Annotated in this window: 47 protein-coding genes (2 of these 47 only partly in view); 31 read left to right on the forward strand and 16 right to left on the reverse strand. The window is 71.7% G+C overall.

The window, feature by feature from the left end:
• Both KBZ08_RS07020 and KBZ08_RS07025 read right to left on the reverse strand, forming a co-directional pair.
• A protein-coding gene (locus KBZ08_RS07020; RefSeq protein ID WP_254972192.1) for a diflavin flavoprotein crosses the window boundary here: on the reverse strand, positions 1-1,302 show its 5' portion. Its footprint begins 516 nt before the window's first position; only the first 1,302 of its 1,818 coding nucleotides appear in the window; it begins with the start codon at positions 1,300-1,302; its stop codon lies off the left edge, out of view.
• Positions 1,302-3,089 (reverse strand): diflavin flavoprotein, encoded by a 1,788-nt coding sequence (locus tag KBZ08_RS07025; RefSeq protein ID WP_254972193.1) that lies wholly within the window; start codon positions 3,087-3,089, stop codon positions 1,302-1,304. The genes KBZ08_RS07020 and KBZ08_RS07025 overlap by 1 nt, the downstream gene beginning before the upstream one ends.
• 131 nt (positions 3,090-3,220) lie before the next feature.
• Between KBZ08_RS07025 and KBZ08_RS07030 the strand changes: the two genes are divergently transcribed.
• Entirely contained in the window at positions 3,221-3,586 is a 366-nt protein-coding gene (locus tag KBZ08_RS07030; protein ID WP_254972194.1) for a PilZ domain-containing protein, read from the forward strand.
• A gap of 12 nt (positions 3,587-3,598) precedes the next feature.
• Here the strand turns inward: KBZ08_RS07030 and KBZ08_RS07035 are convergent, their stop codons facing one another.
• The 3 genes from KBZ08_RS07035 to KBZ08_RS07045 form a co-directional block, all read right to left on the reverse strand.
• Positions 3,599-4,048, reverse strand: a complete 450-nt coding sequence (locus KBZ08_RS07035) for an Hsp20/alpha crystallin family protein (RefSeq protein WP_106219470.1) — start codon at positions 4,046-4,048, stop codon at positions 3,599-3,601.
• 137 nt (positions 4,049-4,185) lie between these two features.
• Positions 4,186-4,707: an MEKHLA domain-containing protein gene (locus KBZ08_RS07040; protein ID WP_254972195.1), complete on the reverse strand. Its 522-nt coding sequence runs from the start codon at positions 4,705-4,707 to the stop codon at positions 4,186-4,188.
• The gene (locus KBZ08_RS07045; RefSeq protein WP_254972196.1) at positions 4,694-5,560 is read right to left on the reverse strand and encodes an SWIM zinc finger family protein; all 867 of its coding nucleotides are present in this window, start codon (positions 5,558-5,560) and stop codon (positions 4,694-4,696) included. The genes KBZ08_RS07040 and KBZ08_RS07045 overlap by 14 nt, the downstream gene beginning before the upstream one ends.
• Before the next feature lie 70 nt (positions 5,561-5,630).
• Here KBZ08_RS07045 and KBZ08_RS07050 point away from each other — a divergent pair, with 70 nt between their 5' ends.
• The gene (locus KBZ08_RS07050) at positions 5,631-6,791 is read left to right on the forward strand and encodes an acyl-CoA desaturase (protein WP_254972197.1); all 1,161 of its coding nucleotides are present in this window, start codon (positions 5,631-5,633) and stop codon (positions 6,789-6,791) included.
• Between the two features lie 22 nt (positions 6,792-6,813).
• Here the strand turns inward: KBZ08_RS07050 and KBZ08_RS07055 are convergent, their stop codons facing one another.
• Positions 6,814-9,912: a DEAD/DEAH box helicase gene (locus tag KBZ08_RS07055; protein ID WP_254972198.1), complete on the reverse strand. Its 3,099-nt coding sequence runs from the start codon at positions 9,910-9,912 to the stop codon at positions 6,814-6,816.
• The gene (locus KBZ08_RS07060; protein ID WP_106219463.1) at positions 9,909-10,358 is read right to left on the reverse strand and encodes a hypothetical protein; all 450 of its coding nucleotides are present in this window, start codon (positions 10,356-10,358) and stop codon (positions 9,909-9,911) included. Before KBZ08_RS07060 ends, KBZ08_RS07055 begins: the two co-directional genes overlap by 4 nt.
• 260 nt (positions 10,359-10,618) lie before the next feature.
• Here KBZ08_RS07060 and KBZ08_RS07065 point away from each other — a divergent pair, with 260 nt between their 5' ends.
• Positions 10,619-12,427, forward strand: a complete 1,809-nt coding sequence (locus tag KBZ08_RS07065) for an HD family phosphohydrolase (RefSeq protein ID WP_254972199.1) — start codon at positions 10,619-10,621, stop codon at positions 12,425-12,427.
• A 139-nt stretch (positions 12,428-12,566) separates the two neighbouring features.
• Complete coding sequence (gene alaS, locus KBZ08_RS07070) at positions 12,567-15,248, forward strand: alanine--tRNA ligase (protein ID WP_254972200.1); 2,682 nt, start codon at positions 12,567-12,569, stop codon at positions 15,246-15,248.
• Between the two features lie 17 nt (positions 15,249-15,265).
• Here alaS and KBZ08_RS07075 read toward each other — a convergent pair whose 3' ends face one another.
• Positions 15,266-16,978, reverse strand: coding sequence for a ShlB/FhaC/HecB family hemolysin secretion/activation protein (locus tag KBZ08_RS07075; protein ID WP_254972201.1), 1,713 nt, complete (start codon positions 16,976-16,978; stop codon positions 15,266-15,268).
• Positions 16,979-17,209: 231 nt separating this feature from the next.
• On the opposite strand from KBZ08_RS07075, the gene KBZ08_RS07080 reads away from it, so the two are divergent.
• From KBZ08_RS07080 to KBZ08_RS07090, 3 genes are read left to right on the forward strand one after another with little or no spacing between them, the layout of a single operon-like run.
• Positions 17,210-21,355 carry a CHAT domain-containing protein gene (locus KBZ08_RS07080; protein WP_254972202.1) on the forward strand — a complete coding sequence of 1,382 codons (4,146 nt, stop codon included), beginning with the start codon at positions 17,210-17,212 and terminating at the stop codon, positions 21,353-21,355.
• 45 nt (positions 21,356-21,400) lie between these two features.
• Positions 21,401-21,760 carry a DUF3307 domain-containing protein gene (locus KBZ08_RS07085; RefSeq protein ID WP_219903797.1) on the forward strand — a complete coding sequence of 120 codons (360 nt, stop codon included), beginning with the start codon at positions 21,401-21,403 and terminating at the stop codon, positions 21,758-21,760.
• Between the two features lie 42 nt (positions 21,761-21,802).
• A complete protein-coding gene (locus tag KBZ08_RS07090; protein WP_254972203.1) occupies positions 21,803-22,498 on the forward strand; it encodes a hypothetical protein in 696 nt (231 codons plus the stop codon).
• On the opposite strand, the gene KBZ08_RS07095 is transcribed toward KBZ08_RS07090, so the two are convergent.
• Positions 22,452-24,404: a CHASE2 domain-containing protein gene (locus tag KBZ08_RS07095; protein ID WP_254972204.1), complete on the reverse strand. Its 1,953-nt coding sequence runs from the start codon at positions 24,402-24,404 to the stop codon at positions 22,452-22,454. The two genes, KBZ08_RS07090 and KBZ08_RS07095, sit on opposite strands and share 47 nt — an antisense overlap.
• Positions 24,404-25,885, reverse strand: a complete 1,482-nt coding sequence (locus tag KBZ08_RS07100; RefSeq protein ID WP_254972205.1) for a mechanosensitive ion channel family protein — start codon at positions 25,883-25,885, stop codon at positions 24,404-24,406. Before KBZ08_RS07100 ends, KBZ08_RS07095 begins: the two co-directional genes overlap by 1 nt.
• Before the next feature lie 87 nt (positions 25,886-25,972).
• Between KBZ08_RS07100 and KBZ08_RS07105 the strand changes: the two genes are divergently transcribed.
• The 4 genes from KBZ08_RS07105 to KBZ08_RS07120 all read left to right on the forward strand — a co-directional run bounded on the left by KBZ08_RS07105 (position 25,973) and on the right by KBZ08_RS07120 (position 30,469).
• Positions 25,973-26,677, forward strand: a complete 705-nt coding sequence (locus KBZ08_RS07105; protein WP_254972206.1) for an SIMPL domain-containing protein — start codon at positions 25,973-25,975, stop codon at positions 26,675-26,677.
• A 75-nt stretch (positions 26,678-26,752) separates the two neighbouring features.
• Positions 26,753-27,472: a FecR domain-containing protein gene (locus KBZ08_RS07110; RefSeq protein ID WP_106219455.1), complete on the forward strand. Its 720-nt coding sequence runs from the start codon at positions 26,753-26,755 to the stop codon at positions 27,470-27,472.
• Between the two features lie 4 nt (positions 27,473-27,476).
• Entirely contained in the window at positions 27,477-28,571 is a 1,095-nt protein-coding gene (locus KBZ08_RS07115) for a hypothetical protein (protein ID WP_254972207.1), read from the forward strand.
• Positions 28,568-30,469, forward strand: coding sequence for an adenylate/guanylate cyclase domain-containing protein (locus KBZ08_RS07120; RefSeq protein ID WP_254972208.1), 1,902 nt, complete (start codon positions 28,568-28,570; stop codon positions 30,467-30,469). The genes KBZ08_RS07115 and KBZ08_RS07120 overlap by 4 nt, the downstream gene beginning before the upstream one ends.
• Here the strand turns inward: KBZ08_RS07120 and speA are convergent.
• The gene (gene speA / locus KBZ08_RS07125) at positions 30,454-32,466 is read right to left on the reverse strand and encodes a biosynthetic arginine decarboxylase (RefSeq protein WP_254972209.1); all 2,013 of its coding nucleotides are present in this window, start codon (positions 32,464-32,466) and stop codon (positions 30,454-30,456) included. The genes KBZ08_RS07120 and speA overlap by 16 nt on opposite strands.
• A gap of 282 nt (positions 32,467-32,748) precedes the next feature.
• Here speA and ndk point away from each other — a divergent pair, with 282 nt between their 5' ends.
• From ndk to KBZ08_RS07140, 3 genes are read left to right on the forward strand one after another with little or no spacing between them, the layout of a single operon-like run.
• Positions 32,749-33,207, forward strand: a complete 459-nt coding sequence (gene ndk / locus KBZ08_RS07130) for a nucleoside-diphosphate kinase (RefSeq protein WP_106219450.1) — start codon at positions 32,749-32,751, stop codon at positions 33,205-33,207.
• 34 nt (positions 33,208-33,241) lie between these two features.
• The gene (locus tag KBZ08_RS07135; RefSeq protein ID WP_254972210.1) at positions 33,242-33,946 is read left to right on the forward strand and encodes a FecR domain-containing protein; all 705 of its coding nucleotides are present in this window, start codon (positions 33,242-33,244) and stop codon (positions 33,944-33,946) included.
• Entirely contained in the window at positions 33,946-35,787 is a 1,842-nt protein-coding gene (locus KBZ08_RS07140; protein WP_254972211.1) for an adenylate/guanylate cyclase domain-containing protein, read from the forward strand. The genes KBZ08_RS07135 and KBZ08_RS07140 overlap by 1 nt, the downstream gene beginning before the upstream one ends.
• Here the strand turns inward: KBZ08_RS07140 and KBZ08_RS07145 are convergent.
• The gene (locus KBZ08_RS07145) at positions 35,784-36,869 is read right to left on the reverse strand and encodes an FAD-dependent oxidoreductase (RefSeq protein ID WP_254972212.1); all 1,086 of its coding nucleotides are present in this window, start codon (positions 36,867-36,869) and stop codon (positions 35,784-35,786) included. The genes KBZ08_RS07140 and KBZ08_RS07145 overlap by 4 nt on opposite strands.
• Before the next feature lie 173 nt (positions 36,870-37,042).
• Between KBZ08_RS07145 and gatB the strand changes: the two genes are divergently transcribed.
• Both gatB and KBZ08_RS07155 read left to right on the forward strand, forming a co-directional pair.
• Complete coding sequence (gene gatB / locus KBZ08_RS07150) at positions 37,043-38,539, forward strand: Asp-tRNA(Asn)/Glu-tRNA(Gln) amidotransferase subunit GatB (RefSeq protein ID WP_254972213.1); 1,497 nt, start codon at positions 37,043-37,045, stop codon at positions 38,537-38,539.
• A 31-nt stretch (positions 38,540-38,570) separates the two neighbouring features.
• Positions 38,571-39,122, forward strand: a complete 552-nt coding sequence (locus KBZ08_RS07155; RefSeq protein WP_254972214.1) for a Uma2 family endonuclease — start codon at positions 38,571-38,573, stop codon at positions 39,120-39,122.
• Here the strand turns inward: KBZ08_RS07155 and coaE are convergent.
• On the reverse strand, positions 39,076-39,738 hold the full coding sequence (gene coaE, locus KBZ08_RS07160; RefSeq protein ID WP_254972215.1) for a dephospho-CoA kinase: 663 nt from the start codon (positions 39,736-39,738) through the stop codon (positions 39,076-39,078). The two genes, KBZ08_RS07155 and coaE, sit on opposite strands and share 47 nt — an antisense overlap.
• Positions 39,739-39,776: 38 nt before the next feature.
• On the opposite strand from coaE, the gene argJ reads away from it, so the two are divergent.
• The 4 genes from argJ to KBZ08_RS07180 are packed head-to-tail and all read left to right on the forward strand — an operon-like array spanning position 39,777 to position 43,745.
• The gene (argJ, locus tag KBZ08_RS07165; protein ID WP_396122380.1) at positions 39,777-41,042 is read left to right on the forward strand and encodes a bifunctional glutamate N-acetyltransferase/amino-acid acetyltransferase ArgJ; all 1,266 of its coding nucleotides are present in this window, start codon (positions 39,777-39,779) and stop codon (positions 41,040-41,042) included.
• A 48-nt stretch (positions 41,043-41,090) separates the two neighbouring features.
• On the forward strand, positions 41,091-41,672 hold the full coding sequence (locus KBZ08_RS07170; RefSeq protein ID WP_146134493.1) for a hypothetical protein: 582 nt from the start codon (positions 41,091-41,093) through the stop codon (positions 41,670-41,672).
• Between the two features lie 34 nt (positions 41,673-41,706).
• On the forward strand, positions 41,707-42,045 hold the full coding sequence (locus KBZ08_RS07175; RefSeq protein WP_106219441.1) for a hypothetical protein: 339 nt from the start codon (positions 41,707-41,709) through the stop codon (positions 42,043-42,045).
• The gene (locus KBZ08_RS07180; RefSeq protein ID WP_106219440.1) at positions 42,045-43,745 is read left to right on the forward strand and encodes an AarF/ABC1/UbiB kinase family protein; all 1,701 of its coding nucleotides are present in this window, start codon (positions 42,045-42,047) and stop codon (positions 43,743-43,745) included. The genes KBZ08_RS07175 and KBZ08_RS07180 overlap by 1 nt, the downstream gene beginning before the upstream one ends.
• A 39-nt stretch (positions 43,746-43,784) precedes the next feature.
• On the opposite strand, the gene KBZ08_RS07185 is transcribed toward KBZ08_RS07180, so the two are convergent.
• Both KBZ08_RS07185 and eno read right to left on the reverse strand, forming a co-directional pair.
• The gene (locus tag KBZ08_RS07185) at positions 43,785-44,813 is read right to left on the reverse strand and encodes a hypothetical protein (RefSeq protein ID WP_254972217.1); all 1,029 of its coding nucleotides are present in this window, start codon (positions 44,811-44,813) and stop codon (positions 43,785-43,787) included.
• Positions 44,814-44,833: 20 nt separating this feature from the next.
• The gene (gene eno / locus KBZ08_RS07190) at positions 44,834-46,129 is read right to left on the reverse strand and encodes a phosphopyruvate hydratase (protein ID WP_254972218.1); all 1,296 of its coding nucleotides are present in this window, start codon (positions 46,127-46,129) and stop codon (positions 44,834-44,836) included.
• A gap of 100 nt (positions 46,130-46,229) precedes the next feature.
• Here eno and gloA point away from each other — a divergent pair, with 100 nt between their 5' ends.
• From gloA to rplL, 9 genes are all read left to right on the forward strand, one after another.
• Positions 46,230-46,631, forward strand: coding sequence for a lactoylglutathione lyase (gene gloA, locus KBZ08_RS07195; RefSeq protein WP_106219438.1), 402 nt, complete (start codon positions 46,230-46,232; stop codon positions 46,629-46,631).
• Positions 46,621-49,512, forward strand: coding sequence for an ATP-dependent Clp protease ATP-binding subunit (locus KBZ08_RS07200; protein ID WP_254972219.1), 2,892 nt, complete (start codon positions 46,621-46,623; stop codon positions 49,510-49,512). The genes gloA and KBZ08_RS07200 overlap by 11 nt, the downstream gene beginning before the upstream one ends.
• A 100-nt stretch (positions 49,513-49,612) precedes the next feature.
• Positions 49,613-49,855 (forward strand): preprotein translocase subunit SecE, encoded by a 243-nt coding sequence (gene secE, locus KBZ08_RS07205; protein WP_236550635.1) that lies wholly within the window; start codon positions 49,613-49,615, stop codon positions 49,853-49,855.
• Positions 49,855-50,574, forward strand: a complete 720-nt coding sequence (gene nusG, locus KBZ08_RS07210) for a transcription termination/antitermination protein NusG (protein WP_254972220.1) — start codon at positions 49,855-49,857, stop codon at positions 50,572-50,574. Before secE ends, nusG begins: the two co-directional genes overlap by 1 nt.
• Positions 50,575-50,759: 185 nt before the next feature.
• Positions 50,760-51,185 (forward strand): 50S ribosomal protein L11, encoded by a 426-nt coding sequence (rplK, locus tag KBZ08_RS07215; protein ID WP_106219434.1) that lies wholly within the window; start codon positions 50,760-50,762, stop codon positions 51,183-51,185.
• A gap of 92 nt (positions 51,186-51,277) precedes the next feature.
• Positions 51,278-51,985, forward strand: a complete 708-nt coding sequence (gene rplA / locus KBZ08_RS07220) for a 50S ribosomal protein L1 (protein ID WP_106219433.1) — start codon at positions 51,278-51,280, stop codon at positions 51,983-51,985.
• Positions 51,986-51,994: 9 nt separating this feature from the next.
• On the forward strand, positions 51,995-52,642 hold the full coding sequence (locus tag KBZ08_RS07225; RefSeq protein WP_254972221.1) for a GDSL-type esterase/lipase family protein: 648 nt from the start codon (positions 51,995-51,997) through the stop codon (positions 52,640-52,642).
• A gap of 259 nt (positions 52,643-52,901) precedes the next feature.
• Positions 52,902-53,429, forward strand: a complete 528-nt coding sequence (gene rplJ, locus KBZ08_RS07230; protein WP_106219431.1) for a 50S ribosomal protein L10 — start codon at positions 52,902-52,904, stop codon at positions 53,427-53,429.
• A 61-nt stretch (positions 53,430-53,490) separates the two neighbouring features.
• Positions 53,491-53,877: a 50S ribosomal protein L7/L12 gene (gene rplL / locus KBZ08_RS07235; RefSeq protein ID WP_106219430.1), complete on the forward strand. Its 387-nt coding sequence runs from the start codon at positions 53,491-53,493 to the stop codon at positions 53,875-53,877.
• 322 nt (positions 53,878-54,199) lie between these two features.
• Here the strand turns inward: rplL and KBZ08_RS07240 are convergent, their stop codons facing one another.
• Complete coding sequence (locus tag KBZ08_RS07240) at positions 54,200-54,958, reverse strand: DUF3747 domain-containing protein (protein WP_106219429.1); 759 nt, start codon at positions 54,956-54,958, stop codon at positions 54,200-54,202.
• 73 nt (positions 54,959-55,031) lie between these two features.
• Between KBZ08_RS07240 and KBZ08_RS07245 the strand changes: the two genes are divergently transcribed.
• Complete coding sequence (locus KBZ08_RS07245; RefSeq protein WP_254972222.1) at positions 55,032-55,841, forward strand: ribonuclease H; 810 nt, start codon at positions 55,032-55,034, stop codon at positions 55,839-55,841.
• A 10-nt stretch (positions 55,842-55,851) separates the two neighbouring features.
• Positions 55,852-56,788: the 5' portion of a quinone-dependent dihydroorotate dehydrogenase gene (locus KBZ08_RS07250; protein WP_254972223.1), read on the forward strand. Its footprint extends 251 nt past the window's final position; 937 of the gene's 1,188 nt are visible here — the first part of the coding sequence; it begins with the start codon at positions 55,852-55,854; the stop codon falls past the right edge of the window.

A 56,788-nucleotide genomic window follows, 5' to 3' on the forward strand; every position in this document is an offset into this window, starting at 1 on the left:
GCGCCGCTGGGCCTGGCGGTGCTGCTGGCGCAGGCGCCGGCCCAGGGCGGTGCCCGTTTCCTCAAGGGTCCGCAGGGTGGCCAGATCCGGGCTGAACTTCACCCGGATCGGCTCGAAGGCGAACTGGAAGCCGCCGTCACGGAGCTTGGCTTCGAGCAGGTCGATGGCCTCGCCGCTCCAGCCGAAGCTGCCGAACACCCCCACCGGCTTGGCCCGGTCGCCTTCGGCCAGCACGGTGCCGAGGGCCGAGACGATCGGCGTGGGGGCATGGCCGCCGAGGGTGGGGGAGCCGATCAGCAGGGCGTCGCAGGAGTGGATGGCCTCCAGCAGCTGCTCGGCGGGCGCGAATTCACAGTTGATGCTCTCCACCCGCACGCCGCTGCGCGCCACCCCCTGGGAGAGGGCGTCGGCGATGGCGGCGGTGTTGCCGTAGGCGCTCGCGTACAGCAGCGCCACCGACAGGCTGGCCTTCTCCTGGCTCTCCCCCCAGCGGCGGTAGTCGGCCAGCAGGCTGCGCCAGCTCTGGGCGATGGCCGGCCCGTGGCCCGGTGCGATCGTGCGGATCGGCAGTTCGTCCAGCCGGTCGACCACCGTCTCCACCTGGCGGGCCATCGGCGCCATCAGGCAGTCGAAGTAGTAGCGGCGGTCCTCCTCGGTGCTGCTGCGGTTCGCTTCGGCGAAGTCCTCGGTGCAGAGGTGGGCGGCGAAGAACTTGCCGCTCATCAGCAGCCCCGTGGTGGCCTCGAAGGCGATCAGGCCGCCGGGCCAGCGGGGGGTGGGGGTGGGCAGCAGGGTGAGGACATGGCCGTCGGCGAGGGTGCGGCTGGTCTCCTGCTTGACCACCTCGATCGTCGGCAGGGGCACGGCGTCGGCGGGCGCGGCGGCCTCACCCCCCGGGCCGGGCCGCTGCTGCTCCCAGAGTTCGGCGAGCACCTGGGCGCCCGGGTTGGAGGCCACCAGCACCGTGGCCGGCCAGCCCGTCGCCAGCTGCTTCAGCAGGGCGACCCGGTTGGGGTTGACGTGGCCCACCACCACCTTGAGGGGGGCGTCTGCCGGCACCAGCAGGGCCAGTTGCTCCAGGAAGGGGGCGGCGAAGGAGGCCCCCGGCGGGTGCACCAGCACCGGGGCCCCGCCGGAGGCGCCCTGCTGGAAGAGGAAGCTGTTGGCGGTGGTGCCCCGCTCGAGGCCGTACTCGACTTCGAAGCGCAGGCGCCTGGGGCTGAGGCCGCGCAGGCAGAGCAGGCCGGGTTCCACCGGCAGGGTGATGACGCGCCGATCGGACGCGGATGGGGAGGTGGTCATCAGTAGTGGTTGCCCACCTTGCGGTGATGCACCGCCGTGGCGGCGGTGGTGTCGGCCACGTTGCCTTCTTCCACCACCGCGTAGATGATCCAGTGATCCGGGCCCTCCATGCGCTGGGTCACCCGGCAGCCGAGGTAGGCCAGGGCATCCCCGAGGACGGGACCGCCGGCGGCCACGCCCTCGAGCACGTTCACGCCGGCGAAGCGGTCGGCCCCCGGCGGGAAGCGGCGCAGGAAGTGGCGCAGCAGCGGCTGGTGGTTGTCCTCCCGCAGGACGTTGAGCACGAAGCGGTCGTCCACCTGCATCAGGGCCTCGATGGCCCGGTCCTTGGCGACCGCCACGGTGAGCCCCGGCGGATCGAAGCTCGCCTGGCTGACCCAGCTGGCCACCATGGCGCCGCTGCGGCTGCCGGCTTCGTCGTCCTGGCGGGCCGTGACGATGTACAGGCCGCCGCTGAGGCGCCCCAGGGCCTTGTCCAGGTCGCCGTCGATGGCCTTCATGGCGGCGATGGTCTTCTCCTTGGTGAGCAGCTGGCCCAGGTCGGTGCCGGCCTCCTCGCAGCGCTGGTAGTCGGCGCCGCCGGGGACCTGGCGGATGCGCAGGGGCTCGAACGCCCATTTCTGCCCCAGGTTGCGCAGCTGGCCGGCCAGGGTGTCGATCGGTTCGTCGTTGCCGCCGAAGGCGTCGTAGCAGCCCACCCACTGCTTGGGCTGGAGGGCGGCCAGCAGGGTGCCGATGGCCGTCTGCAGCTCGGCATCGGGGGCGGCGGGCCAGGTGGGAACCACCACGGCGCTGGCCTCACCGATCAGGGCGGCGAGCTCCTGGGGATCGGTGGCGCGCAGGTCGACGAGCTGCACCTGGCCGGAGGCCTTGCCCACCCCCCGGGCGATGGCCTGGCTGAGACGGTCGCAGAAGCCGTACTGGCTCAGATAGCAGACGGCCGCGTAGGCCTCGCCGGCGCTGCGCTGGCCGCTCCAGTCGCGGTAGTCGCCCAGCCAGAGGGGCAGGTGCTCCCGCAGCAGGGGGCCGTGGCCGACGGCGATCGTGGTGATCTCCGGCAGCCCGTCCATGCGTTTGAGCGCCTGCAGCACGCTGCGGGCGTTGGGGGCCATCAGGCAGTCGTAGTAGAAGCGGAAGTCCGGGGCGATGGCGCCGGGGTCGACATCGAACAGGTCGTCGGAGCAGTAGTGGAGGCCGAAGGCATCGCAGGTGTAGAGGATGCCGGTGCCGTGGTCGAAGGAGAAGATCGTGTCGGGCCAGTGCAGGTTGGGGGCACTGAGGAAGCTGAAGCGATGCCCCACGCCGCTCTCGGGATGGACGCCCAGGTCGAGCTCGTCGCCGCTCTTCACGGCCCGGCTGCGGAACGGCCGGTGCACCTGGTCCTGCAGGAACTGGATCGCCACCTTGGAGCCGACGATCTCGATGTCCGGGTGGCGGTCGATCAGATCACCGATCAGGCCGGAATGGTCCGGTTCGGTGTGGGAGACGATCAGATGATCGATCGCCGTGGGGTCGATCAGACCCTCCAGCAGGGGTAACCAGGTGTCGCGAAACTTGGCGTGGCTGGTGTCCACCAGGGCGGTGCGCTCGCCCCGCACCAGGAAGGCGTTGTAGGTGGTGCCGTTGCGCAGGCCGAACTCGATGTCGAAGCGGCTGCGGTCCCAGTCGAGGGAGCGGATCGCCGTGGTGTCGGCCGCGATCGGCTCGCACTGCAGGCTGAGCCGGGAGGGCTCGGCCTCCGGCCCAGCCTGCAGGGTGGTCGGGGCGCTGGCGGTGCTGCTGCTCATGGGGTCAGACTCCTTCCGCAGACGTGTGACTGTAGGCAGGGCAGAAGGCTTTTCGGTCTGTTAGACCAACCGCGGGTATCCCGCAGAACCCTGGAACAATGGTCAGGAATAGTCCGCGGTCGAGAGGATAAATGGCCACCGGAGACCTGGAACGGTTTCGGGAGGCCTTTCGACGCCTGGAGAAGCGCCTGGAGGAAGCCTCCCGCTCCGACCGTTTCAAGCCTCCGACGGGTCTGGCCACGGCCCGCCTCCATTTCGCGTCGCGGCAACCATCCGAAGGGGTGTTCGCCGAGGTGCTCGACCTGAGCGCCGATGGCCTGAAGGTCGCCATCGAGGCCGGCCACCAGCCGACCGTGGGCCATCCCTGCAACGTGGTGGTGGGGGATGGTGAAGGAGAGACCTACGACCTGAGGGGCACGATCCGGTGGATCGAGGCCACCAGCTACATCTCGGTGATCGGCCTCTCCCTCGACTCCGCGGAGCGCCTCGAGGACTGAGGGCCTCGGGGCTCAGTCGGCCACTTTCACGCTGACGGTGGTCAGGGACTGGGCCTTGGGCGCCGTCACCGTCAGCAGGCCATCGCGGTAGTGGGCTTCGAGGGCGTCCCGCTGGATGCCGCCGGGGAAGCGGAAGCTGCGGCTCCAGGTGCCGTAGCGGAACTCACTGAGCAGCGGCGCCCGACGGCGGGCTTCCGCGGCCGGGGTTTCGCCGTTGCCGTCCTCGGGGCTGGCGGCGGCGGTGGCGGCCGACGGCTGGCAGCGGCGCTCGGCACTGATGATCAGGGAGCGGTCCGTGGCCTTGACGTCGATGGAGGCGCGGTCGACGCCGGGCAGCTCCAGGGCGATGGTGTAGGTGTCCTCGGTTTCGTGGATCTCGGCGGCGGGAACACGCTCGGCCGTCTGCAGCTGTTGCTCCAGCCGGTCGAAGAGATCGAAGGGGGAGGGATGAAGCGTGCGCATGGTTGGTGCTTCCGAAGGGAGCGACGGGGATGGTCGGGTGAGGAACCACCCGCCCGATCAATGTGCCCGCCTTGCCCGGGGACATCGAGGGGGAGAACCGACGGCCCAGGTTCGGTCCCCCGGACCGGGTTCGGCCCCTACGCCAGCGGGGGCGGAGAACCGGAACGGGGGGGCTCCAGCCACCACCAGCGGCCGAAGGCGGCCGCCTGGCCGCAGGGCCGGCCGCCGGACTCCCGCAGGGTCCACAGCCGGGCGTTCTCGATGCGGAAGCGGCGCCCGCCGCTGTCGATGCGGATGCCCCCGTAGCCCTCGAGCGCCTGGCAGCGGCGGGCCCGCTCCAGGGCCAGGGCCCGGCTCTGCCGTTCGGCCGGCTCCGCCGTGAGCCGCGAGGGCAGGCCCACCATCGCGTCCCAGGAGCGGCGCCACAGCACCAGGGCGGCCCGGTTGGCGTAGATCAGCCGGGGATCGGCGCCGCCGTCATGGGCCAGGACGACGGTGGCGGCCACGAACAGTTCCTGGGCCGCCTGCAGCGGCGAGCGCTCGACCGCGACGCCCGCGAGCAGGGGCCGGCCGAACGCCAGCCGGTGGCCTTCGAGGAGCCGGCCGGCGGTGGCGATGGCGTCCTGGCTCAGCCAGGGGGGTGGTTCAGGGCTCGGCATCGGCCCCGGTGGCCATGGCCCGCAGCATCGCCTGCTGGGCCATGGCCGTTCCGTGGTCCTTGAGCCGGTCGAGGAAGAGCCGGTTGGCCTCCGGGAAGCGCGGTTCCTCCGCCAGGGGCAGGGGGCCGGCGCCATCGAGGCCCGATTCCCCCTCCATGGCCGGGGTGATCACCACCAGATCGGGGTCGAGCGGGGCGCCGTAGCGCCACCAGCGGGCCGGGTCGGCGATGGCGGGGTGGATCGGGTGGGGGGCGTGCTCCAGGGGGGCCGCCACCCCCTCCCGGCGGCGCTTGGCCAGGTCGCCCAGCAGCTGGCTGCGGGTGCGGCCCCGCAGCTGGAAGAGCACGAAGGGGTCCTCGCTGAAGCGGTCCCCCATCAGGTAGTAGACGGCGCTGATGTGCTTACAGGGGTTGGCCTTGTCGGGGCAGCTGCACTCGCTGCGCACCTCCTGGAGCTTGAAGGGGAACAGGCGCTTGCCGCTGGCGGCGAAGGCCCGCTCGATGTCGGCGGGCATGATCCCCGCCAGCAGCTGGGCTGACCAGCGGGCCTTCTGGCTCAGGGCCTCCAGCACATAGCCCCAGTCCTCGTCGTTGAGCACGTCGAGCCAGAGCTTCACCTTGTAGGGATCCGGGTCAGTGCCCTGCACGCGGGCGTGGACCCGGCGCCCCTCGAAGCGGATCGAGACGACATTGCCCTCCCGGGCGTAGGTCCAGGCGCGCTCCAGGCGCTTCTTGAACCGGTAGGAGTGGATCAGCTCCATCCACTGCTCCACCCACCAGGGCTGCTGCCCCAGGCCCTGCTGGCCCAGCTGGGTGGTGATGGCGCCGGAGGCGCCGGGGAAGGAGCTGGTCATGCCGCCGGCCTCACGCCGCCCATCCTGACGCCTGCCGGAGCCACTGGCCTAGGTTGTCCCGACGCAGGGCGTGGAGTCCTTGAATCGCATCACGTTCGGCGCCGGCGACGGTTTTCACAGTCTTCTGAGGGCAAGGGTTCACGACCACTTCGAGACCACCGGGCAGGACCGGCGCGATTCGCTGGCCATGGTGCTCAAATCGGTGGTCATCCTGGCCTGGTTCGCCCTCACTTACGGGCTGCTGGTCTTCCGGGCCGACAGCGGCCCGGTGGCGATCCTGCTGTCGGCCGTTCTGGGCCTGGCGATCGCCGCCATCGGTTTCAACATCCAGCACGACGGGGGCCACGGGGCCTACTCCCGCCATCGCTGGATCAACAGGGCCGCCGCCATGACCCTGGATCTGCTCGGCGGCAGTTCCCTGATCTGGGCCCACAAGCACAACGGGCTGCATCACACCTTCACCAACATCGCCGGCCACGACGACGACATCAACCTCGGCCTGATCGGCCGGCTCTCCCCCCATCAGCCCCACCGCTGGTGGCATCGCTGGCAGCACCTCTATCTCTGGCCTCTCTACGGAATGCTGCCCATCAAGTGGCAGTTCTTCGATGACTTCGCCGATCTGGCCGCCCGCGGCCGCGGTGACCACTCCCTGCCCCGCCTGGGCCCCGCCGACTGGCTGGTGTTCCTGGCCGGCAAGGCCATCTTCTTCTCCCTGGCGTTCGCCATCCCCCTGCAGTTCCACCCCATCGGTGCGGTGATCGCCTGCTACGTGGTGACGGCGATGGTGCAGGGCCTCGTGCTCAGCGTGGTGTTTCAGCTGGCCCATTGCGTGGAGGAGGCCGATTTCCCCATGGCCGACCCCACCAGCCCGGCCATGGGTCCCTGGGCCGGCCATCAGCTGGCCACCACCGTGGATTTCAGCCGCTCCAACGGCCTGCTGACCTGGCTGCTGGGCGGCCTCAACTTCCAGGTGGAGCATCACCTGTTCCCCCAGATCTGCCACGTGCACTACCCGCAGATCTCCGCCATCGTCGAGCAGACCTGCCGCGACTGCCAGGTCCCCTTCCGCACCCACCCGTCCTTCCTGGCCGGTGTGGCCTCCCACTACCGCTGGCTGCGCCGCATGGGCCAGCCCCCCGCGCCGGCCGCCCTGCCCCTGCTGCTGCCCGTGATCGGGGAGACGGCGGAGCTCGCCCAACCTGGCGACGTGAGCCTCGCCCGCCGCTGAGGCCACGCTCGGCCCAGCCCGTTCAGCTCTCCTCCAGGGCCACCAGATCCCGCAGCTGGCCCACCTCCAGGCCACCGAGCCACTCCTCACCGCTGCCGACGATGTCGGCGGCCAGCCTGGATTTCTCCTCGATCATCCGATCGATCTTCTCCTCCACCGAGCCGCTGGTGATGAACTTGTGCACCAGCACGCGGCTGGTCTGGCCGATCCGGTAGGCCCGGTCGGTGGCCTGGTTCTCCACGGCGGGGTTCCACCAGCGGTCGATGTGGAACACGTGGCTGGCCCGGGTGAGGTTGAGGCCCACACCCCCGGCCTTGAGCGAGAGCAGGAACAGCTGGGGGCCGCGGGGATCCTCCTGGAAGCGGTCCACCATTGCCTGCCGGTCGGTCTTGCTGCTGCCGCCGTGCAGGAAGGGCACGTCCTGGCGCCAGCGCTGCTCCAGGTAGACCTTGAGCAGGTGGCCCCATTCGGCGAACTGGGTGAACAGCAGGGCCCGGTCGCCCGCCTCGATCACCTCCTCGAGGATCTCCTCCAGCCGCAGCAGCTTGGCGCTGCGGCCGGCGAAGCCGTTGTCGACCGCGCTCTCCTTGAGGGCCAGGGCCGGATGGTTGCAGATCTGCTTGAGCCTGGTGAGCAGGGCCAGCACCTGGCCGTGACGCTGGCCCAGGGGGGCGCGGGCGATGGCCTCGAGGCTCTCGTCGACGGTCTTGCGGTAGAGCTTCGTCTGCTCCGCCGACAGGCCCACCCATTCGCGCAGCTCCACCTTCTCCGGCAGGTCGGAGATGATCGAGCGGTCGGTCTTGAGGCGCCGCAGGATGAACGGCCCGACCCGGGCCTTGAGATCCCGCAGGGAACTCATGTCGCCGTAGCGCTCGATCGGCAGCCGGTAGCGCTGGCGGAAGAAGCCCTCCTCCCCCAGCACCCGCGGATTGAGGAAGTCCATCAGCGCCCACAGCTCGCTCACCCGGTTCTCGACGGGGGTGCCGGTGAGGGCGATGCGGAAGCGGCCCTGCTTGCCGGGACGCGCCAGGTCGCGGGCCGCCTGGCTCTGCTTGGCCGCCGGGTTCTTGATCGCCTGGGCCTCGTCGATCACCACGCCCTGCCAGTCGATGCTCTCCAGCAGCTCGCTGTCGCGCTGCAGCAGCCCGTAGCTGGTGAGCACCAGATCCACCCCGTCGAGGGCCTTGGCCAGCTTGTCGGGGGTGGAGGGCCGGCGGGGACCGTAGTGCTCCCGCACCTCCAGATCCGGCGTGAAGGCTGCCGCCTCCCGCTTCCAGTTGGTGAGCACCGAGGTGGGGGCCACCAGCAGGACGGGGCGCTTCAGCTCCTGCTCCACCTTGAGGTGCTGCAGGAAGGCCAGCAGCTGGACCGTCTTGCCCAGGCCCATGTCGTCCGCCAGGCAGGCCCCCTGGTCGAAGCGGTGCAGGAAGGCCAGCCAGCCCAGGCCCCGCTCCTGGTAGGGCCGCAGCTGGCCGGCGAAGCCCTCCGGCGCCGGCAGGGGATCGGGGGCCTTCTGCTGGTGGTACTGCTCCAGGACGGCGTGCAGCCGGGGCTTGGCGGTGAACTGATGCACCGGCAGCCGCATCAGGGTGTCGCCGTCGCTCGCTGTGAGCCGCAGGGCATCGTCGAGGCTGAGGTTGGGTCCGGCGGCGCAGAAGCGCTCGGCGTTCCTGAGATCGCTGGGCCGCAGCTCGATCCAGGCCCCCTTGTGCTGCACCAGAGGACTGCGCTTGGCGGAGAGGCGCTGCAGGTCCTTGAGGGTGAGCGTCACCCCGCCGATCATCAGCTCCCATTTCCACTCGAGGCTTTCCCCCAGGGAGAAGCCGCGGGAACGCTCGGGCAGCTCGGCCTCGATGGAGAGGCCCAGCCGGCTGGCCAGTCCGCCGCTGAGGCTGGCCGGCAGCACCACCCCCACCCCCACGTCGCGCAACTGGACGGCGGCGGTGCGCACCAGCACGAAGGCCTCCGCCGGGGTGAGCTGCATCGTTTCCGGCGCCGCCGCATCGAGGCCCCGCCCGATCGGTTCGAACACCTGCAGAGCCCGGCCCATCCCCTCCAGCAGCAGCTGGCCCGGCTCGGCCACCTCCACTTCCCCCAGCTGGAGCCGGCCGTCGCCCGCATTCCAGACCGTGCGGGCCGGCACCCGCAGGCTGGGATCGGCCTCCGCCTGCAGGGAGAAGCGCAGCTCCCAGAGCTCCTCGCCCTCTTCGGGGGTGAACAGTTCCAGGCAGGCGCGGGCGGGGGCGACGCGCCCCGCCACCGCCTCGCGCCAGTGGTGGGTGGCCACCGCCAGCCGCTCCCGCTCCTCCTCGTCCAGTTCCAGCCGGCCGGGGCCGGGGCCGAGGGCCTTCTGCCAGGCCACCAGCAGGGGATCGAGTCCGTCGGTGGGGGGTCGGAAGCCGGCGCGCAGCTGGCCGTCGAGCAGGGCCTCCAGCAGGCTGGCCACCCGCAGCCGGCCGCTGCCAGGTCGGCGGCAGGCCAGACCCCCCTCCCCCGGGGCTCCGGGGGCCATGGCGCAGGTGGCCACCTGGGGCAGCCGGATGGCCAGTTCCTCCAGCCGGCGCCGGTCCCCTTCCCGGTTCAGCAGGGGCAGCCAGCGGGCCCGCTCCTCCTCCACCTGGGGCAGCCAGCGGCCGCGGGCGATCAGGCTCAGGGCCCAGCGCTCCAGGTGGCTCCACCAGCGCAGATCGTCGGCCAGGCCGGGATCGTCGCCGGAGAGGGGCAGGCCGGCCAGCCATTCGCCCGCCCCCGCCGGATCGAGGGCCAGACCCTCCACCCGCCAGGGCCACCACTGCACCTCCTTCGGGATCGGTTCGCCCGCCTGCAGCGGCAGACCGCTCCAGGCCGCCAGACCCTCGCTGGCTGCTTTGCGGCGGCCCCGGGCCCCCTGGCTGCGGCTGGGCAGGGTGAGCTGGGCCTCCGCCGGCCGGAAGGCCTCCGACCAGAGGCCATGGTCATCCAGCCAGGCGCCCAGATCGTCGACGCTGAGCGAGAGGGGATGGTCGGGAACGGTGCGCAGCGGCGCCACCGGCGTCGCGACCCTCCAGGTGTCGGCCCAGAGCAGCAGCCGGCCCCCGGGCCCTTCCGGCGGAAACAGCCAGGTGGCATGGAGCAGGCTCATGGCCGCAGGGCCGGCAGGAGGCGCTGGGCGGCCTGCAGCAGCAAGGCGCTGCCGATCAGGGGCAGCCAGAGCGGCAGCCAGCCGCGCAGCAGCTCGAGGATCCCGCTGATCGCCCCACTGGCCAGGGGCTGGTGCAGCAGGGAATGGATCGCCGGGACCGGCAGGGCCAGGGGGGTGACCGCCACGGGCCCACCGAGGCTGCGGATGCCGCAGACCGCCCCCACCAGGCCGGCGGCCAGATGGTCGTCATCCGGATCGACACGCTGGAGGTGGAAGGCCAGCAGGCCGTAGAAGAAGCCGCAGCCCGCCGATCGCAGCCCGCTCTCCAGGCCGGCCGGCAGGCCGATCAGGGCGGCGGCGAGTCCGCCCAGCAGCGCCCACGACAGGGACTGCAGCCGCAGACGGGCACGGGAATCGTCGGACGCCTGGGTCAACGGCAAGGCCATGGCGATGGCCCGATCATGCCTGGCCACCGGCAGGCTTACATTATTCATTGGTGCTGCCCCACCCAGCAGGGCAACCAGCACAACCCCTTCTCCGCGCCCCCACCCAGCCCCTTTCGCCCGGCCCCTCCGGTACGAACCGACGCCTGCGGGCCCCAGGCCCGGCCCGCCATTGCCCTCACGGGGTTCCGGTGTTTCCCTGGCCCAGTCACGCGTTCCTGCTGCCGGGCAGGACACCGACCCCACCACGGTTGGCCACCCCCTTGAGCGCCGCCCATCCGCCACCGCACGCCTCCGACGCCCACCAGGCCCGGCGCGCGCTGCCCGAGATGCTCCAGATCGCCACCGCCATCAGCGGGGCGCTCAACCTGCCGGCCCTGCTGCGGCAGATCCTCTCCAGCTCCAGGGATCTCACCTTGAGCGATGCCGGCAGCATCTACCTGGTGGAGGAGGAGAAGGGGGAGAAGCGGCTCTGGTTCACCGCCTTCCAGAACAGCTCCCTGGCCGCCGGCGACACCGGCATCGACGCCAGCCTGCTGGACGTGCGCTTCCCGATCACCCCTGAGCGGCTGGTGGGCTGGACGGCCCTGCACGGCGAGGTGCTCAACCTGCCCGACGTCTACGCGATTCCCGCCGACCGCCCCTACCGCTTCGACGCCGAACTGGATCGCCGCATGGGCTACCGGGCGGTCTCGATGCTGGTGGTGCCGCTGCGGACCATGGCCGGGGAGGTGGTCGGGGTGATGCAGCTGATCAACCGCAAACGGGAGGCGGGCTCGGTGCTCACCCCTGAGACGGCCGCCGCGCTCGTCCGCCCCTACGACGCCGGCGACCAGCAGCTGATCGAGGCCCTGGCCGCCCTGGCGGCCGTCTGCGTCGAGCGCACCCAGGCGCTGGAGGGGCAGCAGCGGCAGATCGATTCGATGATTGCCCTGCTGGCGGGAGCGATCGATGCCCGCAGTTCCCACACCGGCCGCCACTGTTCCCGGGTGCCGGAGCTGGCCCTGTTGCTGGCGGAGGCGGCGGAGGCCACCGAGGAGGGGCCCCTGGCCGCTTTCCGCTTCCAGGGGGAAGCCGAACGCCGGGAGTTCCGCACGGCGGCGTGGCTGCACGACTGCGGCAAGATCGTGACCCCCGAGGCGGTGGTGGAGAAGGCCACCAAGCTGGACGCCCCCGTCAACCGGCTGCACGAGATCCGCACCCGCTTCGAGGTGCTGCTCCGGGACGGGCGCATCGCCCTGCTGGAGGGTCTGGTGGCGGGCGGTGATCCGGAGGCCCTGCAGCGGGACTACGCCCGGCTGGAGCAGGAGCTGCAGGCGGATTTCGCCTGCGTGGCCCGCTGCAACCTGGGCAGCGAAGGCACCGACCCGGAGGATCTCGCCCAGCTCCGGCGGCTGGCGGAACGCACCTGGTGGCGCCACTTCGACGACAGGATCGGCCTGGGCTGGGAGGAGCAGGCCCGCTATGGCGGGCCGTCGCCGCCCCTGCCCGCCCGGGAGACCCTGCTCAGCGACGCCCCCCAGCACCGCATCCCCCGGCCGGCCGAGGAGGTGCCGGAAGCCCGCTGGGGCTTCAACCTGGCGGTGCCGGAGCTGCTCTACAACCGCGGCGAGCTCCACAACCTCTCGGTGGCCAGGGGCACCCTGACCCCGGAGGAGATCTACAAGATCCGCGAGCACATGATCCACACGATCGTGATGCTGGAGAGCATGGCCTTTCCCCCCTCCCTGGCCCGCGTGGCGGAGATTGCGGGGGGGCACCACGAAACCCTCGACGGCCGCGGCTACCCCCGGGGGCTGGGGGCGGAACAGCTGTCGATCCCGGCCCGGATCCTGGCCATCGCCGACATCTTCGAGGCCCTGACCGCCGCCGATCGGCCCTACAAGCAGGGGATGCCCCTGTCCCAGTCCCTGGCGATCCTGGCCGGCCTGCGGGACCGCGGCCGCATCGATGCGGACCTGTTCGAACTGTTCCTGCGATCCGGGGTGTACCTCACCTACGCGGAGCGCTTCATGGCCACCGCCCAGATCGATGCGGTCGATCTGGACGCCCTGCTGGGGCCCCAGGCCTGATCATCCAAACGTCATCCTGGAGCTGCCGGGCGAGCCTCCAGCTGACGCTGATGGAGCACGACTGAGGCCGCCGGGGCGACTCCGGGCCCCCGCGCTGGGCGATCATGCCTGTCCCAGGACCTCTCCCTGCGTTGTCGTGATGGCTGCCGATTCCACCCGCCCCAGGCCCCGCAGCGGAGCCGAGATCCGGGAGGCCTTCCTCGCCTTCTACGAGCAGCGGGGGCACCGGCGGATGGCCAGCGCCTCCCTGGTGCCCGACGACCCGACGGTGCTGCTCACCATCGCCGGCATGCTGCCCTTCAAGCCGGTGTTCCTCGGCCAGGCCCCGCCGCCGGCGCCCCGGGCCACCAGCAGCCAGAAGTGCATCCGCACCAACGACATCGAGAACGTGGGCCGCACCGCCCGGCACCACACCTTCTTCGAGATGCTGGGGAACTTCTCCTTCGGCGACTACTTCAAGGAGGAGGCGATCGCCTGGGCCTGGGAACTCACCACCGAAGTGTTCGGCCTCGATCCGGCCCACCTGGTGGTCAGCGTCTTCCGGGAGGACGACGAGGCCGCCGCCATCTGGCGTGACGCCGTGGGGGTGGATCCGAAGCGAATCATCCGCATGGATGAGGCCGACAACTTCTGGGCCTCCGGTCCCACCGGCCCCTGTGGCCCCTGCTCGGAGATCTACTACGACTTCCACCCGGAACGGGGTGATGACGGCATCGACCTGGAGGACGACAGCCGCTTCATCGAGTTCTACAACCTGGTGTTCATGCAGTACAACCGCGACGCGGCCGGCACCCTCACGCCCCTGGCCCGGCGCAGCATCGACACCGGCATGGGTCTGGAGCGCATGGCCCAGATCCTGCAGCAGGTGCCGAACAACTACGAGACCGACCTCATCTACCCGCTGGTGGAAGCCGCCGCCGCCCTGGCGGGGGTCGAGTACCGCGCCCTCGACGCCCGTGGCCAGATCTCCCTCAAGGTGATCGGCGACCACAGCCGGGCCATCACCCAGCTGATCGCCGACGGCGTCACCGCCTCCAACCTGGGCCGGGGTTACGTGCTGCGCCGTCTGCTGCGCCGGGTCGTGCGCCATGGCCGGTTGCTGGGCATCGACCGTCCCTTCCTGGCGGTCATGGGGGAGGCGGCGATCGAGCTGATGGCCCCGGCCCATCCCCAGCTGCCGCAGCGCCGCGAGGTGATCCTGGCGGAGCTGGTGCGGGAGGAGGCCCGCTTCCTGGACACCCTGGAGCGGGGCGAGAAGCTGCTGGCCGAGGTGCTCGCCGCCCGGCCGGAGCGCATCAGCGGTGACGCGGCCTTCGAGCTCTATGACACCTACGGCTTCCCGCTGGAGCTCACCGAGGAGATCGCCGAGGAGCACGGCCTGACGGTGGATCTGGAGGGCTTCGAGGCGGCCATGGAGCGCCAGCGGCAGCGGGCCAAGGCGGCCGCCGTGAGCATCGACCTCACCCTGCAGGGGGCGATCGAGCAGGTGGCCGGTGCGCTCGAGCCCACCGACTTCCGTGGCTACGAGGCCCTCGACCAGGCGGCGTGCGTGCTGGCCCTGGTGGTGAACGGGGAACCGGCCACCGCCGCCGCCGCCGGCGATGCGGTGCAGATCGTGCTCGACAGCACTCCCTTCTACGGCGAATCGGGCGGCCAGGTGGGCGACCGGGGCGTGCTGCTGGCCGGGGAGGGGGGCGCCGGGGTCGGGGGAGGCCTGATCGTGGCCATCGATGCGGTGAGCCGCAACCGCAGCGTGTTCGTCCACAGCGGCCGGATCGAGCGCGGCCGTCTGGCGGTGGGCGATGTGGTGCAGGCCCGGGTGGATCGCAGCTGCCGCCGCCGCGCCCAGGCCCACCACACCGCCACCCACCTGCTGCAGGCGGCCCTGAAGCAGGTGGTCGATGACGGCATCTCCCAGGCGGGCTCCCTGGTGGATTTCGACCGGCTGCGCTTCGACTTCCACTGCCCCCGGGCCCTGACCCCGGACGAGCTGGAGCAGATCGAGGACCTGGTCAACGGCTGGATCGCCGAGGCCCATCCCCTGGAGGTGGCGGAGATGGCCCTGGAACGGGCCCGGGCCGCCGGCGCCGTGGCCATGTTCGGTGAGAAGTACGGCGAGGTCGTGCGGGTGGTGGACGTGCCCGGCGTCTCGATGGAGCTCTGCGGCGGCACCCACGTGGCCAACACCGCCGAGATCGGCCTGTTCCGGATCGTCGCCGAGACGGGGGTGGCGGCGGGCATCCGCCGCATCGAGGCCGTGGCCGGCCCCGCCCTGCTCCCCTACCTGCGGGAGCGCGACCGGGTGGTGCGTGAGCTGGCCGACCGCTTCAAGGCCCAGCCGGGCGAGATCCTCGAGCGGGTGGCCCTCCAGGGCGAGGAGCTGCGGGCCAGCCTCAAGGAGCTGGCGGCGGCGCGGGGGGCCCTGGCGGCGGCCAAGGCCAGTGCCCTGGCGGAGCGGGCCGAGGCGATCGGACCCCACCGGCTGCTGGTGCAGCGCCTCGATGGCGTCGATGGCGCCGGCCTGCAGGAGGCCGCCCAGCGCCTGCAGCAGCAGCTCGGGGAGGGGGCGGCCGTGGTGCTCGGTGGTCTGCCAGACCCGGCGGAGCTGGGCAAGGTGATCCTGGTGGCGGCCTTCGGCCCCGCGGTGGTGGCCTCCGGGGCCAAGGCGGGGGCCTTCATCGGTGGCATCGCCAAGCTTTGCGGCGGCGGCGGCGGTGGCCGGCCCCAGCTGGCCCAGGCGGGGGGGCGGGACGGCGCCGCCCTCGATGGGGCGCTGGCGGAGGCCCGTCGGCTGCTGACCGCCCAGCTGGGTGGCGGCTGAAGCTGGGCGGCTGAGGCTCAGAAGCGGTAGTTCACCCGGGTGTAGAGCCCCTGGCCCAGGAGCCAGTCGTTCCAGGGGCCCAGGTTGTCGGTGGTGGAGAAGGGCACGGCCCAGCCCAGCTCCAGCGACCAGTGGTTGCTGGCCAGCCAGCGCAGCAACAGCCCGCCGGAGCCCACCGTGTCGCCGAAGGAGCCACCGCTGACGCTGGTGCGGACGCCGCCGGCCCCGATGAAGGGGACCAGCTGGAGGGCGCTGGTCCTGCTGTCCCAGAACGTCCAGACGGCCTCGGTGCTGGCCAGCCAGCCGCTGTCACCGCTGATCAGCTGGCCCGGCAGTCCGCGCAGGCCCACATCGGAGCCGAGGGTGAACTGCATCGAGGAGGTCAGCGGGGCGAAGGCCAGCTGGGCGGCGGTCCGCAGGTTGACCTGCCAGCGGGGGGAGACCGTCCAGGAGGCGGAGAGGAGGCCGCCGATGGCGGTGGCCCGGCCCGCCACGATGCCTGCTTCGGCCAGTTCCTGGCGCTGAACCGCCGGGGTCGCCGCGGCGATGCCCTGCAGCAGGTAAGCGCTGCCGCTCCAGCTGCTGTGGCGGCCGGCGCCGCTGCCGTTGACGCCGAGCCGCAGGTAGCCGCCGGCGGGGGCGCGGATGCTGGCGGGCACCGAGGCCGGCAGGGCGCTGCCCTGTTCGTAGATATTGCTGCGGCTGTTGCTGTAGCCGGCGAAGAGGCTCCAGCGCTGGCTGAGGGATTCGCGGAACACCCACTCGAACTGGGCCAGGGCCTGGTACTGGCTGGTGGAGAACCCGTCGGCCGGGGCGGGCAGTTCCACCAGGTTGCGGCGGCTGAAGCCGAGGCCGCCGGTGAGGCTGACGCTGTCGCTGAGGGGGTAGGTGTAGCTGAGGGAGGCGATGGCGGCGCCCAGCTCCGGGCTGTCGGTGGCATTGAGCTCGCTGTAGATCAGCAGGGTGTCCCCGCGCTGCAGCAGGCTCGGCTTCAGCAGCGTGGCCACGGCGCGGAACTCCCCCGAGCCGCTGTTGCCGTCATTGCGCAGGGCCAGATCCCCCTGCCAGGGCTCCTTGGAGTGCTCCACGGCAACGCGGAACACCCCTTCGGAGGGATCGCTGCCCAGCCGCGCCAGGGTGCCCCGCACACTGCCGATGCCCGGCTGGCTCTTGAGCAGCTGCAGCTGCAGCTCCACCGTGGACAGCCGCAGGATCTGGCCCCGCAGGGGCCGCAGCAGCCGGCCGACGCGGCGGTTCAGCCAGGGATCGCTGCCCGAGACCTGGATGCCGACCACCCGGCCTTCCACCACATCGAGATACCCGGGCGCCGGGTCGCTCACCACATAGACCCGGCTGCTGACGTACCCGTCGAAGACGAGCCGGGTGCTCAGGGCCACGGCGCAGGCCTTCAGCCGTTCGGTGGCAGCGGCGATCCGGCGGCATTCGGCCAGGATCGCGGCCACCTGCTCGGGGCTGTAGAGCGTCAGCCCGCGGATCTCCGGCAGGGGTGCCTGTGCCTGGGGGCCTGGTCCCGGGGCGGCGGGGCCGGCCGGCGGCGGTGCACTGCCGTCGGGCTGGGGGGCGGGGGCCTCCAGGGGGCGGACGTCGATCGGAGGGGCCGGCTGGGGTTCGGCGGGAGCGGGACGCTCGAACGGGCGGGGGGCGGCCGGAAGGCGGATCGGACCATCCTGGAGGGGCGGGGCCACCAACTGGGCGAGAAGGAGGAGCATTCAGGGTGGGCCGAGTTCCCGCTCAGAAAGACAGGCTGGTAGCTTGCTGAAGAGTCGATGAGATCAGGCGGAGTGCCGCCTGATGTGTGCGGATACGCGAATGATCACCCAGCCAGTGACGCGACCAATGAGCCCGCCAGAGTTTCAGCCGTCAGCGCCTAGGGAAGCTACTGGTTGTGGTGGGATGTGGCCCCCATCTTGAGTAACAACCGCTACTTTTTATCCGGTAAGTTGGGCTGGATTCGCTTCATTTGTCCGGTCCGGCTGACGCAACGGCGCTCCCCCTTCGCGCCCCTGGGGCTCACCGTCGTGATCGGGCTGCTGGCTTCCCCCGTTGCCGCCGGTGAGATCACCGCCACCGGCGGCAGCCTCGGCCTCGGCACTGTGGTCAATGGCCAGCTGGGCGGCAGTTGCTTCGGCGGTGCCTGTGCGATCCGTGGGGGCACGTCCGCCGGGGCCAATCTCTTTCACCGTTTCTCCGCCTTCGATACCCGCGGCGGCATCACCGGCGTCACGCTGGATGTGGGCGGGCATCGCAACGTGATGGTGGGGGTCACCCACCCCCTGGGCAGCTTCATCGACAAGGCCGTCACCCTGAGCCAGCCGGCCAGCCTGGTCTGGCTCTCGCCGTGGGGAATCCGGCTCAGCGGCGCCGGCACGTTCGGCAATGTCCAGCAGCTCAACCTGACGACCGCCACCAGCCTGCGGGTGGGCGAGGGGCGCTTCGACGTGCTCGGCACCACGGCCGCCGCGGCCGCCGCCCTGGTGGGCGCCCCGGCCCTGGGTGCGGCCGGCCTGGGCACCGATCCGGCCGCCCTGACCCAGCTGGGCCTCACCGCCCAGGGGGATCTGGCCATCGACGGCGGCCTGCTCACCGTCGATGGGGGCCTGCTGCTGGATGCCCAGGGCGGCCATGTGCTGCTGGGGGGAGCCCGGCTGCAGGCGCCCGGGGGGACCGTGGCCCTGCAGGGGCAGGAGGTGTCGCTCCAGGACAGCACGGTGGAGGTGTCCGGTCCGGCCGGCGGCAGCATCCGGCTGTCCGGGGAACGGGTCTCGATGGCCGGTTCGAGCCTGCGGGCGGACGCCGGCGGCGCGGGTCAGGGCGGGACCATCGAGATCCTGGGCAGGGAACGGGCCGAGGTCCAAGGGGTCATCAGCGCCCGGGGCGGTCCCCAGGGTGGCGATGGCGGCTTCGTCGAAACCTCGGCCAGCCGCCTGACGCTCTCCGCCGCCCCGGATCTGTCGGCGGCGCGGGGGCGGGGGGGCACCTGGCTCATCGATCCCCGCGACATCGCCATCGTTCCCAGCGGATCGGGTGGCGGCGCTCCCCCCGGCGGTTCCGGTGGGGGGCTGCCGGGCTCCGCGTCACTGGTCGATGTGGGGCTGATCAACACCGCCCTCAACGGCGGCCAGACGGTGATCGTGGACACCACCGATCCTGCCGGGACCCAGTCGGGCACCATCTCCCTGCTGGCTCCGGTCGAGAAGACGGCCGGGGCGAACGCCGCCCTGGAGCTGCGGGCCGACGGCGACATTCTGATCAACGTTCCGGGCGTGGATCCCGCGGCCTTCTCCAACACCTCCGCTGGGGGCCGGTTGGATGTCGCTCTCTGGTATCAGAAGTCCGCCGACCCCTCCACGCCGGCGGGATCGATCAGCTGGCAGAAGGGCGCGGTGGACATCAACACCGGCACCCTGCGGACCTTCCAGGGGGCCTCGCGGATCGACGGCAACATCGAACTCACCGGAGCCTTCGAACCGTTCCAGCTGCGTTCCGGCACCCTTCGGACCGGCGAATTCAGCTGGAGCCCCTCAAGTGTCGGGTCCATTCAACTGGGTCTCCTCAATGATCCCAGGCCGGCCGTTCTGGATGTCTCCAGGCGATACTTCCAGGGTCCCGGCCGCACTGTCACCGCCTTCTCGACGGCGCTGCTGCGGATCGGTCCATCAGCCCAGAGCAGCGGCATCGACCGGGGCACGGTCACGGATCCGACGCCCGTGAAGACCACCCGGATCAACGTCGCCACGGGGGCGACCCTCGCGCTCAACCAGGCCACGATCGCCGGTCCGAATCTGGCCGTGGAGAGCGGGGCCCAGCTGCAGCTGTCGGGAACCACCCGGCTGGCGGCCCTCCAGAACGCCGGATCCATCGTGATCGGTCCCTCGGCGACGCTGGACCTGCAGAGCGCCGTCGTCTCGCCCGGTTCCTCGATCGTGCTGCAGGGCACGGGCGCGGCGCGGTTGCGCATCGACGACAACAGCTTCCGCAATGAAGGAACGATCCAGGGGTCCGGCCTGATCGAGGTGGACTCCTCCCTGGGGACCTTCATCAACGAAGGGTCCCCGCTCCCAGGGGCACCGGTCGCCACGCTCGATCCCGTCGGATCGCTTCGCGTCCGCGCCGCCAGCCTCACCCTGGGGGCCGACAGCCAGCTCCTGTTCGACCTCTCCACCGCCGACCAGCTCTCCGTCTTCGGCGACACCCTCCTCGGCGGGGGACTGGAGGTGGCGTCACCGCCGGTCGTGGGGGTCATCACCCCCTTCGAGCTGATCAGGGCCCGCGGCATCTCCGGCGCCTTCGATCCCGCCAGGGTGTCCCTGGCCGTCGGTTTCACGCTGCAAGGCGTCGTCACGACCGGCGATCCCCAGCTGCCCTTCAGCTTCGGCGGCGACCTGGCGGCGACACCGGCGCCGCCCCCGGCGCCCCCCGACCCGCCCGTCACCCCCATCCCACCCGTCAGCCCCACCCCGCCCGTCACGCCGGCGCCGCCCCAGACGGTCACGGCTCCGGGAGCAACGGCTCCGGGGGCCTCCTCACCGTTCTCCCCGTCGAGCCCGTCGTTCCTCTTGCCCGATCTCGGCTACCGCATCTTTCCGTCCACCCAGACGACACCCTTCGGCTCCACCCTCACCAGCAGCCGGCGCGGGGTGGGCTCCGATGCCCTGGCGGTGAACCTTTCGGAGGCCGATTTCAGCCTCACCGGCGGGTCGCTGCCGGTGCCCGGTCCCCTCAGTGTCACCACCACCAGCCTGTCCCCGGCCCTGGTGGCCGCGGCGATCACCGACGGCGATCAGCAGCGCACCGAGGACGTGCGCCGCACCCTGGGGGATGTGGGAACGGCGGGGGAGTCCGGCGGAACCCTGCGCCTCGAGGAACTGCAGCAGCTGCTCAGCAAGGCCTCCCAGAAGGGGGGCCAGGAGGACGAGCGCTTCAATCCGGCGGTGCTGATGGTGTCCTTCACCGAACAGAAGCCCGTGGCGGGCCAGGAGCCGAAGCCTGTGGCGGACCAGGAGCCCGGGGCCGCCGGCGCCACCGGGCCGAAGCCGGCCAATTCGTTCCTCGATCTGATCCTGCTCAGCCGCCGGGGGGAGCCCGTCGGCAAGCGCGTCGAGCTCTCCAGGGAGCGCTTCGGCGACCAGCTGCGGGCGCTGTACCGGCAGCTGGCCCGCCTCGAGCCCCTGCAGGTGGACAATCCCCAGTCCCCGTCCCGGCAGATCCACCGGGCCCTGATCGAGCCCATCGCCGCGGAACTCCGGGCCAAGGGCATCACCACCCTGGTGATCGTTGCCGACCGGGGCCTCCAGGGTCTCCCCTTCGCGGCCCTCCACGACGGCACCAGCTACTTCGGTGATCGCTACGGCTTCTCGATCACCCCGTCCCTCAACCTCACCTCCTTCGGCCCTCCGCGCCAGACCCGGGGGCGGGTGCTGGCGGCGGGCGCCTCGGAGTTCGAGGGGCTCAGCCCCCTGCCCCTGGTGCCCGAGGAACTGGCCGGCATCCCGGAGGGGGTCGGGGTCGACCGCTTCCTGAACCGGAGCTTTTCCCCGGAGGTGCTGCTGAGCAAGGCGGCCGACCCGCGCTACGAGCGCCTGCATGTGGCCACCCATGCCGAATTCATGCCCGGTGGCCCCTCCCAGGCCCGCATCTACACCGGCACCGGCTCGGTGAGCCTGCAGGAGTTCGCCCGCCTGCGCCAGCAGCGCAGCGGCAGCCCGCTGGAACTGTTCGTGCTCAGCGCCTGTCGCACGGCCCTGGGTGACAGTGACAGCGAGCTCGGATTCGCCGGCCTGGCGCTGCAGGCGGGATCCCGCAGTGCCATCGGCACGCTCTGGTATGTGGATGATGTCGCCACCTCCGCCTATTTCCTGCAGCTCTATCGCTTCCTCGACCAGGGAATGCAGAAAGCCGAAGCCCTGCGGTCCACGCGCCAGGCCATGTCCACTGGCAAGGTGCGTCTGGAAGGCGATAAGGTCATCGGGTCCGATGGCCTTCCCCTTCTCACGGAGCTGAGCCCATCCCAGCGGCGTCGGATTGCGGCGGGTGTGACCCATCCCTACTTCTGGGCGGGGGTTCAGTTGATCGGCACTCCCTGGTGAGGCCTCCCCTGACGAGCTTCTCCGGTCATCCCGGTTCTTCACTCTGTGCCTGATCTGTCAGCTGTCTTCAACGTCTTTCTGATGCTGGCGATGGCCCATTTCGTCGGGGATTTCGGGCTCCAGAGCGATCGCATGGCCCGCGAGAAATGCCCCGGTTGCGATGTGACCCTCGGCTGGGGTTGGTGGCTCACCTCCCATGCCGCCATCCATGGATGTCTGGTGGGAGCGATCACCCAGTCCCCCCTTTTGGGTGTGGCAGAATGGGTGGTGCATCTGTTGATTGACTTCGGCAAATGCCGACGTCTCTGGAGCCTGGCGTTTGATCAGGCGCTTCACATCATCACCAAGCTCCTCTGGGCCTGGCTGGCCATCCGTCAGGCATCGCCGGGCTTCTGGTTGTCATGAGTTGCCAGGCGTTCTCCTGAATCCTTGCCATCTGCCGTGGTCATGAAGACAGTGTTCCCTCAGCAATCGACCACCCGGCGATGGGCTGCCGGCACGGCCCTGGCGGCAGGGCTTCTCACCCTGGCCCCGCTGGCGGCGCTGGAACCGCCGCCAGCGCAGGCCCAGAGCGATCTGCGCAAGAGCTTCCCGGGGCGCCGGGTCGGCGGAGGCACCCGCGGTGACTGCTCCAGCCGCCTGCTGGCCCATCTGGTGCCGGCCAGCAGCGTCTTCGCCCCCGGCAAGGAGCGCTACCTCGGCCTGCTTGAAGGCCCCAGCGCCTCCCCCAGCCCCCTGGAGATCACCTTCCGGCCCCTGAGCGGCCGCGGCACCGCCGATGCTGCGATGGCCTCGGGCCAGCGCCGGGTGCTGCCGGCCTCCACCCCGGGCATCACCCTGATCACCATGCCGTCTGTGAAGGTGCCGACGATCTGGGAGTCCAGTTACCTCTGCCCCGGGGCCGCGGCGACCCCCACCCCCGCCGACCCGCTCAACTTCGTGGCCGCCGACTCACCGCCGGCCCTCAGCCTGCTGGTGGCCGATGCCTCCAAGGAGGATGGGGCCGTTCAGGCGTCCCTGGTGAAGCTGCACCGCTCCTGCGGCGCCAGCGTGCCCCGGGAGGAGGTCGGCTCCGCCTTCGGCCTGTCCGACCTGATCACGGCCCAGTGGCCCGAGCGGATTCCAGTGCGCTGTCCCGCCTGAGGCCACCCCGCAGTTCCCAGATGCGCAGCGGTTCGCTGCGCCCCTTGAGGTTGATCGCCCCCCAGTCGAGCCACTCCAGCGGCAGGCCCTTGGGCAGCAGTTCCTCGGTGGTGGACGACACCAGCACACGGCAGAGATTGGTCTGACGCTCCTTGTCGAGGCTCTCCAACCGGGCGGCGCAGTTCACCGCATCGCCGATCACGGCGTACTCCAGCCGTTCGCTGCTGCCCATCGATCCGGCCAGGACCGGGCCGGAATGGACGCCGATGCGCAGCCCCATCGCCGGCAGCCCTTCCCTCTGGAGCTCCTCGTTGAGGCTGGCCACGGCGCGCTGGATGGCCAGGGCCGCATCGATGGCCGCTTTCGCATCCGCCTCCTCGCCGCTGCTCAGCGGGGCCCCGAAGACCGCCAGCAGGCCATCCCCGGTGAACTTGTTGACCATGCCGCCCCGGCGCGTGATGGCAGGGACGAACAGGGCCATGCCCCGGTTCAGCCAGGCGAGCAGCTCACCGGGACTGAGCCGTTCCGAGACGCTCGTGAACTGGCAGGTGTCCAGCATCAGCACCGTGACCGGCAGCTGGCGCCCCTCGAAGCGGCCGTCGCTGAGCAGGCCATCGCGCTGGTTCCAGAGCTGGCGCGCCACGGCCGGGGAGGTGGTCTGGCCGAGCAGCCGCTCGATCTGCTGGCGCTGTTTCTGGCTGGAGGCGCCCCGGCGCACCCATGCCGCACCGGCCATGGCGATCAGCCCGGTGAGGGGCAGGCTCAGACCCACCCAGACGAAGTTGTAGAGCAGCAGCACGGCGCCACCCACCATCAGCACCGCCACCAGCCCCACCACGAGCACGCTGCGGCGCAGCAGCACGAAGGCTTCCCCCAGCACGATCCCCAGCACCACCGCCACCCCTTCAGCGAGCCTCTCCACCCAGCCGGGCAGCGTCCGCAGCCGCCGCGGGTCGCCGGCCACGTAGCGATCCATCAGGCCGGCCAGCCGATGGGCGTGGATCTCCACCCCCGGCACCAGCAGCTGTTTCGCCCCGAGGGCGGAACGGGTGTGGGGCACCGGGAAAATGTCGCGCAGGCTCGGGGCGGTGCTGCCGATCAGCACGATGTGGCCACGGATCTGGTCGGCCGGGATCGGCCGGCGGCCCAGCACATCCTGGAGGTTCCAGAGGTGGAAGCTGCCGAGCTGGTGGAAGGACAGCATCTGCTGGAAGCCGGCGGCATCGAGCTGGTCGTACCCCCCCGAGGCCGGCTCCAGCCACGGGCCCGGTTCCCGCCCCGCGTCCAGCCGCTGCCGCAGGCTGCGCTGGCCCCTGCCCAGCTCCAGGAGCCGCAGGGGCAGGGAGACGGTGGCCTCGTCCTGGCCGGCCACATGCACCAGATCGCGGCGGATCACCCCGTCGGCGTCGAGCACCAGATCGTTGAACCCCTGCCGATCGGGCGGCGTGCCCGGCACCGGGCCGATGGCTTCGGCCACGTTGAAGATCGAGACGAGGCGTGGGTTGGTGCGGAACCGTTCCCGCAGGCAGGCCCGGCCGGGGCCCACCCCCTGGTCGCGGTAGATGTCGAGGCCGATCGCCACCGCCCCACCGGCGCTCAGGCGGTCGATCGCCTCGCACAGCACCCGGTCGTCGATGGGAAAGCCGTAGGTGGCGAGGTCCGATTCGTCGATGCCGATGATCGTGATCGGCTTGTCCGTGCCCGGCGGCGCCGGACGCAGGCTGGTGATCAGGTCGTAAAGCAGCAGGTTGAGGGTCTCATTGACGGGGCTGCGCTGCAGGGCCAGCAGCAGCAGCCCGGCGGCGGCGTAGGGGACGAGGGAGCGCAGGCCGTCCGCGAGGTGGAGCGCCCGCAGCCGTGCCGACCAGGACGTTGCCTTGGGGCCGGGCGGGGTGCCGCTGTCCATCAGCTGCCCTTGAAGGCGTAGAAGAGCCGCTTCATCGTGTCCAGCAGCGCGTTGGAGCGTTCCGAGTGCTGCTCGCGGTCGAGGTTCCGCAGCTCCGCCTGGCGCTCCTGCACCATGGCGGCGAAGCGCTCCAGCAGGTCCGGATTCTCGTCCAGCAGACCCTTGATGCTGTCCCGGTCCACCTCCAGCAGCAGGCACTCCTCGGTGGCCCGCACCGTGGCGCTGCGGGGGGCATCGAGGAACAGGGTCATCTCGCCGAACACCTCGCCCGGCCCCAGCTGGCGCACGGCCACGGTGTGGCCCGGCTCCAGCTCCTTGAGGATCTCCACGGCGCCCCGCAGCACATGGAACATCGAGCGCCCCTCGGCCCCCTCCTGCACCACCGCTTCGCCGGGGCCGTAGGCCACCAGGTGGCTGCCCTCCACCAGGGTCTCCAGCTGCTCGGCGCTCAGCTCGGTGAAGAGCCCCACGCTGGCCAGGGTCTGGCAGCAGAGCTGGGGCGAGGGCCGGGCGGCCCGCTGGGGCCGGTCCCGGGAGCGGCGCGGCTGCAGCTCCCGCACCGGGAAGGGGATGCTCTGGCCCTCCCGGGCCAGGGCGTACCAGATCTGCTCGAGCAGGTCGCTGCGCAGGTCGCCGATGGCGCCGTCCCCCATCTCCCGCTGCCACACCTGCAGCTCGTAGGCGATGGCGCTGTCCTGGAACTCCTTGACGCGGATGCGGGGGGCGGGCTCCCGCAGCACCCGGGGATGCTGCAGCACCACCTTCTCCAGCAGGGCCCTGGCCTGGGCGGGCGGCAGGTCGTAGTCGAGGCCGACCGAGAAGCGGTTGCTGACGGCCCCGGAGCGGCCCAGGTTGCGCAGCACCCGCTCGGTGACGAGGCTGTTGGGGACGACCACCAGCTGGCCGTCCATGTTGCGGAGCATGGTGTCCCGCCAGTTCACCTGCACCACCACCCCGCGCACGCCCTCATCCAGCTCGAGGAAGTCGCCTTCGGTGAACTCGTCCCCCAGCTGCAGCTCCAGGCCCGCGAACAGGTCCTTGAGGGACTCCTGGGCGGCCAGGCCGATCACGGCGGTGAGCACGGCGGAGGTGGTCACCAGGCCCACCAGATCCAGCCGCGCCGACTGGCGCACCAGCACCACCGTGGCCAGGGCGCCGCTGCCGAGGGTGAGCAGTTGCAGCAGCAACTGCGGCGGCGGCCGCCACAGCCCCAGGTGGGCGGGCACCTGCAGGACCGCCCACAGGGCCACCAGGATGGCGGCATAGGTGAGCAGCAGGTCGTCGGTGAGCAGCACCCACACCCGGTAGGCCGGCGGCAGCCCCTGCAGCGGCAGCGAACTCAGCAGGGCCCAGGCGCCGATGGCCAGCAGCGGCAGCCGCAGCGGCACCGCCGGCAGGGCCCGGTGGCGGCAGAGACGGGCCAGCACCAGCAGCCCGGCCGTGGCGGCCAGGGCGCCGATCCAGATCTGCAGCAGGGCCAAGGCGCACGCTTCGATCGCCCCATCCTGCCGCCGATCCTGACGTTCGGCTCCGTGGGCGAGCAGGCTGGCTCCAGCCGTCCTCCCGCCATGCGACCGATCGTCCTGCGTCCCCTCGCCGTCCTGCTGGGTCTGGTGGTGCTCGGCACCAGGCCCGGTGCCGCCGTCGCCCAGGTGCAGCTGCGCTGCGACGGCACCCTGCTGGAGGCCAGGGGCAGCGCCGAGCAGGAACGGCCCACCCGCCGGCTGTCCTTCTCCCTGGCGCTGGAGGCGGAGGGCCCCACGGCCGACGCCGCCCTCCAGGGCCTGCAGGAGCGGCTGGCGGCGGTGCGCCAGGCCCTGCAGCAGCTGCAGGTGGAGGAGCTGCGGGTCACCTCACCGAGCACCTGGCAGAGCGAGGCCGATCGCCGCCGGCCGGCGGCGGTGACGGCCAGCCTGCAGGTGAGTGGCCGGCTGGCTCCCGAGCGGCTGCAGCCCCTGATCCGGGAGGTGGGGGCCCTCCCCGGGGTGCGGCTGGCCCCGGTGGGCACCGAAGCCGATCGCGCCCAGGACGCGGCGGTGCGCCGCCAGTTGCTGCGGGCGGCCTACCAGGATGCCCTCACCCAGGCCCGCGACGTGGCCGCGGCGGTGGGCCTCAGCCGGCTGGCCCCCCTGGAGGTGCAGCTGGAGGGCAACGATTTCCGGCCGGTGATGATGCGGGCGGCCGCCGCCGAGGCCGCTCCCCCCTTCGATCCGGCCGAACTGGCCCAGCCCGTCAACCGCCTCGGGCTGATGGTGCGGTTCTGCGCCCGCTGAGACGATTCCGGCGGCGTCGATGCGTTTCCGGCCCGGTTGAGCAGAATGGGCCATCCGCACCGGAGCCCTGAGCCCATGCGCCGCCGCCACCTGCCGAGCCTCTCGATGGTGCCGATCCTGGTGCTCCTGGTCGGTCCCGCCCTCGGGCCCTTGCCCGTGCGGGCCTCCGAGAGCGCGGTGGTGCAGGAGATCCTCGATGGCAACGAGCTCTTCATCGACGGCAAGACGGCCAAGGTGAAGCAGAAGGCCGTCGCCCCCCAGAAGGTCAGCACCCAGAACAGCCGCGGCCAGATCCGCTTCGACAGCGGCGCCGCCGGCCGCCTCAACCGCTTTGCCCTGCTCAAGCTGGGCCAGGGCTGCTTCCTGATCGAGAAGGGCCAGATCCTGGTGTCGGGCAAGCAGAGCGGCTGCACCCGCTCCGCCCGCCTCAGCGTGCGGGGCACCAATTACCTCCTCGACGTCAACGAGTCGGGAGAGGCGGAGATCTCCGTGCTGGAGGGGTCGGTGGAGGTGGAACCCCTCGCTGACGGGGAACCCACCGGCAAGCCCGCCACCACCGTGGAAGCGGGCCAGAAGCTGCGCCTCTCCCCCGCCGGGGTGGTGCTGGCGATCCTGGGGCTGAGCGTCACCGACTACAACAGCATCCTGGGCGGCCCCCTTTTCCAGGGCTTCCGGGTGCCGCTGCCGGCCTACGGCTCCCTGGAGAGCTACATCCGCTCCCGGGTGCCGGGGGTGAACCTCCCGGTGCCGATCAGTCCACCGTCGCTGCCCTTCGGTCTGCCGCGCTTCTTCTGAGCCGGTGATCCGCCCGCTCCCGGTGCTGCTGGCGGCGATGGCCACGGGCCTGACCGGCCTGACCTCGCCAATGGCCACGGCAGCCAGCCTGGCGGGATCGGCGCTCGTTCAGGAGATCCTTGATGGCCCGGAGCTGTTCATCGATCGCCGCCAGGCCCACGTGCGGGAGCGGGCGTTCACGCCCGAGCTGGTCCGCACCCAGAACAGCCGCGGCCAGCTGGGCTTCGCCGGGGGTGCCGCCGGCCGCCTCAACCGCTTCACCCAGCTGCGCCTCGGCAGCACCTGCTTCCTGCTCAGCAGCGGCCAGATCCTGGTGTCCGGCCGGCAGAACGGCTGCACCCGCTCCTCGCGGCTCAGCACCCGGGGCACCAACTACCTGATCACCCTGCTCGACGGCGGTGAGCAGGACGTGACGGTGCTGGAGGGTTCGGTGGAGCTCCAGCCCCTCGCCGATGGCCGGCCCCTGCCCGGGGCGCCGCTTCTGGTGGCCGGAGGCAACCGGGTCCGGCTCTCCAGCCAGGGGGCCCTGCTCTTCCAGCGACCCCTCACGGCGGACGATTACGCCGCCATCCTGCGGGGACCTTTGTTCGAGGGATTCACCGTCCCGCTGCCCGGCATGGCGGCGCTGGAGGCCTTCGTGCAGCGCCGTTTCCCCGGGGTGAGCGCCGCCCCGTCCACGCCGGCGGTCAGCCGTGACCCCCTGGTGGAGACCATCAACCGCTACCGGGCCCAGGCCGGCCGCCCCGCCCTGCAACCCCTGCCGGCGGACCTGGCGTCCCGGAACGCCGCCTACCTGGCGCCGGTGCTGGAGGAGTTGCTGGCCAGCCGCGACTGCGACCACGACCGTTCCCGCTGGGGGGCGTTCCAGAACCGCATGGCCGCCTCCGGCCCGCTGATGCCCACCAGTGAGGTGATCGCCTGCCCGATGGCGGCCGGTGCCTGGAACCCGGAGCGGATCGTGTCCCGCTGGATGGGCTCGCCCCTGCACACCCGGATCCTGATCAACCGTCCCAGGGCCCGGGCCATCGACTGCGTGCGGCTGGAGCGCTCCGGCCGGGCCGTCGGGATCTGCACACTCTGGAGCCCGGTGCCGCGATGATGCCCCGACGCCGCAGCTTCCGGGTCCTGGTGGTGGCGGTGCTGGCCTGGGTGGGGGTCAGCGCCGGTTGGCCGGGACCCCGGATGCGGGTGTGGGAGCGGGGCGTGGAGCAGCAACTGCTGCTGCTGCGGGGCCCGCGCCGGCCGCCGCCGAAGGTGGTGCTGGTCACGGTCGATGACGCCACCCTGCAGCAGGGGGACTGGTTCGAGGAGGAGGGCCGGATCCCGGACTGGGCGAAGGGCGTCGGCAGCCTGCCCTGGCCGCGGGCCACCTACGGGATGGTCGCGGAGAAGCTGCTGCAGGCCGGCGCCAGGGCCGTCGCCGTCAACGTGGTCTTCGAGGGGCCGAGCGGCAAGGGGCCGGCCGATGACGACGCCCTGGAGCTGCGGCTGCGGCGCTACCCCGGCCGGGTCGCCCTGGCGGCCGAGATGCTCGAATCCGACGATGCCCAGGGAGCGGGAGCCCTCACCTTCGTGCGGCCGGAGCGCTTCCTGGCGGCCATCGGCGGCACCGGTTCCCTCGGGCTCACCAACATCCTTGCCGGTACCTCCAGCGAGCCCAGCCGCCACCCCGAGGCCTATGCCAGCGGCGTGCTCCCCGCCCGGGGCGCCGAGGGCCACAGCGCCCTCTCCTCCACCCTGCTGCGGCTGGGGGGCCAGCGCAGCCGCCAGGACGACCGGGCCAGCGCCCTCAATTTCTATGGTCCGGAAGGCAGCTTCCTGCGCCTGCCGGCCTGGGAGGTGCTCGACCCCGAGCGCTGGAAGAACCACCCCCTGCGCCAGGACGTGAAGGGGGCCCTGGTGCTGCTCGGCCCGGTGGTCGCCCAGGGGACCGACGGCTACCCCACCCCCTTCGGCCGCCTGTCGGGGCTGGAGGTGCTGGCCACCGCCACCGCCAACTCGCTGCAGGGGGACGGGCTGCAGCCCTGGCCGCGCCGTGCGCCGGGACGGGCCCTGCTGGCCCTGCTGCCGCTGCTGCTCGTGCTGGCGGCGGCCCGCCGCTGGAGCGACCTGCGCTGGCGCCTCGCCCTGGTGGTTCTGGTGCTGGTCCTCCAGGGGGCCCTCGTCGTCGTGGCGCTGCAGCAGGCCAACCGCTGGCTGCCGCTGCTGGCGCCCTCCTCGGGCCTGGTCCTGCTGGGCCTGCTCTACGGGGGGGATGCCTACCTGCGGGAGGGCCAGGAGCGGCGGCGCCTGCGCCGCACCTTCGAGCGCTACGTGGCGCCCGGGGTGGTGGCGGAGATCCTCTCCGACCCGGAATCGGCCCAGGGCATCCTGCGCGGTCGCCTGCTGGAGGTGACCGTGCTGATGACCGACATCAAGGGCTTCACGGTGCTCACCAAGCAGCGCAGCGGCGAAGGCCAGAGCGAGCTGCACGTGCTCCAGCTCAACGAGTATCTGGGCGCCATGGTGGAGGTGGTGATGGCCCATGGCGGCACCGTCGACAAGTTCATCGGCGATGCGGTGATGGCGGTCTTCGGCTCACCGGTGAGCCGGGGGGTGGCCGAGGAGGCCAGCCAGGCGGTGCGCTGCGCCCTGGCCATGCGGGCGGCCCTGGCCCGCCTCAACGAGGACTGGGAACGGCGGGGCATCGCCACCCTCGACAACGGCATCGGCCTGGCCAGCGGCCAGGTGATGGTGGGCCAGATCGGCAGCCCCAGGCGGATGGAGTTCACTGTCATCGGCGACACGGTGAACCTCTCGGCCCGGCTCGAATCGGCCACCCGCAATGTGGACGCGGCGGTGGTCTGTGACGCCCAGACCGCCAGCCTGATCGCGGCCGACCCCGGGCTCGCCGCCCGTTCCCTGGGCCCCCAGGCGGTGAAGAGCCTCGGGGAGGTGGAGATCTTCACCGTCGCCCTGGCGGAACAGGTTGTGGCCGGGGATCAGGCTTCCAGATAGGTGGTCTGCTCCAGGCTGGCCTTCAGGTGGGCCATCAGGCGGCGGGCGTCGCTGATCGCCAGGTCGCCCCGGCCGATCGCCTGCTCGCTGGCCAGGCGCAGCCGCTCCAGCAGGAGGTCGGGGTCGTGCTCCATCGCCTCGAGCACCTCGGCGTTGGTGTTGCCCCGCACCACGTGGTCGACCCGGTAGCCGCCGCCGGCTGCCAGCCGGATGTGCACCGCGTTGGTGCTGCCGAACAGGTTGTGCAGGTTGCCCATCACCTCCTGGTAAGCGCCGCCGAGGAACAGCCCGATCCAGTAGGGCTCACCGGGCCGCAGGCCGTGCAGTTCCAGCAGCGGCTTCACCTGGCCCCGGTCGATGAAGCGGGCGATCTTGCCGTCGGAATCGCAGGTGAGGTCGGCGAAGCTGCCCAGCCGGGTGGGGCGCTCGTCGAGGCGGTGGATCGGCAGCACCGGAAACAGCTGGTCGATCGCCCAGGTGTCCGGCGCCGAGCGGAACACCGAGAGGTTGGCGTAGTAAGTGCCGGCCAGGGCCGCCGGCAGGGCCTGGAGCTCCTGGGGGATCACGGTGCCCGGGGGCAGGCCTTCGAGCTGGCGGGCGATCGCCTGGCAGCTGGCCCAGGTGAGGCGCTCGGCCGTGGCGCGCTCCGGCAGGCTCAGGTAGCCGAGCCGGAAGGCGGTGAGAGCGTCCTCCTTGAACTTGAGGGCATCGTTCCAGGCCTCCTGGAGCCGTTCCACCACCACCCGCTCACCGGCGTCGTCCCCTTCGAGGCCGCCCTCAGCGGCGATCGCCGTGATCAGGGCGTGGGTGTCGCGCAGGTTGCGCAGGATCAGCGCCTCCCCCTCGGCCGGCGGCGGCACCGTTTCGCCGCGGGCGCCGGCCCCGAGCACGTCGAACACCAGCACGCTGAAATGGCTGGCCAGGGCCCGGCCGCTCTCGCTCACCAGCGTGGGCGGGCGGATGCCGTGGGGCTCGCAGCACTCCCGGATCGTGGCGACGACGTCGTTGGCGTAGTTCTGCAGCGAGTAGTTGGTGGAGGCGGCGGTGGCGGTGCGGCTGCCGTCGTAGTCGATGCCCAGGCCGCCGCCCACATCGAGAAAGCCCATCGGCGCCCCCAGCCGGGTGAGCTCGGCATAGATCTGCCCGGCCTCCTGCAGGGCGTCCTTGAGGACGGCGATGTCATTGATCTGGCTGCCGACGTGGAAGTGCAGCAGGCGCAGGTCGTCGAGCAGGCCCGCCTCCCGCAGGCGCTCCACCGTGGTGAGCACGTCGGGGATTGAGAGGCCGAACTTGGCCCGCTCGCCCACCGAGCTGCCCCAGCGGCCGGTGCTGCGGGCCGAGAGCTTGGCGCGGATGCCGATGAACGGCGCCCCGCCCAGGGCGCTGCTGGCGGCGATGATCCGCTCCACCTCATCGGCCTGCTCGATCACCACCACCGGCTGGCGCCCCAGGCGCCGGGCCAGGATCGCCGTCTCGATGTAGCGCCGGTCCTTGTAGCCGTTGCAGATCAGCAGGGCGTCGGGATCGTCGAGCAGGGACAGGGCGATCAGCAGCTCGGCCTTGCTGCCCGCCTCCAGGCCGAAATGCCAGCGGCGGCCGCTCTCCACCAGCTGCTCCACCACGTGGCGCTGCTGGTTGCACTTCACCGGGAACACCCCCTGGTAGCGGCCGTTGTAGCCGTACTGGGCGATGGCCCGCTCGAAGGCGCCGTGGAGACGCTCGAGCCGGTCCTCGAGGATGTCGTCGAAGCGGATCAGCAGCGGCAGGGACAGGTCGCGGCCCTGCAGCTCCCGCACCAGCTCCACCAGATCGAGGGAGCCGCCGCGGTCGCCACGGGGCTGCACGATCACGTGGCCCCGGGTGCCCACCCCGAAGTAGGGCTCACCCCAGCGGTCGAGGCCGTAGAGGGCCGCCCCGTCGGCGGCGCTCCAGGCATCGGCCCGCCCGGAAGGGACGGGGGGCACGCCCGGGGGGCTGGTCGGTTCGGCGAACACCATCGCAGCCTTGGGTTGGCTCAGGCCTGAGGGGGCAATCTAGGCGGGGCCTTGTGGCGGCTGCCCCGGCCTGGTCGTTGCGGCAGCTTCGGGTCAGCGGCGGAGGCCAATCCACGAAGGAGGCCGATCCACGAGCCTGTACAGCGTGTACAGGTTCGGAGTCGCGCCGGTGCCGGACGGGCAACCCCGGCCCGGCCGGCCGGGCGCCCCGTCGAAAGGGCACGGGGTTGCTTGCCAAGCGGCAGCCCCAGCGCGGACGATGGCCCGAACAGCTCTCCCTTCCCCATGGCCACCGAACGCACCTTCCTCGCCATCAAGCCCGACGGGGTGCAGCGGGGCCTGGTGGGCGAGATCCTCGGCCGCTTCGAGCGCAAGGGCTTCAAGCTGGTGGGCCTCAAGCAGCTGGTGCCCAGCCGGGAGCTGGCCGAGAGCCATTACGGCGTGCACCGGGAGCGCCCCTTCTTCGCCGGCCTGGTGGAGTTCATCACCAGCGGGCCGGTGGTGGCCATGGTGTGGGAAGGCGACGGCGTGATCGCCAGCGCCCGCAAGCTGATCGGTGCCACCAAGCCCCTGGAGGCCGAACCCGGCACCATCCGCGGTGACCTGGCGGTGAACATCGGCCGCAACGTCATCCATGGTTCCGATGCCCCGGAAACCGCCGTCTTCGAGATCGGCCTCTGGTTCCAGCCCTCCGAGCTGTGCGCGTGGACACCGGCCGACCAGGTGTGGCGGGTCGAGCCCTGAGCGGCCATCCTGGGGACCGTCGGGTCCCCGGGCCATGCTGCTGCGCAGGAGCCTCAGGCCTCCCGGGCCGCTGAAGCTGGCGCCCGTGGCCATGCTGGTCGCCGGGCTGGCGCTTGGTCTGCCCGCCGCCGGCCCCCTCGCCGGGGCCATGGCGGCCCCCCGGGTGCCCCGGGTGGTGGATGTGCCGTCCCGGCCGGCCTACGTGATGCCGCCGGCGGCGCCGGAGCGGCCGGCCCTGGTGGGCCAGGTGCTGCGGCCGTCCACCGTGCTGCGCACCGAGAATCCCGGCCGCCTGCAGATCCTGCTGGCCGATGGCCGCAGCTTCCGGCTCGGGGGCAACGCCCTGCTGCGGATCGAGCCGACGCTGCTGGATCTGGTGCGCGGCCGGATCATCGCCTGGATTGCTCCCGGGGCGAAGCGTCCCACCCCCCTGCGGATCAAGACCCGGGTGGGCACGGCCTCGATCCAGGGCACCACGGTCTTCATCGAGGACACCGCCGACTCCGTGCTCTTCCTGAGCTGGGAGGGGGAGGTGGAGGTGCGCGCCGATGACGGCACCGTGTACCGGCTGAGCAGCGGCCAGCGCCTGGAGGCCACCCCCGACGGCTGGAAAGGCCCGCGCCGGATCGATGCCACCGAGGCGAGGCTGCGGCGGCGCAACAGCGAGCTGCTCAACGGTTTCGGGGCGCCGATGGAGACGCTGCCGGTGCTGGAGCGGGAACTCGGGCTCACCCCCTGATGTCCCCCTGGCCCGGGCTGGGGCGCCGGCTCTGGTGGCTGGCCCTGGCCGCCCCCCTGCTGGCGGGCCTCGACCGGGCGCCCCTCACCCCCCTGGGCCAGGGGCCGCGGCTGCTCGACGACCAGCTCGTCCAGACCTTCTTCCTGCTGCGGGGGCCCCGCCCCGCCCCGGCTGACCCGGTGATCCTGGCCATCGACGCCGACTCCCTGGAGCTGGGGGAGCTGCTGGCCCCCGGGGAGCGCCAGGCGTCGCCGCTGTGGCGCCAGATGGGTCCCTGGCCCTGGCCCCGGGCCCTGCAGGCCCGGCTGGCGGCCCATGTGCTCGAGCAGGGGGCGGCCCGGGTGCTGTTCAACATCGAGTACAGCCAGCCCAGCCGCTTCGGCCCCGCTGATGACCGGGCCTTCGTGGCCACCCTGAACCCCTGGCGCCAGCGGGTGCACCTGGCCGCCCACTTCGGCGTGCGGGAGGAGGGGGGCGTGCAGGAGAGCCGGCTGCGGCTGCCCATCCACCCGCTGGGTGCCCCCGGCCTCACCACCCTGCTGCAGTCACCGCGGGGGGTGGTGGAGGCGGTGCCGGGCCAGGGCTGGATCGAGGCCCGGCTGGGCGACTTCCCGCCGCCCCTGCCCCGGCCGATGGCCTTCCTGGTGCGCCCGGCACCGCCACCGCCGGCGCCGATGGGGCTCAACTTTCCTGGCCCCGCCGGCACCATGCCCCGCGTGCCGGCCTGGAAGCTGCTGGAGGCGCCGCCGTCCACCTGGCGGGGACGCACGGTGCTGATCGGCGTCACGGCCCCGGGCCTGGGGGACCTGCAGGAGACGCCCTTCGGCCCCATGGCCGGCACCGAGATCCAGGCGGTGGCCGTCGCCAACGTGCTCCAGGGCCGGGGGCTGGGGCGGCTGCCCCCGGCGGGGGACGGGCTGCTGCTGCTGGGCTGGGGCGCCCTGGCGGGGCTGCTGCTGCGGCGCCCCGCCAGTGCCGGCGGCACCCTGCAGCTGGCGCTGGCCCTGGCGGGCGGTGTCCTGCTCGCCGGCGGAGCGGCGTGGGCCGGGGCCCAGCTGCGCCTGCCCCTGGCGGCCCTGCTGCTGGCCCCCGTGGCCGGCGGCGGGGTGCGGGCCGTGGGCCAGGGGCTGGCGGAGAGCCGGGAGCGGGCCTACCTGCACCAGGTGCTGAGCCGGCGCGTCTCCCCCACCCTGCTGCGCGACATCCTGCGCAGCCCCGGGCCGCTGTGGAACCAGGCGGTGGGCCGCCGGGCCCGCTGCGCCGTGCTGTTCAGCGACCTGGTGGGGTTCACGCCCCTGAGCGCCGTGCTGGAGCCCGCCGAGCTGTTCGCCCTGCTGAACCGCTACTTCGAGGCCATGGCCGCGGCGGTGCTGGAGCAGGAGGGCCTGCTCGACAAGTTCATCGGCGACGCGGTGATGGCGGAGTTCGGGGTGCCCCGCAGCCGGGGGGATGCCGAGGAGGCCCGGGCCGCGGTGCGGGCGGCCCTGGCCATGCAGCAGCGGCTCGAGGCCCTCAACGTCGAGCTGGCTGCGGCGGGCACCCCACCGCTGAAACACGGGATCGGGCTCCATTTCGGCGAAGTGATCGCCGGCAACCTGGGCTCCTCCCAGCGCCTGGAGTTCACCGTCGTGGGGGCCAGCGTCAACGTGACCAGCCGCCTGGAGGGGCTGACGCGCCTGTTCCCCGCGCACCCGATCCTGGTCAGCGGCGACCTGCTGGCCCTGCTGCCGGAGGAGCTGGAGGTGCTGCCCCTGGGGAGCCACCGGATCAAGGGCTGGCCCGTGCCCCTGGAGGTCTATGCCCTCCAGGGGCTGCGGCCGGCGGGGGCCGCGCCTGGCTAGGCCGCCGCCGGGAACGGCCGGTCCCAGCGAAACGGCGCCAGCAACGCGTCGCCCGGCTCGCCCGCCCCGGAGCCGTTGCCGGCCGCGGTGATCGCCGCAGCGATCCGCTCCGCCGTGATCGCCGCCAGCAGCACGCCGTTGCGGTGGTGGCCCGTGGCCAGCCAGAGCCCCTCGATCGGTCCGGGGCCCAGCAGCGGTGCGTCGTCGGGGGTGCCGGGGCGGAAGCCCCACCAGCGCTCCATCGGCGGCCACAGGGCCGCCTCCGGCAGCAGGGCGGCGATGCCGGTCTGCAGCTGCTTCTGGCCCTCGGGGGTGAGGCCGTCGTCGAAGCCGGCCTGCGGCTCGCTGGTGGCGCCCACCACCAGCAGCCCGTCCTCCCGCGGCACCAGGTAGGTGCCGGGCCCGAACACGACCCGCCCCAGGCTGGCCCTGGGGCCCTGCAGCGACAGCATCTGCCCCTTCACCGGATGCACCGGCAGCTCCGGCAGCAGCCGGCCGCTCCAGGCGCCGCAGGCGAGCACGGCCGTGGTGGCGGCCATCGTGTGCTCGCCCCCCTCGGCCCGGCGCAGCCGCACCCCCCGCAGGCGTCCGCCGCCTTCGGTGAGCAGCTCCAGCACCTCGGTGCCCTCCTCGAAGCGCACCCCCAGGGCGGCGCAGGCCCGCTCCAGGGCGCGCATCAGGCGGCGGCGGTTGTCGATCTGCCCGTCCTGGGCGAACAGCAGCCCCGCCCGCCAGGCGGGTCCGATCCCCGGCACCTCCCGCTCCAGCCCCGCCCGGTCGAGGGGCTCGCCGAAGGGGGCCGTGGGGTAGGCCTCCCGCTCGGCCGCCCCGGTGAAGGGGACGACGATGCCGCAGGGGCGCAGGCCGCAGGGAAGGCCACTGTCGGCCTCGATGCGGGCCACCCAGGCCGGCACCCGCTCCAGGCTGGCCTGGCCCAGGGCCAGCATCGGCCCGCTGAGCCCCTCGGCGTGGGGGGCCAGCATGCCGGCGGCCACGAAGCCGGCCGCCTCGCTGCGGCGGCGGCTGAGCACGGTGGCGCTGCGGCCGAGACGGGCCAGCTGGTGGGCGATGGCCAGGCCCATCAGGCCGCCACCGAGGATCAGGACGGGTTCGGCGTCGGGAGGGGGGCCAGCCAGGGCGCTCGTCTCCAGCTCGGAAGGCCCCCATTCAAGCGGCCGCCTGCCGCTGCCTAGGATCGCCCCCAGTGCCTCCGGCCGAGCGCGGGGGGCCGACAGCGCCGGCAGGACTCGCGACCATGGCTGAAGGGAACAGGGCAGAAGGCAAAGGCGAAGCCGCTTGGGAGGCTGTGATCGGCCTGGAGACCCACGTGCAGCTGGGCACCGCCAGCAAGATCTTCACCGCCGCCTCCACCAGCTTCGGCGACGATCCCAACACCCACATCGACCCGGTGGTGTGTGGCCTGCCCGGCACCCTGCCGGTGCTCAACCAGAAGGTGCTCGAGTACGCGGTCAAGGCGTCGCTGGCCCTCAACCTGCAGGTGGCCGAGCACAGCAAGTTCGACCGCAAGCAGTACTTCTATCCCGACCTGCCCAAGAACTACCAGATCTCCCAGTACGACCAGCCGATCGCTGAGGACGGCTGGATTGAGGTGGAGGTGGCCGAGAAGGGCAAGGAGACCTACCTGAAGAAGGTGGGCATCGAGCGGCTGCACATGGAGGAGGACGCCGGCAAGCTCGTCCACGCCGGCAGCGACCGCCTGGCGGGCTCCACCCACTCGCTGGTGGATTACAACCGGGCCGGTGTGGCCCTGGCGGAGATCGTCTCCAAGCCGGATCTGCGCACGGGCCGGGAGGCGGCCGAGTACGCCTCGGAGATCCGCCGCATCATGCGCTACCTGGGCGTCAGCGACGGCAACATGCAGGAGGGTTCCCTGCGCTGCGACGTCAACATCTCCGTGCGCCGCGGCCCCGACGCCCCCTTCGGCGTGAAGGTGGAGATCAAGAACATGAACTCCTTCTCGGCGATTCAGAAGGCCATCGACTTCGAGATCGCCCGCCAGATCAAGGCCTACGAAGCCGGTGAACCGGTGGTGCAGGAGACGCGCCTCTGGGATGAGGCCAAGCAGCTCACCAAGAGCATGCGCAGCAAGGAGGGGGCCAGCGACTACCGCTACTTCCCGGACCCGGATCTGGGGCCGATCGAGGTGAGCCCGGAACAGCGGGAAAGCTGGCGGGCCGAGCTGCCCGAACTGCCGGCCGCCAAGCGCCACCGCTATGCCGAAAGCCTGGGACTCTCGATCTACGACGCCCGGGTGCTCACCGATGAGCGCCCCATGGCCGAGTACTTCGAGGCGGCCGTCGCCGCCGGCGGCGACCCCAAGGCCGTGGCCAACTGGGTCACCGGCGACATCGCCGCCCACGTGAACGCCAACCGGCTGTCGATCGCCGAGCTGCCGCTCAAGCCTGCCCAGCTGGCCGAGATGGTGCAGCTGATCGAGGCGGGCACCATCAGCGGCAAGATCGCCAAGGACCTGCTGCCCGAACTGCTTGAGAAGGGCGGTTCGGTCGCTGCGATCGTGGAATCGCGCGGCCTGGGCATGATCAGCGACCCCGCGGCCATCGCCGCCATCGTGGCGGAGCTGCTGGCCGCCCACCCGGAGGAGGTGGAGGCCTTCCGCGGCGGCAAGACCAAGCTGCAGGGCTTCTTCGTCGGGCAGCTGATGAAGCGCACCGGCGGCCGCGCCGACCCCAAGCTGGCCAACCGGATCCTCAGCGAGCAGCTGAAGGGCTGAGGGATCGCTCAGCGCTGACTAGCGTTGGGCCATGACCTCGGCCCCCGCAGCTGTCAGACGCCACGCGCGTTTCACGGTGGAGCAGTTCCACCGGCTCTGCGATGCGGTGCCCGAGCAGCGGTTGGAACTGATCGATGGGGAGGTGCTGCAGGTGATCGCCAAGGGGACACGCCACACGGCGGTGGTTCATCGGCTGATCGCCGCCATCCAGGCCTGCCTGGTGGCCTCTCCCCCGGTGCCGCTGCAGCTGCGGGTGGAGGCCCCGCTCGACCTGGGCCCGGCCGATGAGCCCGAGCCGGATCTGGCCCTGGTGGCCCGTCGCGACGACGACTACTGGGACGCCCATCCCACCGCCGCCGACACCGCCCTGGTGATCGAGGTGGCGGACAGCAGCCTGGCCTTCGACCTGGAGGCCAAGGCGCGCCTCTATGGCGCGGCCGGCATTCCCCACTACTGGGTGATCGATGTGCAGGAGCCCCAGTTGCACGCGGTGCGTGAGCTGAGCTCGGGCCTCGAGGCAGGCTTCCTGGCGGCGCTCAGGCGGGCGGTGGAGACGGTGCTGCGGCAGCTGCCCCGGCCCTGAGCGCCCCCTCCACCTGCGGCGCCAAGGCCACCGGCCCGCCGCGGTTGTCGAGCACCACCGTGGCCAGGGCCCGCTTGCGCGCCAGGGGCCACTGGGCCGCCAGCCGGGCGCGGGCGTCGGCCTCGCCGAGCCCATCACGCCCCATCAGCCGCTGCAGTTGCTGGTCCTCGTCGCAGTCGACCAGCCAGGTCTCGTTGCACAGCCCCTCCAGGCCCGCCTCGAACAGCAGCGGGATCATCAGCACCACCGCCGGCTCGTCCTGCAGCCCATTCAGTTCCGTGGCGAAGCGCTGCCGCACCAGTGGATGCACCAGTTGCTCCAGCCAGCGGAGCTCGGCGGCATCGCCGAAGACGATCCGGCCGAGGGCCGCCCGGTCCAGGGCCGGTGCCGCTGCGCCCGCCAGCGCACGCGTCGCCGCTCCCGACAGCGCCACCCGCTCCCCGAAGCGCTCCAGCACCGCCGCCGCTCCGGGGCTGCCCGGGGCCAGGGCCTCGCGGGCATAGACATCCGCATCCAGCACCGGCAGACCGCGCTCGGCCAGCAGGCGGCCCACCGTGCTCTTGCCGCTGGCGATGCCGCCGGTGAGGCCGATGCGGCGCTGGGGGGGAAGGGCCATCGGGCCAGTCTGGGCCGGCCGCTGCCGGGGCCGGGTGCGTGCCGTTTCAGGATGCCACCAGTGGCCGCATTGCCTTGACCCACCCCTGGACCCCGATCCCCGGAGGCGTCACGGCCCCGGAGGGCTTCCTGGCCGCCGCCGTCACCGCTGGCCTCAAGGCCTCCGGCAAGCCGGATCTCTCCCTGCTGCTGGCGCCGGTGGGGGCCGTCTGCGCCGGCACCTTCACCACCTCCCTGGTGCGGGCCGCCTGCGTCGACCTCTGCGCCGAGCGCCTGGCGGCCGGCGGCGGCCACGCCCGGGCGGTGCTCACCAACTCCGGCCAGGCCAACGCCTGCACCGGTGAACGTGGCCTGGCCGACAGCCTGCGGGCCACCGCCGAGCTGGCCGGGCGGCTGGGCCTGGCGCCCGACGAGGTGCTGATCTGCTCCACCGGCGTGATCGGCGTGCCGATCCCGATGGAGGTGCTCGTGGCGGGCCTCGATCCCCTGGTGGCGGCCCTCGGCCCCACGGGCGGCGGCGCGGCGGCCGATGCGATCCTCACCACCGACCTGGTGGCCAAGGAGATCGCCCTCGAGGCCCAGCTGGGCGGCCGCAGGGTGCGGATCGGCGGCATGGCCAAGGGCTCGGGGATGATCCATCCCGACATGGCCACGATGCTGGGTTATTTCACATGTGATGCCGGCGTGCCGGCCGACATCTGGCAGGGGATGGTGAAGCGGGCAGTGGACCGCTCCTTCAACGCGATCACGGTGGACGGCGACACCAGCACCAACGACACGTTCCTGGCCTTTGCCGCCGGTGAGCCCCTGGGCCCGGAGCACTTCGCGGCGCTGGAGGCCGGCCTGACGGCGGTGTCGCAGCACCTGGCCCGGGCGATCGCCCGCGACGGCGAGGGCGCCACCTGCCTGATCGAGGTGCGGGTGGAGGGCGCCGCCGATGACGCCGGCGCCCGCGCCATCGCCCGCACCGTGGCCGGTTCGTCGCTGGTGAAGTGCGCCGTGCACGGCCGCGACCCCAACTGGGGCCGGATCGTGGCCGCCGCCGGCCGGGCCGGTGTGCCCTTCGATCCGCAGGCCGTGGCCCTGTGGCTGGGGGAACACCAGCTGATGGCAGCGGGCCAGCCCCTGGCCTTCGACCGCCCCGCCGCCTCCGCCTACCTCAAGGCCCGCGCAGCCGGCGCCTACCTGGCCGACGACACGGTGGCGATCCGGCTGCGGGTCGGCGAGGGCCCGGGCAGCGGCCTGGCCTGGGGCTGCGACCTCTCGGATCAGTACGTGCGCATCAACGCGGACTACACCACCTGAGCCGAACGGCCCCACCGCGGCAAGATGGCAGCGCATGTGCTGACGTCGATGGTCACGGCCAGGCCCTCTTCCCCCCCCGGCGGCGCCCCTCCCCGGGGAGCGGCCCCCGGCGGCAAGCAGCGGGCGGCGGGTCGCCCCGCCTGGGACTGGCGGTTGTGGGCGATCGTGGGGCTCTGCTTCGGCGTGGGCTACGCCGCCAGCCTGCGGCTGCTGAGCCTCGGCGGCCCCGAGGAAGAAGGAGCCAGCCAGCGCTTCGATGTGCAGCCCGCCCCGGGGACGACGCTCGATTCCCTGCGCCAGCGCTTCGGCGGCGATGCCCGCGAGATCCGTGGCGATCTGGACCTGCTCGAGCTGGAGCAGGAGCAGAACAAGGAGGCGGCCGCGATTGAGGAGCGTCGCCGCCAGATCGAGGAGCGGGAGGCCGAGGAGCGCCGGCGCCTGCTCGAGGGCGGGGAGACCCCGCCGACCGACCAGCCGGCCGCGCCCGGAGCCGCCGATGCCGGGCTCCCGGCCGCCCCTGCTCTGCCGCCGCCGCGCACGCCGCCGGCCCGGGAGCGGGAGGAGGCCGGCCCGGCGCCGATCGCCCCGCCGCCGCTGAGCGCCCCACCGGCCCCCGGAAGCCAGCCCTGATCTGCCACAGTTCGGTGATCCCTCCGGCCAAGTCATGAGCGCGCCGCAGTCCCTCGCCAAGGCGGCCATGAACCGCCTGGCCGCCCGCCTGGGCAGCGGCCTGGCCGACGTGGCCGCCACCCTGGCGGCCCTCGCCCAGGAGGCCCCCGCCCGGGTGCAGCAGGAGCTGAGTCTGTTCTGGGAGGAGGTGGCCATGGAAGCCGAACGCATCGAGAACGACCGCGGCGCCGGTGCCGCGGGACGGGGCGGCGCCGCCGAGGATCCCCAGGAGCGCATCGATGCCCTGCGGGCCAAGGTGGCCGAACTCTCCCGGCGCCTCGACCGGATGCCGGCAACCCCCGACGGTCCGCCGCGGTCTCCGGGGCAGCCCTGATGGCGGCCCTCTCCACCCCCGGGATCCTTCTGTCCCGCCTCTGGCGGTCCCTGCGCATCTGGCGCCTCGTGCTCCAGCTGCTGGCGGGTCTCTGGTGGGACGCCCGGCCCTGGACCTACCCGGGCGGACGCACCCCGCAAGCCCAGGCCGCCCGCCAGCGCCGCCGGGCCCGCTGGCTCACGGCCCAGTTCCTCGAGCTCGGCTCGGCCTTCATCAAGCTCGGCCAGCTGCTGTCGGCCCGCCCCGATGTGCTGCCCGCCGATGTGGTGGAGGAACTGGCCCATCTGCAGGACCGGGTGCCCGCCTTCCCCTTCCCGGTGGTGGAGAGTCTGCTGGAGCAGGAGCTGGGGGAGCGGCGGGCCGAGATCATCGATCTGGAGGTGGTGCCCCTCGGCTCGGCCAGCCTGGCCCAGGTGCACCGGGCCAGCCTGCGCAGCGGCCGCCAGGTGGTGTTCAAGGTGCAGCGCCCCGGGCTGGAGCGCCTGTTCCGCCTTGATCTGGAGGTGCTCCAGCAGGTGGCCGCCGCCGTGCAGCGCCATCCCCGCTGGGGCGCCGGCCGTGACTGGGTGGGCATCGCCAAGGAGTGCCGGCGGGTGCTGCTGCGGGAGCTCGATTTCCGTCTCGAGGCCGAGCACGCCGCCCGCTTCCGCCAGCAGTTCCTCGACGACCCCGGCATCCGCATCCCGGCGGTGGTCTGGGAGCTGAGCTCCCGGCGGGTGCTCTGCCTCGATTACGTGCCCGGCATCAAGATCAACGACCGCGAGGCCCTCGTCAGTGCCGGCATCGATCCGGCGGCCGTCGCCGAGAAGGGGGCGGCCAGCTATCTGCAACAGCTGGTGCGCTTCGGCTTCTTCCACGCCGATCCCCACCCCGGCAACCTCGCCGTCGCCAGCGACGGGGCGCTGATCTACTACGACTTCGGCATGATGGGCCAGATCTCCGAGCGGCTGCGCAGCCGGCTCGGACGCATGGTGCGGGCCGCCGCGGCCCGCGATGCCGCCTCCCTGGTGGATGAGCTCCAGCAGGCCGGGCTGATCGCCGCCGGCATCGACCAGGGGCCGGTGCGGCGGCTGGTGCGGGTGATGCTCACCGAGGCCCTTACGCCACCCTTCAGCGCCAACGTCATCGACAAGCTCTCCGGCGACCTCTACGAACTCGTCTACGGCCAGCCGTTCCGGCTGCCGCCCGAGCTGATCTTCGTGATGCGGGCCCTCTCCACCTTCGAGGGCGTGGGCCGCAGCCTCGATCCGGGCTTTAGCCTGATCGCCATCGCCCGTCCCTACCTGTTGCCCCTCATGACCGCCAGCGGCAACGGCCCCAACGAACTGTTCAGCGAGCTCTCCCGCCAGGCGGCCGAGGTGGGCAGCCGCGCCTTCGGGATTCCCCGGCGTCTCGACGAGAGCCTGGCCCGCATCGAACAGGGCGATCTCCAGGTGCTGATCCGCGCCGGCGAAACCGATCGCCTGCTGCGGCGCCTGGCCCTCGCCCAGCAGAGCGCCGGCCAGTCGTTTCTGCTCGGCACCCTGGCGGTGGCGGCCTCGGTGCTGGCGGTGAGCGGCCGCCCGGTGCTCACCGCCGTGCCCCTGGTGCTGGCGGTGCCCCTCACCGCCGGCTGGCTGAAGATGCAGGCACGGCTCCAGCGCGATGGTCGCCTCGACCAGCTGCCGGGCGTGGGATCGCCGCCCGGCGGCGGCGCCTGAACGCCAGGCCTCGCCAGCCGCTCCCTGCGGAGGTTCGGCTCAGTCGTGCAGCGGCACACTCAGGGCCGGGATCTCCAGCGGACGGGCCCCCAGCAACCCTTGCAGCGATCGCTGCTTCAGGGCATCGACCACCTCGTCCGCATTCGTCACCTTGTGGGACCAGTCGCTGGCCTGGTCCTGCCGGTTCAGCGCACCGGATGCGGTCGCGGCCGATCTGTCCGGCTCCAGGAAGGCCTCGGAGAAACCCTGCTGGGCAAGCAGTTGATGGACCCGGCCAGCCTGCTGGTGATTGGGATGGTCGCACCAGTCTTCGTAGTTGATGACGCAATGCCTGGGGTGGCTCCCCTGGGCCGGCGCCGGGCTGGGTCCGCGGAAAGCGTCTCCTGCCCGCAGGCTGCGCAGGTAGTAGCCGGAGATGAATCGGCAGTAGGCCACGAAGGATTCGGGACAGATCCTCACGTTGCAACCGGTGGTATTGACGCCGTTCCAGCGTCGCGAGTCGGTCTTGATCAACGAGATATAACTGTCAATCAGGCTCCGTTGATGAAGGATCAGGGGGTAGGTTCTGCAGAGGAAGCCATGGCATTCCGGTGAGAGATGGTTCGGGAAGAGTTCCAGCGTGTAGGTGTCTTCCCTGGCGTCAAGAAGCTCGCAGACGCGTCGGGCGATTCTGGGTTCACGGAAGATGTTGTAGGCCGGCCCGATCGCCGCACTGGCTTTCTCCAGCACGACGGAGAGAAACTGAGCAATCTTCAGCCTCTCCTTTCGCCGGAGTCGCAGGCTGATTCCGTGGAGGTGGCTTGCCGCGCCTCGGGGCGCGGCTCCCATGCGAAGCGTGCGGGTCGGCAGAAAGCTCTTGATCAGGGAATCCGCCACCATGTCCCTGCCGAATTCACTCAGGTCGTAAGGCGCCTTGTCGTAGAAGCGCAGGCCGCTCGGGCCCTCGGCACAGTGGATGTAGGCCGTCGGGTGGAAGGGCTCGCAGACAAAGGCGGACTTCATCGACTGCAGCAGCTGGCCGAACCGGGAGGATCCGGTTCGCGGAGCTGCAACGCTGAGGATCAGCACGGTGGCTGCGGCCCGCGGGCTCAGGCCTTGCCCCGCGGCCCCCGGTCCTCCACGCCGGCATACACCGCCTGGCTGCCCAGTTCGTCCTCGATGCGCAGCAGCTGGTTGTACTTGGCGACCCGGTCGCTGCGGCTGAGGGAACCGGTCTTGATCTGGCCGGCGCGGGTGGCCACGGCCAGGTCGGCGATGGTCACATCCTCCGTCTCGCCGCTGCGGTGGCTGATCACGCTGGTGTAACCGGCCCGGGTGGCCATGTCGATGGCCTGCAGGGTCTCCGTGAGCGAGCCGATCTGGTTCACCTTGATCAGGATCGAATTGGCGATGCCCTGCTCGATCCCCTGCTGCAGCCGGGTGGTGTTGGTCACGAAGAGGTCGTCGCCCACCAGCTGCACCGTGCCCCCCAGGCGCTCGGTCAGCAGGCGCCAGCCCTCCCAGTCGTCCTCGGCCAGGCCGTCCTCGATCGAGACGATCGGGAAGCGGGCCGCCAGGGCCGCCAGCTGGTCGACCATCTCGGCGCTGGTGTAGCAGCCGCCGCCGAAGGCGTAGCGGCCATCGGCATAGAACTCGGTGCTGGCCACATCGAGGGCCAGGGAGATCTGGTCGCCGGGCCGGTAGCCGGCCTTCTCGATCGCCTGCATCAGCAGCTCGCCGGCGGCGTCGTTGCCGGCCAGGTCGGGGGCGAAGCCACCCTCGTCGCCCACCGCCGTGGAGAGCCCCTGATCCTTGAGCAGCCCCTTGAGGGTGTGGAACACCTCGGCGCCCATGCGCAGGGCCTCGCGGAAGCTGCCCGCTCCGTGGGGCACCAGCATGAACTCCTGGAAGTCCAGGTTGTTGGAGGCGTGGGCGCCGCCGTTGATGACGTTCATCAGCGGCACCGGCAGCAGGGTGGCCATCGGACCGCCCAGGTAGCGGTAGAGCGGCAGGCCCAGGGCCTTGGCGGCGGCGTGCGCGGTGGCCAGGCTCACGGCCAGGATCGCGTTGGCGCCGAGGGCGGATTTGTTGTCGCTGCCGTCGAGTTCGTTCATGGCCTCGTCGACGGCGCCCTGGTCCAGGGCGCTCAGGCCGCACAGGGCCGGGGCGATGCGCTCCTCGATGTTCTCCACCGCCTTGCTGACGCCCTTGCCGAAGTAGGCCTTCTCGCCGTCCCGCAGCTCATGGGCCTCGTGGGCGCCGGTGCTGGCGCCGCTGGGCACGATGGCGCGGCCGCTGGCGCCCCCCTCCAGATACACCTCCGCCTCCACCGTGGGGGTGCCGCGGGAGTCGAGCACTTCGCGGGCAACGATGGAGTCGATGACGAGGTCGAGGGAGTCGTACACAGGGGGTGTGCTGGTGGGCGAATCCTATGGGTCGTCCTCCGCCCTCGCCTGTGTTCCCTGCGCCACCCTGGTCAGAATGGCCCGAGCTGGTGCACCGCCGATGCGACTCCTCCACACCATGCTCCGGGTGGGCGATCTGGAGCGCTCCCTGCGCTTCTATACCGAGGTGCTGGGCATGAAGCTGTTGCGCCGCAAGGACTACCCCGGCGGCGCCTACACCCTGGCCTTCGTCGGCTATGGCGACGAGGCGGACACCACCGTGCTGGAGCTCACCCACAACTGGGACACCGACGCCTACGAGATCGGCACGGGGTTCGGCCACCTGGCCATCGGTGTCGATGACATCCATGCCACCTGCGCGGCGATCGCCGCCAAGGGCGGGCGGGTGGTCCGTCCGCCCGGTCCGAAGCAGCACGGCACCACCGTGCTCGCCTTCGTGGAGGATCCGGATGGCTACAAGGTGGAACTGATCCAGACGTCGTCCCGGTCCGATGCGCACTGATTCCCGCCTGCGTGACGACCGGGGCGCGGGGGGCGCTGCGGCCAGCCTCACCAGCGACCCCGACCGCTTCAGCGACGCCGCCTGGGATCTGCTGATCGCCTCCCAGGAGCAGGCCCGCCGCTGGCGCCACGGCGCCATGGACGTGGAGCACCTGCTGCTCACCCTGCTGCTGAACCGGCGCTTCGCCAGCTGGGTGGACCCCCTGCCCCTCGATGAGGACCGGCTGCTGGACCGGCTCGAGACCTTCTGCGCCGAGCAGCCGGACGGCGGCGGCGGCACCCTCTACATCGGCGATGCCCTCGAGGATCTGCTGGAGGAGGCCGATCGGCGCCGGGCCGCCTGGGGATCCCGCCTGCTGGATGTGCCCCACCTGCTGCTGGCCCTTCTGGTGGAGCCCAGGATCGGGGCGTCACTGCTGGTGGAGGAGGGGCTGAGCGAGGACCTGCTGCTGCGCCAGTGGCGCCCCCTGCCGGCTGCGGCCGAGGCCACTGCCGCCGGGGCCACCGTGACCGCCGCTGCCCCCGCCCCGTCGCTGGCGCCGGCCCCGGCTCCGTTGGCCCCGGCCCCGCCACCGCCGGCCCCCTCGCGAGCGGCCGCGGCCGCTGCCCCCCCGCGGCCGCCGGCGGCGCCGGAGCCCGCCATGACCCTGCAGCGGGAGGGGGAGCCCGAACCCGGCGCCCTCGAGCGCTACGGCCGTGACCTCACCGCCGCCGCCCGGGCCGGCCAGCTCGATCCGGTGGTGGGCCGCGACACCGAGATCCGCCGGCTGATCCAGGTGCTTTCCCGGCGCAGCAAGAACAACCCGGTGCTGATCGGTGAGCCCGGCGTCGGCAAGACGGCCGTGGCTGAATCCCTGGCCCAGCGGATCGTGGCCGGCGAAGTGCCCGATGCCCTGCGGGGCCTGCGGCTGGTGGCCCTGGACCTGGGGGCCCTGATCGCCGGGGCCAAGTTCCGCGGCCAGTTCGAGGAGCGCCTGCGCAGCGTGCTGGCCGAGGTCCGCGACAACGACGGGGTGCGCGGCGAGGACGGGGAAGGCGGCCGTGCCGGCGGTGTGGTGCTGTTCATCGACGAGCTGCACACGGTGGTGGGCAGCGACCGTTCCGGCGCCGATGCGGCCAGCATCCTCAAGCCGGTGCTGGCCCGCGGCGACCTGCGCTGCATCGGCGCCACCACCCCCGAGGACTACCGGCGCAGCATCGAAAAGGATCCCGCCCTGGAACGCCGTTTCCAGCAGGTGGTGATCCGCGAGCCCGATGGTCCCACCTGCCTCGAGATCCTGCGGGGGCTGAAGGAGCGCTACGAGCTCCACCATGGCGTCACCATCACCGATGGGGCCCTGGTGGCGGCGTCTCGGCTGGCCTCCCGCTACATCAGCGACCGCTGCCTGCCGGATTCGGCCATCGACCTGATCGATGAGGCCGCCGCCAACCTGCGCATGGAGGCCACCTCCAAGCCCCAGGTGGTGGAGGCGGCCGAGGCGGAACTGCGGCGGGTGGAACTGGCGCTGCTGGCCGCCGAGGCGGCGCCCCTGGAGGAGCGGGTGCAGCTGCAGGAGCAGCGGCGCCTCGCCCATGAGCAGCTCGACCGCCTGCAGCGGCGCTGGGCGGGGGAGCGGGAGCGCCTGGGGGAGCTGCGCGAGCTGCTGCAGCAGGACGAGGACCTGCGCCACGCCATCGCCGAAGCCGAGCGGGACGGGGACCTGGAGGAGGCGGCCCGGCTGCAGTACGACCAGCTGCACGGGGTGCAGCAGCGCCGGGCGGCCCTGGAGGCGGAACTGCAGAGCGATCCGATGCTGCGGGAGCAGGTGGAGGAGGGTGACATCGCCGATGTGGTGGCCCGCTCCACCGGCATCCCCATCCAGCGGCTGCTGGCCGGCGAACGCCAGAAGCTGCTCGAGCTGGAGCAGCGGCTCGGGGAACGGGTGATCGGCCAGCCCGAGGCGGTGGCGGCGGTGGCAGCCTCGATCCGCCGCTCCCGCGCCGGCATGCAGGCCCCCACCCGGCCGGTGGGGTCGTTCCTGTTCCTGGGGCCCACGGGGGTGGGCAAGACGGAACTGGCCAAGGCCCTGGCGGCGGCCCTCTTCGATGAGGAGGAGGCCCTGGTGCGGCTCGACATGAGCGAATTCATGGAGCGCAACGCCGTTGCCCGCCTGGTGGGGGCCCCCCCGGGCTACGTGGGCTACGAGGAAGGCGGCCAGCTCACCGAGGCCGTGCGCCGCCGCCCCTATGCGGTGCTGCTGCTGGATGAGGTGGAGAAGGCCCACCCCGATGTCTTCAACCTGCTGCTGCAGGTGCTCGACGACGGCCGCCTCACCGATTCCCAGGGCCGCACGGTCGATTTCCGCCACACCGTGGTGATCATGACCAGCAACCTGGCCAGCCGCGCCATCCTCGAGCGGGCCCGCGCCGCCCCCTCCGCCGGCGAGGCAGGGGATCCCGGCCCCGAGGGGGGGGAGCAGGCCCGGGACCGCAGCCTCGATCGGGCGGTGGAGGAGGCCCTCTCGCGCCAGTTCCGGCCGGAGTTCCTCAACCGCATCGACGAGGTGATCCGGTTCCGTCCCCTCGCCCGCGCCGATCTGGAGCGGATCGTGCGGCTGCAGCTGGCGGAGCTGGCCCTGCTGCTGCGGGAGCAGCGCCTGGAGCTGGAGATCGACGAGGCCGTCGTGGTGGCCCTGGCCGCCCAGGGCTACGAACCCGAGTACGGGGCCCGGCCCCTGCGCCGGGTGCTGCGGCGTCGCATCGAGAACCCGCTGGCCACCGAGCTGCTGGAGGATCACTTCACGACGGCCCGGGGGGTGCGGCTGGAGCTCGCCGGACCCGGAGAGGCGGGCTTCCGCTTCGTTCCCCTGGCGGACACCCGGGAGGGACGTCCGGTAGGGTGATCGTTTGTCGATGTCTGCCGACACCAGGGCAGCCATCGGAATCCACACCGTGGACCCCATCCCCCCTGCCACCACCACCACGAGCAGTCCCGACGGGCCCCTGGCCCGCGGGAACGGCACGTCCGCGCCCGACGACGGTCCGGATGGCTTCCCCTCCGAGGAGAAGGAGCCCACCGGCTTCGTGGCGGTCACCCTCGCGGAGCTGCGCAAGGTCGTCTGGCCGAGCCGCCAGCAGCTGTTCAGCGAGTCGGTGGCGGTGATCCTGATGGTGAGCCTTTCGGCCGCGGCGATCGCTGCGATCGACCGCTTCTACCACTGGGGATCAACCCAGATCTTCCGTTGATGACCCTTCCCCTGCCTGCCGTGCCTGAGATCGAACCGGACGCCCCCGAGGTGCTGGAGCTCCCCGCCGAGGGTACGGATCCCACTGGGGAGGTCCTCGACCTCGCCGCCGAGGGCGGGGCCGAGGCGGCCGAAGCCGCTGAAGCCGCCAAGCCCCAGGTGGCCCGCTGGTTCGCGGTCCAGGTGGCTTCCAGCTGCGAGAAGAAGGTCAAGGCCACCCTGGAGCAGCGGGCCGTCACCCTGGGGGTGAGCAACCGGATCCTCGAGATCGAGATCCCCCAGACCCCCGGTGTAAAGCTGAAGAAGGACGGCAGCCGCCAGTCGATCGAGGAGAAGGTGTTCCCCGGCTACGTGCTGGTGCGCATGGTCCTCGATGAGGACACGATGATGGCGGTGCGCAGCACCCCCAACGTCATCAACTTCGTGGGGCAGGAGGAGCGCCGCGCCACCGGCAAGGCCCGCGGCCACATCCGGCCCCGGCCCCTCAGCCGCCAGGAGGTCGACCGCATCTTCAAGCGTGCCGCCGAGAAGAAGCCCGTCCTCAAGGTCGACCTCACCGAGGGGGATCAGATCCTCGTCACCGCCGGTCCGTTCAAGGACTTCCAGGGCGAGGTGATCGAGGTCTCCGGCGAACGCAGCAAGCTGAAGGCCCTCCTGTCGATCTTCGGCAGGGAGACCCCAGTGGAGCTCGAGTTCTCCCAGATCAGCAAACAGAGCTGATCGAACGGCGGCCGCCTCCCTGCGGAGGGCGGCCCCGGGTGGCCCCCTCGAGGGCCGCCATCCCGCCGGGCCGGCCCCCGCCCCGGCGATCCGCAACGCTCCCGCAACGGAGTTCCGTCCCACGCTCCCGCAAGGGAGTTCCGTCCCGCACTCCCGCAAGGGAGTTCCGTCCCCCAGCCCAGCCGATGGCCAAGAAAGTCGTAGCTGTGATCAAGCTGGCCCTCCAGGCCGGCAAAGCGAACCCCGCACCACCGGTGGGCCCTGCCCTCGGTCAGCACGGGGTCAACATCATGGCGTTCTGCAAGGAGTACAACGCCCGCACCCAGGAGAAGGCCGGGTACGTGATCCCGGTGGAGATCTCGGTCTTTGAAGACCGCAGCTTCACCTTCATCACCAAGACCCCGCCCGCCTCGGTGCTGATCTCCAAGGCCGCCGGCATCGAGAAGGGTGCCGCCACGTCCGCCAAGGGAGCGGTGGGTGCCATCAGCCGCGCCCAGCTCGAGGAGATCGCCAAGACCAAGCTGCCCGACCTCAACTGCACCAGCGTCGAGTCGGCCATGCGCATCATCGAAGGCACCGCCCGCAACATGGGCGTCGCCGTCAAGGACTGACGGCCAGCGGTCGTCGTTCCACCCCGTCCACTTCTCCGCTTCATCACCTTTCTGGGGGAGACCGATCACGGTCGTCCGCACCCCTTACCGCCATGACAAAAGTCTCCAAACGCTTCACCGCCCTCGCCGCCAAGGTGGAGGACCGCGCCTACGAACCGCTCGAGGCCCTCGCGCTGGTCAAGGACACCGCCACCGCCAGGTTCGACGAAACCATCGAAGCCCACGTGCGCCTGGGCATCGACCCCAAGTACACCGACCAGCAGCTGCGCACCACCGTGGCCCTGCCCCACGGCACCGGCCAGACCATCCGCATTGCCGTGATCGCCCGGGGCGAGAAGGTGGCCGAGGCCAAGGCCGCCGGTGCCGACCTGGCCGGCGACGATGAGCTGGTCGACCAGATCGCCGGTGGCGCGATCGACTTCGATCTGCTGATCGCCACCCCCGACATGATGCCGAAGGTGGCCAAGCTCGGCCGGGTGCTCGGTCCCCGCGGCCTGATGCCGAACCCCAAGGCCGGCACCGTCACCACCGATCTGGGCGGCGCCATCAGCGAGTTCAAGGCCGGCAAGCTGGAGTTCCGGGCCGACCGGGCCGGCATCGTCCACGTGCGTTTCGGCAAGGCCAGCTTCGACACCGCCAAGCTGCTGGAGAACCTCAAGGCCCTGCAGGAAACCATCGACCGCAACAAGCCCAGCGGTGCCAAGGGCCGCTACTGGCGCAGCCTCTACGTCGCCTCCACCATGGGCCCCTCGGTGCAGGTCGACTTCGCCGCTCTCCAGGACATCAAGCAGGAGAGCTGAGCGTCCGCGGTGCCTGCCTCGTCATGGGTGCGGATCGGTGGCTGGGTGGCCCTGCCGCTCACCCTGCTGGCGCTGGGGTGGGGCCTGTTCTCCAGGCCCCCGTCCTCTTCGATGGCGGTGGAGCCAGCCCAGACCCCGCGCCGTGATGCCCCGGTCACCTTCGTCGGCGATTCGCTCACGGCCCAGGGCGACTGGCAGGCGGCCTTCCCCGATCGGGTGGTGTTCAACCAGGGCGTGAGCGGTGACACCAGCTTCCAGCTGATGGCCCGCCTGCCGCAGATCCGCCGCACCGGGGCCGGCACCTACCTGGTGATGGTCGGCATCAACGACATCGTCTGGGGCTACGACCCCGGCCGGGTCGCCGCCCGGATCCAGTGGCTGCGCACCGGTCTCCAGATCGGCACGGGAGCCCGGGTGATCATCCAGTCCACGATTCCCTGCGCCAGCTTCCGCTGCGGTGCCGACGGGGTCCGGCGGGTGGCCGAGCTCAACGCCCTGCTCGCCAGCCAGACGCCTCCCCGGGACTTCGTCGATCTGACCCCGGTGATGGCGGACGGCGATGGACTCAGGCGTGCCTACACGGTGGATGGCGTGCATCTCAACGCCGCCGGTTATGCCCGCTGGGTGGCGCGGCTGAAGGAGCTGGGCCTGCCGTGATGTAGGTTTGAGTGCTGGATTCGTCCAGAAGGGCACGCGCCCAACCCAAGACAGCAGGTCGTCAGGGTCACCGATTCCGGTCGGTCGTTCTCTGCCGTAAGTCCTGCCGAGGTTCACGCGATTGGTTTTTGCCTGGGCTGGGGTCTCCAACGGAGTCCTTCAGATCGGAGCGGAGCGATGAGCGGCCTCGAAGCCACCCGCAAGGGATGGCTGTCCGTACCGCGTTCCCTGCTTGTTCCCCCGATCCGATCCACCTCCTATGGGCCGCACGCTGGAGAACAAGCAACAGATCGTCGAAGAGCTCAAGGGGCTCCTCGGTGAAGCCGAAATGGCGCTGGTCCTCGATTTCAAGGGCCTGACCATCAAGGAGATGACTGATCTGCGGACCCGTCTGCAGGCCAGCAACGGTGTGTGCAAGGTGACCAAAAACACCTTGATGCGCCGTGCCATTGATGGTGACAGCGCCTGGTCGGATCTCGATTCCCTGCTCACCGGCACCAATGCCTTCGTCCTGGTCAAGGGCGATGTCGGCGGTGCGGTGAAGGCCCTGCAGTCCTTCCAGAAGGACAGCAAGAAGTCGGAAGTGAAGGGCGGCCTTTTCGAAGGCAAGCTCCTTTCCCCAGACGACATCAAGGCCATCGGGGATCTGCCCTCCAAGGAGGTGCTCATGGCCCAGATCGCCGGTGCGATCAACGGCCTGGCCACCAAGCTGGCTGTGGGCATCAACGAGGTTCCGTCCGGTCTCGCCAGGGCGCTCAAGCAGCACGCCGAATCCGGCGAAGGTTGAGTTCGCACCCGCGAACCCCTGGGCTCCACCGATCCTCCCGTTCTGTTGCTGATTCCCCCCCATGTCCGCTACCACCGACCAGATTCTCGAACAACTGAAAACCCTCTCCCTGCTTGAGGCTTCCGAGCTCGTCAAGCAGATTGAAGAGGCCTTCGGCGTGTCCGCCGCCGCTTCGGCTGGCGTCGTTGTGGCCGCCGCCGCCCCCGGTGCCGCCGCTGAGGCCGTCGAGGAGCAGACCGAATTCGACGTCATCCTCGATGGCTTCGATGCGGCCGCCAAGATCAAGGTGCTCAAGGCCGTCCGCGAGGCCACCGGCCTCGGTCTGGGCGAAGCCAAGGCCCTGGTCGAAGCCGCTCCCAAGGCTGTCAAGGAAGGCATCTCCAAGGCCGATGCCGAAGCTCTCAAAAAGAGCATCGAAGAAGTGGGTGGCAAGGTCTCCATCAAGTGACCCGCCGTCGCCGGGCCTCCTGGTCCGGCACCCCCCTCTGTTGTCAGCCGGTCCTTCGGGGCCGGCTTTTTCATGGGCTGTTCCGTGGCTGGCGCGCTGGTCGGTGCCGTGGCCCACGGGATGGCGGAACGATCCAGGCATAAAAAAGAGCCCCGCCGAAGGCAGGGCTCTGGAGATGGAACGATTCCGGGAGTCTGTCCTCGTTTCGACCCTGGAAGAGCGTCCTTCACTCCTCACGAAATCAATTTAAACGGGGCGAAAGGGGGATGGCGGCAGGGGGGACCGGAGATTCAACTGGCCACAGCCCCGGCCCCGCCCCGGCTCAGAGCCCTTCGCCACCACTGCCACTACCGCTGCCGCTGTAGGGAATCACCTGGAGGGCGACGGCCCGCCCGGAGCTGCCCATCGCCATGCTGTCCTCGCCCTGGCCCGCGGCCGGTTCGATGGGGGTGAGGGCCGGGGGCTGGGCCCGGCCGGGGCCGAGGGGCCGGCGCCAGGTGGGGGAGCCGCCGGCGTTGGCGATCAGCTGATCCAGGGGGGTGGGGCTGGCGAAGTAGAGGTGGCTCAGGGCCCGTTCCCCGTAGGTGCGCCGTTTCAGATCCCAGCCCTGCTCGAGCCTGAGGGCCACGAAGCCGTCGCGATCCCGCAGGGGAATGTCGGCCCTGCCCACCACGAGGATGGCCGAGGTGCCCGGGGAAATGGCCTGGAGCTCCAGGCGGGATCCCACCTGCTGCACCCGCAGCCGGTAGGCGGTGCCCAGGTCCTGTTCGGCGACCCGCAGGGAATAGCCGTTGCTGTCGAGGTAGCGGTTGCAGATGCCGGTGTAGTCGAACCGGTTGAGGGTCGGATCCACCAGGCCATCCGGCCGGGCCTGCCAGCAGGCGGGCTGGGGCGTCAGCTGCTCCAGCACCAGGAGCGTCCAGTCGTTGTCGCCCACCGGGCGCGCCAGCACCGCAAAGCGATCGGCGTCGACGTCGGCGCTCTGGAAGAGACCGGCGGCCATGGCCAGCCGGGGCTGGACCATCGGCAGGCCGGCTCCGGCCAGGGCCAGGCCCGCCAGGGCCAGGTAGGTTCGCTGCATGGGAACACCTCCAGGGCCCGGGCGTTCTCCGGGAGAGAGGGACCCATTCAAGCGATGCTGTCAAGACGACTCCATGGGTGATCGACCGGTGCGGGTAGTGGCTGCCGCCTGTGATGGGGCCTGCAGCGGCAACCCCGGCCCGGGGGGCTGGGGAGCCCTGTTGCGCTTCGAGGACGGCTCCCGTCGGGAGCTGGGGGGTTCGGATGGGGCCACCACCAACAACCGCATGGAGCTGACCGCCGCCCTGGCGGTGCTGGAGGCTTTGCGGGAGCTGCCGCGCCACCCGGATCTGGTGCTTCGCACCGACAGCCGCTATCTGATCGACGGCTTCGAGAAGTGGATGGCCGGCTGGAAGCGCAAGGGATGGCGCACCGCGTCCGGCGGGGCCGTGCTCAACCGTGATCTCTGGGAGCGGCTGGATGCCGCCCGGTTGCCGGGGCTGGCCCTGCGCCACGTGCGCGGCCACAGCGGCGATCCGGACAATGACCGCTGTGATGCGATCGCGGTCGCCTTCTCCCGCGGCCAGTCCCCGGCCCTGGCGACCGAAGCCCGGCCCGGCCGGTCGCCGGCGCCGGGAGCCCCTGCCGCCGCCGATCCGGAGCCGGACGTCCCCGCGGCCGGGTCCCCGGCGGGGGCCGACCCCTCGGATCCGGCCCCGCCGTCGCTCCAGCAGCTGCTCTCCCGGCTGGAGCTGGCCGACCGACTGGCGGCGGGCGGCTACAGCCTGCGGACCGTCGAGCTCGCCAGGCTGCTGGAGGTGCCCACGGCCCGTCTCGAAGGGAAGGTGGAGCCCTGGCCCTGGCGCGACTGGCTCGTCAGACCCCTGGGCAACGGAAGCTGGCGCCTGGAGCGCGGCGCGGGAGGATTGGACAGGCCGCAGTGAGGAGACAGGGATGCCGCAGGAGCCAACGACCAGCGGCGGCCAGGTGGGAACCGGCGCCCTCTATGCCCGGTTCGTCGGGCCCCTGCTGCGCCGTGACGACGGCGCCGATGCCGAGCAGCTGAGCCGGATGACCCTCCTGGCCCTGGGGCAGGCGGCCCTGCGCCGCAACTGGCCCCTGGTGAGCGGCAGCCTGGAGGGCCTCGGGGCGGAGCTGCAGCGGCGCGATCCCCGGCTGGAGCAGACCCTGTTCGGCTGTCGCTTCGCCAATCCGGTGGGGCTGGCGGCGGGCTTCGACAAGAACGGGGTGGCGGCCGCCATCTGGCACCGTTTCGGCTTCGGCTTCGCCGAGCTGGGCACCATCACCTGGCAGCCCCAGCAGGGCAACCCGCGGCCGCGGCTGTTCCGGCTGGCCGAGGAACGGGCGGCCCTCAACCGCATGGGGTTCAACAACGACGGGGCCCGGGGGGTGCGCCGGACCCTGGAACGGCAGCACCTGCCACCCCCCGGGCAAAGGCCCGCGGTGCTCGGCATCAACCTGGGGAAATCGAAGGCCGTGTCGCTGGAGATGGCCCCGGACGATTACGCGGCCTCCCTGGAGCTTCTGGCCCCCCTGGCCGATTACGCCGTGGTCAACGTCAGCTCGCCCAACACCCCGGGGCTGCGGGACCTGCAGGAGGAGGCCCAGCTCCGGCGCCTGGTGGAGCGGCTGCGGCGCCTGCCCGCCTGCCCGCCCCTGCTGGTCAAGATCGCCCCCGACCTGGAGGACGACGCCATCGACACCATCGCCCGGCTGGCCTACGAGGAGGGGCTGGCCGGCGTGATCGCCGTGAACACCTCGGTCCACCGGCTCGGCCTGGACGGTCGCCGGCTGGTGGCCACGGGCCGGACCCTGGCCGAGGAGACCGGAGGGCTGAGCGGCCGCCCCCTGCGCCGGCGGGCGGTTGAGG

This window comes from Cyanobium sp. Candia 9D4 (assembly GCF_024346155.1).
Taxonomy (GTDB): Bacteria; Cyanobacteriota; Cyanobacteriia; order PCC-6307; family Cyanobiaceae; genus Cyanobium; species Cyanobium minutissimum.

Coding starts and splice junctions, on each gene's coding strand:
- ndk (WP_106219450.1), top strand. CDS start 32,749: ATGGCCACCGAACGCACCTTCCTCGCCATCAAGCCCGACGGGGTGCAG.
- KBZ08_RS07145 (WP_254972212.1), bottom strand. CDS start 36,869: ATGGGCCTGGCCATCGCCCACCAGCTGGCCCGTCTCGGCCGCAGCGCC.
- KBZ08_RS07140 (WP_254972211.1), top strand. CDS start 33,946: ATGTCCCCCTGGCCCGGGCTGGGGCGCCGGCTCTGGTGGCTGGCCCTG.
- nusG (WP_254972220.1), top strand. CDS start 49,855: ATGACCCTTCCCCTGCCTGCCGTGCCTGAGATCGAACCGGACGCCCCC.
- KBZ08_RS07095 (WP_254972204.1), bottom strand. CDS start 24,404: ATGGACAGCGGCACCCCGCCCGGCCCCAAGGCAACGTCCTGGTCGGCA.
- rplL (WP_106219430.1), top strand. CDS start 53,491: ATGTCCGCTACCACCGACCAGATTCTCGAACAACTGAAAACCCTCTCC.
- coaE (WP_254972215.1), bottom strand. CDS start 39,738: ATGGCCCTTCCCCCCCAGCGCCGCATCGGCCTCACCGGCGGCATCGCC.
- KBZ08_RS07060 (WP_106219463.1), bottom strand. CDS start 10,358: ATGGCCTTGCCGTTGACCCAGGCGTCCGACGATTCCCGTGCCCGTCTG.
- KBZ08_RS07245 (WP_254972222.1), top strand. CDS start 55,032: ATGGGTGATCGACCGGTGCGGGTAGTGGCTGCCGCCTGTGATGGGGCC.
- KBZ08_RS07180 (WP_106219440.1), top strand. CDS start 42,045: ATGGCGGCCCTCTCCACCCCCGGGATCCTTCTGTCCCGCCTCTGGCGG.
- KBZ08_RS07110 (WP_106219455.1), top strand. CDS start 26,753: ATGCGCCGCCGCCACCTGCCGAGCCTCTCGATGGTGCCGATCCTGGTG.
- KBZ08_RS07030 (WP_254972194.1), top strand. CDS start 3,221: ATGGCCACCGGAGACCTGGAACGGTTTCGGGAGGCCTTTCGACGCCTG.
- KBZ08_RS07175 (WP_106219441.1), top strand. CDS start 41,707: ATGAGCGCGCCGCAGTCCCTCGCCAAGGCGGCCATGAACCGCCTGGCC.
- KBZ08_RS07075 (WP_254972201.1), bottom strand. CDS start 16,978: ATGCTCCTCCTTCTCGCCCAGTTGGTGGCCCCGCCCCTCCAGGATGGT.
- KBZ08_RS07035 (WP_106219470.1), bottom strand. CDS start 4,048: ATGCGCACGCTTCATCCCTCCCCCTTCGATCTCTTCGACCGGCTGGAG.
- gatB (WP_254972213.1), top strand. CDS start 37,043: ATGGCTGAAGGGAACAGGGCAGAAGGCAAAGGCGAAGCCGCTTGGGAG.
- KBZ08_RS07200 (WP_254972219.1), top strand. CDS start 46,621: ATGCGCACTGATTCCCGCCTGCGTGACGACCGGGGCGCGGGGGGCGCT.
- rplK (WP_106219434.1), top strand. CDS start 50,760: ATGGCCAAGAAAGTCGTAGCTGTGATCAAGCTGGCCCTCCAGGCCGGC.
- KBZ08_RS07045 (WP_254972196.1), bottom strand. CDS start 5,560: ATGACCAGCTCCTTCCCCGGCGCCTCCGGCGCCATCACCACCCAGCTG.
- gloA (WP_106219438.1), top strand. CDS start 46,230: ATGCGACTCCTCCACACCATGCTCCGGGTGGGCGATCTGGAGCGCTCC.
- KBZ08_RS07170 (WP_146134493.1), top strand. CDS start 41,091: ATGGTCACGGCCAGGCCCTCTTCCCCCCCCGGCGGCGCCCCTCCCCGG.
- KBZ08_RS07040 (WP_254972195.1), bottom strand. CDS start 4,707: ATGCCGAGCCCTGAACCACCCCCCTGGCTGAGCCAGGACGCCATCGCC.
- speA (WP_254972209.1), bottom strand. CDS start 32,466: ATGGTGTTCGCCGAACCGACCAGCCCCCCGGGCGTGCCCCCCGTCCCT.
- KBZ08_RS07105 (WP_254972206.1), top strand. CDS start 25,973: ATGCGACCGATCGTCCTGCGTCCCCTCGCCGTCCTGCTGGGTCTGGTG.
- rplJ (WP_106219431.1), top strand. CDS start 52,902: ATGGGCCGCACGCTGGAGAACAAGCAACAGATCGTCGAAGAGCTCAAG.
- KBZ08_RS07135 (WP_254972210.1), top strand. CDS start 33,242: ATGCTGCTGCGCAGGAGCCTCAGGCCTCCCGGGCCGCTGAAGCTGGCG.
- KBZ08_RS07240 (WP_106219429.1), bottom strand. CDS start 54,958: ATGCAGCGAACCTACCTGGCCCTGGCGGGCCTGGCCCTGGCCGGAGCC.
- KBZ08_RS07025 (WP_254972193.1), bottom strand. CDS start 3,089: ATGAGCAGCAGCACCGCCAGCGCCCCGACCACCCTGCAGGCTGGGCCG.
- KBZ08_RS07055 (WP_254972198.1), bottom strand. CDS start 9,912: ATGAGCCTGCTCCATGCCACCTGGCTGTTTCCGCCGGAAGGGCCCGGG.
- KBZ08_RS07090 (WP_254972203.1), top strand. CDS start 21,803: ATGAAGACAGTGTTCCCTCAGCAATCGACCACCCGGCGATGGGCTGCC.
- KBZ08_RS07155 (WP_254972214.1), top strand. CDS start 38,571: ATGACCTCGGCCCCCGCAGCTGTCAGACGCCACGCGCGTTTCACGGTG.
- alaS (WP_254972200.1), top strand. CDS start 12,567: ATGGCTGCCGATTCCACCCGCCCCAGGCCCCGCAGCGGAGCCGAGATC.
- KBZ08_RS07120 (WP_254972208.1), top strand. CDS start 28,568: ATGATGCCCCGACGCCGCAGCTTCCGGGTCCTGGTGGTGGCGGTGCTG.
- rplA (WP_106219433.1), top strand. CDS start 51,278: ATGACAAAAGTCTCCAAACGCTTCACCGCCCTCGCCGCCAAGGTGGAG.